This window comes from Methylobacterium sp. D54C, from assembly GCF_053345595.1.
Window position 1 is genome coordinate 1 of sequence record NZ_JBKFAK010000029.1, and the last position, 53,861, is coordinate 53,861.

Annotated in this window: 49 protein-coding genes, 1 tRNA gene and 2 rRNA genes; 30 read left to right on the forward strand and 22 right to left on the reverse strand. The window is 72.6% G+C overall.

What is annotated here, in order from left to right; all coding sequences use genetic code 11:
• The 3 genes from ACLBYB_RS28875 to ACLBYB_RS28885 all read left to right on the forward strand — a co-directional run.
• Nucleotides 1–109: ribosomal RNA gene (locus ACLBYB_RS28875) — 23S ribosomal RNA — on the forward strand; the annotation flags it as partial.
• A 171-nt stretch (nt 110–280) separates the two neighbouring features.
• Nucleotides 281–396 (forward strand): 5S ribosomal RNA (rrf, locus tag ACLBYB_RS28880).
• 113 nt (nt 397–509) lie between these two features.
• Nucleotides 510–586 (forward strand) — tRNA-Met (locus ACLBYB_RS28885).
• A gap of 67 nt (nt 587–653) precedes the next feature.
• On the opposite strand, the gene ACLBYB_RS28890 is transcribed toward ACLBYB_RS28885, so the two are convergent.
• Nucleotides 654–2,798 carry a helicase-related protein gene (locus ACLBYB_RS28890; RefSeq protein ID WP_447700846.1) on the reverse strand — a complete coding sequence of 715 codons (2,145 nt, stop codon included), beginning with the start codon at nt 2,796–2,798 and terminating at the stop codon, nt 654–656.
• Between the two features lie 210 nt (nt 2,799–3,008).
• Nucleotides 3,009–3,896, reverse strand: a complete 888-nt coding sequence (gcvA, locus tag ACLBYB_RS28895; protein ID WP_447700847.1) for a transcriptional regulator GcvA — start codon at nt 3,894–3,896, stop codon at nt 3,009–3,011.
• 93 nt (nt 3,897–3,989) lie between these two features.
• Between gcvA and ACLBYB_RS28900 the strand changes: the two genes are divergently transcribed.
• Nucleotides 3,990–5,219 (forward strand): MFS transporter, encoded by a 1,230-nt coding sequence (locus ACLBYB_RS28900; RefSeq protein WP_447700848.1) that lies wholly within the window; start codon nt 3,990–3,992, stop codon nt 5,217–5,219.
• A 122-nt stretch (nt 5,220–5,341) separates the two neighbouring features.
• Here the strand turns inward: ACLBYB_RS28900 and ACLBYB_RS28905 are convergent, their stop codons facing one another.
• Complete coding sequence (locus ACLBYB_RS28905) at nt 5,342–7,066, reverse strand: adenylate/guanylate cyclase domain-containing protein (protein ID WP_447700849.1); 1,725 nt, start codon at nt 7,064–7,066, stop codon at nt 5,342–5,344.
• A 153-nt stretch (nt 7,067–7,219) separates the two neighbouring features.
• Here ACLBYB_RS28905 and ACLBYB_RS28910 point away from each other — a divergent pair, with 153 nt between their 5' ends.
• The 14 genes from ACLBYB_RS28910 to ACLBYB_RS28975 all read left to right on the forward strand — a co-directional run bounded on the left by ACLBYB_RS28910 (nt 7,220) and on the right by ACLBYB_RS28975 (nt 20,811).
• The gene (locus tag ACLBYB_RS28910; RefSeq protein ID WP_042670544.1) at nt 7,220–7,798 is read left to right on the forward strand and encodes a DNA-3-methyladenine glycosylase; all 579 of its coding nucleotides are present in this window, start codon (nt 7,220–7,222) and stop codon (nt 7,796–7,798) included.
• 109 nt (nt 7,799–7,907) lie between these two features.
• Nucleotides 7,908–9,053, forward strand: a complete 1,146-nt coding sequence (locus ACLBYB_RS28915; protein ID WP_447700876.1) for a zinc-dependent alcohol dehydrogenase — start codon at nt 7,908–7,910, stop codon at nt 9,051–9,053.
• A gap of 10 nt (nt 9,054–9,063) precedes the next feature.
• Nucleotides 9,064–9,558: a hypothetical protein gene (locus ACLBYB_RS28920; protein WP_132368912.1), complete on the forward strand. Its 495-nt coding sequence runs from the start codon at nt 9,064–9,066 to the stop codon at nt 9,556–9,558.
• Nucleotides 9,559–9,704: 146 nt separating this feature from the next.
• Nucleotides 9,705–10,859, forward strand: a complete 1,155-nt coding sequence (locus tag ACLBYB_RS28925) for a transporter substrate-binding domain-containing protein (protein ID WP_447700850.1) — start codon at nt 9,705–9,707, stop codon at nt 10,857–10,859.
• A complete protein-coding gene (locus tag ACLBYB_RS28930) occupies nt 10,856–11,482 on the forward strand; it encodes an ANTAR domain-containing response regulator (RefSeq protein WP_020096063.1) in 627 nt (208 codons plus the stop codon). The genes ACLBYB_RS28925 and ACLBYB_RS28930 overlap by 4 nt, the downstream gene beginning before the upstream one ends.
• A gap of 175 nt (nt 11,483–11,657) precedes the next feature.
• Nucleotides 11,658–12,503, forward strand: coding sequence for a nitrilase family protein (locus ACLBYB_RS28935; protein WP_447700851.1), 846 nt, complete (start codon nt 11,658–11,660; stop codon nt 12,501–12,503).
• Nucleotides 12,504–12,540: 37 nt separating this feature from the next.
• Complete coding sequence (locus tag ACLBYB_RS28940; protein ID WP_447683685.1) at nt 12,541–13,707, forward strand: substrate-binding protein; 1,167 nt, start codon at nt 12,541–12,543, stop codon at nt 13,705–13,707.
• A gap of 355 nt (nt 13,708–14,062) precedes the next feature.
• Nucleotides 14,063–14,896: a branched-chain amino acid ABC transporter permease gene (locus ACLBYB_RS28945; RefSeq protein ID WP_020096060.1), complete on the forward strand. Its 834-nt coding sequence runs from the start codon at nt 14,063–14,065 to the stop codon at nt 14,894–14,896.
• Between the two features lie 73 nt (nt 14,897–14,969).
• Nucleotides 14,970–16,742, forward strand: coding sequence for a branched-chain amino acid ABC transporter ATP-binding protein/permease (locus tag ACLBYB_RS28950; RefSeq protein ID WP_447700877.1), 1,773 nt, complete (start codon nt 14,970–14,972; stop codon nt 16,740–16,742).
• The gene (locus ACLBYB_RS28955) at nt 16,735–17,478 is read left to right on the forward strand and encodes an ABC transporter ATP-binding protein (RefSeq protein ID WP_091683238.1); all 744 of its coding nucleotides are present in this window, start codon (nt 16,735–16,737) and stop codon (nt 17,476–17,478) included. Before ACLBYB_RS28950 ends, ACLBYB_RS28955 begins: the two co-directional genes overlap by 8 nt.
• A 149-nt stretch (nt 17,479–17,627) precedes the next feature.
• Nucleotides 17,628–18,560: a DUF1028 domain-containing protein gene (locus ACLBYB_RS28960; RefSeq protein ID WP_447700852.1), complete on the forward strand. Its 933-nt coding sequence runs from the start codon at nt 17,628–17,630 to the stop codon at nt 18,558–18,560.
• A complete protein-coding gene (locus ACLBYB_RS28965) occupies nt 18,541–19,953 on the forward strand; it encodes an amidase (RefSeq protein ID WP_447700853.1) in 1,413 nt (470 codons plus the stop codon). The genes ACLBYB_RS28960 and ACLBYB_RS28965 overlap by 20 nt, the downstream gene beginning before the upstream one ends.
• Nucleotides 19,954–20,119: 166 nt before the next feature.
• Nucleotides 20,120–20,350: a hypothetical protein gene (locus tag ACLBYB_RS28970; RefSeq protein WP_020096055.1), complete on the forward strand. Its 231-nt coding sequence runs from the start codon at nt 20,120–20,122 to the stop codon at nt 20,348–20,350.
• Nucleotides 20,351–20,394: 44 nt separating this feature from the next.
• A complete protein-coding gene (locus tag ACLBYB_RS28975; RefSeq protein WP_447700854.1) occupies nt 20,395–20,811 on the forward strand; it encodes a DUF1236 domain-containing protein in 417 nt (138 codons plus the stop codon).
• A gap of 201 nt (nt 20,812–21,012) precedes the next feature.
• Here the strand turns inward: ACLBYB_RS28975 and ACLBYB_RS28980 are convergent, their stop codons facing one another.
• From ACLBYB_RS28980 to ACLBYB_RS29000, 5 genes are all read right to left on the reverse strand, one after another.
• On the reverse strand, nt 21,013–24,489 hold the full coding sequence (locus ACLBYB_RS28980) for a CheR family methyltransferase (RefSeq protein ID WP_447700855.1): 3,477 nt from the start codon (nt 24,487–24,489) through the stop codon (nt 21,013–21,015).
• On the reverse strand, nt 24,470–25,030 hold the full coding sequence (locus ACLBYB_RS28985; RefSeq protein ID WP_024828800.1) for a PAS domain-containing protein: 561 nt from the start codon (nt 25,028–25,030) through the stop codon (nt 24,470–24,472). The genes ACLBYB_RS28980 and ACLBYB_RS28985 overlap by 20 nt, the downstream gene beginning before the upstream one ends.
• 223 nt (nt 25,031–25,253) lie before the next feature.
• Nucleotides 25,254–27,836 carry a PAS domain-containing protein gene (locus tag ACLBYB_RS28990; RefSeq protein WP_447700856.1) on the reverse strand — a complete coding sequence of 861 codons (2,583 nt, stop codon included), beginning with the start codon at nt 27,834–27,836 and terminating at the stop codon, nt 25,254–25,256.
• Nucleotides 27,837–28,098: 262 nt separating this feature from the next.
• Nucleotides 28,099–28,455: a hypothetical protein gene (locus tag ACLBYB_RS28995; RefSeq protein ID WP_091981479.1), complete on the reverse strand. Its 357-nt coding sequence runs from the start codon at nt 28,453–28,455 to the stop codon at nt 28,099–28,101.
• Between the two features lie 163 nt (nt 28,456–28,618).
• Nucleotides 28,619–29,719: an SMP-30/gluconolactonase/LRE family protein gene (locus ACLBYB_RS29000; RefSeq protein ID WP_091683246.1), complete on the reverse strand. Its 1,101-nt coding sequence runs from the start codon at nt 29,717–29,719 to the stop codon at nt 28,619–28,621.
• A gap of 226 nt (nt 29,720–29,945) precedes the next feature.
• On the opposite strand from ACLBYB_RS29000, the gene ACLBYB_RS29005 reads away from it, so the two are divergent.
• The 4 genes from ACLBYB_RS29005 (at nt 29,946) to ACLBYB_RS29020 (ending at nt 33,543) form a co-directional block, all read left to right on the forward strand.
• Nucleotides 29,946–30,200: a DUF6894 family protein gene (locus tag ACLBYB_RS29005; RefSeq protein WP_020096048.1), complete on the forward strand. Its 255-nt coding sequence runs from the start codon at nt 29,946–29,948 to the stop codon at nt 30,198–30,200.
• Nucleotides 30,201–31,223: a Holliday junction branch migration DNA helicase RuvB gene (ruvB, locus tag ACLBYB_RS29010; RefSeq protein ID WP_447700857.1), complete on the forward strand. Its 1,023-nt coding sequence runs from the start codon at nt 30,201–30,203 to the stop codon at nt 31,221–31,223.
• 67 nt (nt 31,224–31,290) lie between these two features.
• Nucleotides 31,291–31,911, forward strand: a complete 621-nt coding sequence (locus tag ACLBYB_RS29015) for a glutathione S-transferase N-terminal domain-containing protein (protein ID WP_447700858.1) — start codon at nt 31,291–31,293, stop codon at nt 31,909–31,911.
• A gap of 60 nt (nt 31,912–31,971) precedes the next feature.
• A complete protein-coding gene (locus tag ACLBYB_RS29020; protein WP_447700859.1) occupies nt 31,972–33,543 on the forward strand; it encodes an ABC transporter substrate-binding protein in 1,572 nt (523 codons plus the stop codon).
• Nucleotides 33,544–33,574: 31 nt separating this feature from the next.
• Here ACLBYB_RS29020 and ACLBYB_RS29025 read toward each other — a convergent pair whose 3' ends face one another.
• A complete protein-coding gene (locus ACLBYB_RS29025; RefSeq protein WP_447700860.1) occupies nt 33,575–35,494 on the reverse strand; it encodes a putative bifunctional diguanylate cyclase/phosphodiesterase in 1,920 nt (639 codons plus the stop codon).
• 446 nt (nt 35,495–35,940) lie between these two features.
• Between ACLBYB_RS29025 and ACLBYB_RS29030 the strand changes: the two genes are divergently transcribed.
• Nucleotides 35,941–36,285, forward strand: a complete 345-nt coding sequence (locus ACLBYB_RS29030) for an MliC family protein (protein WP_447700861.1) — start codon at nt 35,941–35,943, stop codon at nt 36,283–36,285.
• Nucleotides 36,286–36,429: 144 nt separating this feature from the next.
• Nucleotides 36,430–37,128, forward strand: coding sequence for a phosphoglycolate phosphatase (gph, locus tag ACLBYB_RS29035; RefSeq protein ID WP_447700862.1), 699 nt, complete (start codon nt 36,430–36,432; stop codon nt 37,126–37,128).
• On the opposite strand, the gene rclC is transcribed toward gph, so the two are convergent.
• The 4 genes from rclC to ACLBYB_RS29055 all read right to left on the reverse strand — a co-directional run bounded on the left by rclC (nt 37,125) and on the right by ACLBYB_RS29055 (nt 40,048).
• Nucleotides 37,125–37,781 carry a reactive chlorine resistance membrane protein RclC gene (gene rclC, locus ACLBYB_RS29040; RefSeq protein WP_447700863.1) on the reverse strand — a complete coding sequence of 219 codons (657 nt, stop codon included), beginning with the start codon at nt 37,779–37,781 and terminating at the stop codon, nt 37,125–37,127. The two genes, gph and rclC, sit on opposite strands and share 4 nt — an antisense overlap.
• A 36-nt stretch (nt 37,782–37,817) precedes the next feature.
• On the reverse strand, nt 37,818–38,165 hold the full coding sequence (locus ACLBYB_RS29045) for a carboxymuconolactone decarboxylase family protein (protein WP_020096313.1): 348 nt from the start codon (nt 38,163–38,165) through the stop codon (nt 37,818–37,820).
• Nucleotides 38,166–38,252: 87 nt separating this feature from the next.
• Nucleotides 38,253–39,236 (reverse strand): cupin domain-containing protein, encoded by a 984-nt coding sequence (locus tag ACLBYB_RS29050; protein WP_447700864.1) that lies wholly within the window; start codon nt 39,234–39,236, stop codon nt 38,253–38,255.
• Nucleotides 39,237–39,322: 86 nt separating this feature from the next.
• Complete coding sequence (locus ACLBYB_RS29055) at nt 39,323–40,048, reverse strand: TetR/AcrR family transcriptional regulator (RefSeq protein ID WP_447700865.1); 726 nt, start codon at nt 40,046–40,048, stop codon at nt 39,323–39,325.
• Nucleotides 40,049–40,224: 176 nt separating this feature from the next.
• Between ACLBYB_RS29055 and ACLBYB_RS29060 the strand changes: the two genes are divergently transcribed.
• The 4 genes from ACLBYB_RS29060 to ACLBYB_RS29075 all read left to right on the forward strand — a co-directional run bounded on the left by ACLBYB_RS29060 (nt 40,225) and on the right by ACLBYB_RS29075 (nt 44,077).
• A complete protein-coding gene (locus ACLBYB_RS29060) occupies nt 40,225–41,430 on the forward strand; it encodes an acyl-CoA dehydrogenase family protein (protein ID WP_100252883.1) in 1,206 nt (401 codons plus the stop codon).
• Between the two features lie 96 nt (nt 41,431–41,526).
• Nucleotides 41,527–42,705 carry a beta-ketothiolase BktB gene (gene bktB / locus ACLBYB_RS29065; RefSeq protein WP_447700866.1) on the forward strand — a complete coding sequence of 393 codons (1,179 nt, stop codon included), beginning with the start codon at nt 41,527–41,529 and terminating at the stop codon, nt 42,703–42,705.
• 17 nt (nt 42,706–42,722) lie between these two features.
• Complete coding sequence (locus ACLBYB_RS29070) at nt 42,723–43,751, forward strand: phosphotransferase family protein (protein WP_447700867.1); 1,029 nt, start codon at nt 42,723–42,725, stop codon at nt 43,749–43,751.
• Nucleotides 43,748–44,077 (forward strand): DUF6285 domain-containing protein, encoded by a 330-nt coding sequence (locus ACLBYB_RS29075; RefSeq protein ID WP_020096307.1) that lies wholly within the window; start codon nt 43,748–43,750, stop codon nt 44,075–44,077. Before ACLBYB_RS29070 ends, ACLBYB_RS29075 begins: the two co-directional genes overlap by 4 nt.
• Before the next feature lie 138 nt (nt 44,078–44,215).
• Here ACLBYB_RS29075 and ACLBYB_RS29080 read toward each other — a convergent pair whose 3' ends face one another.
• The 6 genes from ACLBYB_RS29080 to ACLBYB_RS29105 form a co-directional block, all read right to left on the reverse strand.
• Nucleotides 44,216–44,611, reverse strand: coding sequence for a CsbD family protein (locus ACLBYB_RS29080; RefSeq protein ID WP_447700868.1), 396 nt, complete (start codon nt 44,609–44,611; stop codon nt 44,216–44,218).
• An 80-nt stretch (nt 44,612–44,691) separates the two neighbouring features.
• A complete protein-coding gene (locus ACLBYB_RS29085) occupies nt 44,692–44,895 on the reverse strand; it encodes a CsbD family protein (protein ID WP_020096305.1) in 204 nt (67 codons plus the stop codon).
• 97 nt (nt 44,896–44,992) lie between these two features.
• Entirely contained in the window at nt 44,993–45,916 is a 924-nt protein-coding gene (locus ACLBYB_RS29090) for a PhnA-like protein (protein ID WP_447700869.1), read from the reverse strand.
• Nucleotides 45,917–46,035: 119 nt separating this feature from the next.
• Complete coding sequence (locus ACLBYB_RS29095; protein ID WP_091683262.1) at nt 46,036–46,539, reverse strand: CsbD family protein; 504 nt, start codon at nt 46,537–46,539, stop codon at nt 46,036–46,038.
• Between the two features lie 90 nt (nt 46,540–46,629).
• Nucleotides 46,630–46,800: a CsbD family protein gene (locus ACLBYB_RS29100; protein WP_020096302.1), complete on the reverse strand. Its 171-nt coding sequence runs from the start codon at nt 46,798–46,800 to the stop codon at nt 46,630–46,632.
• A gap of 95 nt (nt 46,801–46,895) precedes the next feature.
• Nucleotides 46,896–48,356, reverse strand: coding sequence for a helix-turn-helix transcriptional regulator (locus ACLBYB_RS29105; protein WP_447700870.1), 1,461 nt, complete (start codon nt 48,354–48,356; stop codon nt 46,896–46,898).
• A 260-nt stretch (nt 48,357–48,616) separates the two neighbouring features.
• Here ACLBYB_RS29105 and ACLBYB_RS29110 point away from each other — a divergent pair, with 260 nt between their 5' ends.
• Nucleotides 48,617–49,036 (forward strand): RNA polymerase subunit sigma-70, encoded by a 420-nt coding sequence (locus ACLBYB_RS29110; protein ID WP_447700871.1) that lies wholly within the window; start codon nt 48,617–48,619, stop codon nt 49,034–49,036.
• 378 nt (nt 49,037–49,414) lie between these two features.
• Nucleotides 49,415–49,798 (forward strand): hypothetical protein, encoded by a 384-nt coding sequence (locus ACLBYB_RS29115; RefSeq protein ID WP_447700872.1) that lies wholly within the window; start codon nt 49,415–49,417, stop codon nt 49,796–49,798.
• Between the two features lie 64 nt (nt 49,799–49,862).
• On the opposite strand, the gene ACLBYB_RS29120 is transcribed toward ACLBYB_RS29115, so the two are convergent.
• From ACLBYB_RS29120 to ACLBYB_RS29130, 3 genes are all read right to left on the reverse strand, one after another.
• Nucleotides 49,863–51,191 carry an alpha-amylase family glycosyl hydrolase gene (locus ACLBYB_RS29120; protein WP_447700873.1) on the reverse strand — a complete coding sequence of 443 codons (1,329 nt, stop codon included), beginning with the start codon at nt 51,189–51,191 and terminating at the stop codon, nt 49,863–49,865.
• 463 nt (nt 51,192–51,654) lie between these two features.
• Complete coding sequence (locus ACLBYB_RS29125; RefSeq protein WP_447700874.1) at nt 51,655–52,599, reverse strand: HNH endonuclease signature motif containing protein; 945 nt, start codon at nt 52,597–52,599, stop codon at nt 51,655–51,657.
• A 2-nt stretch (nt 52,600–52,601) separates the two neighbouring features.
• A partial coding sequence (locus ACLBYB_RS29130; RefSeq protein ID WP_447700875.1) for a hypothetical protein occupies nt 52,602–53,861 on the reverse strand: 1,260 nt, incomplete at its 5' end.

A 53,861-nucleotide genomic window follows, 5' to 3' on the forward strand; every position in this document is an offset into this window, starting at 1 on the left:
CGAGACCTCCCTTGAGGGCCGTGGAAGACGACCACGTCGATAGGCCGGGGGTGCAAGCGCGGTGACGCGTTGAGCCGACCGGTACTAATCGCCCGATTGGCTTGATCGCTCTCGTGATCCGTGTCCGTGTGTGACCGGCAGCCGCTGCAAAGCGGGTGACGGGCACACAGCCACGGTTATAAGAAGACCCGCAGCGATGACGCTGCCTGCTTGCCGAACACAGCACTCGCCGTCGCAGCACCCTGCGACGCCCAGTGCCAAACAAGTTGCGATGCGCCGGTCTGGTGGCCTGAGCGGCGTGCCCAGAACCCGATCCCATCTCGAACTCGGCCGTTAAACACGCCAGCGCCTATGGTACTGTGTCTCAAGACACGGGAGAGTCGGTCGCCGCCAGACCCGCCCATCGCAATACACACACCTTCCCTCGACACGAACACCGATCCGGCCTCCGGACACGGCGCACGCTCACACAGAGCCCGCGTCGACCCGGACCAGCCGCACAGACTTGGCGCGGGGTGGAGCAGCCCGGTAGCTCGTCAGGCTCATAACCTGAAGGTCACAGGTTCAAATCCTGTCCCCGCAACCAACGTCATCTGACAAAGCCCGCTGCGCTGAACGCGCAGCGGGCTTTTTTCATGTTCCGATGCCGCGTCTCACCGTGCCCCGACCGGCCGGCGGCTGCGCCGCTCGGCCTTGCGGGTCGCTGTCTCCCGCAGGTGCTGCTCGATGGCGTCGTTGGCCCGGCCGCGCATGTGGCGGATGGCGTCCACGTCATCGAAGGTCTCGGGGAAGCGCCGCGACAGCCACAGATAGGCGCTGGCGAGCTTCACGGTCCGCTCCTGGTAGTCGAGCGCGCCCGAGAGGTTGCCGCGCAGAGCCGGGACCGTGAGGCCGGCGGCGCGCGCCTGGCACCAGCGCTCCAGCAGCCCCATGGCGATCTCGTCGCGCCGGTCGATCGGGCAGACCGAGAAGGCGAACTTCTCCTCGATCGGCAGCCGCGCCCGGTCGACGATCCGGGCGACCTCCAGCACCTCCTCCAGGGCCGAGGGCTGGAACGGCGAGCCCGCGTAGAAGGTCGCCCGGGCGAAGTGGGTCAGCACCTCGTGCAGGCTGTGCGTGCGCATCTCCTCGGCCACCGAGCGGATCGCCCCGAGATCCGGGCGGACGAAGAAGCGCGTGTCGGCCGCCGGCGCCGTCGGGGCGCCCGAGAGGGCGGTGCGGATCGGCTCGGCGGCGTACGGGTCGGTCGCCGCCACGTAGCCGACATCCTGGTGGCCGTAGCGGCCGGCCCGGCCGGCGATCTGCCGGATCTCGGAATGGGTCAGCGCCCGCTCGGCGGTCCCGTCCCACTTGCGCACCGCCGAGAACACGATCCGCTTCAGCGGGCCGAGGTTGAGCCCCATGCCGATCGCGTCGGTGGTCACCAGCACGTTGGCCTCGCCGGAGCGGAAGCGCGCGGCCTCGGCCCGGCGGACCTCCGGCGACAGGGCGCCGTAGATCGTCGCGACCCGGTGGCCGCGGGCGACGAGGACCTCGCGATTCTCGTGCACGGCCCGGCGGGAGAAGGCCACGACCGCGTCCCCGGCCTCGACCTTCTCCAACGGCACTGGCTCCTCCAGCAGCAGGAGCGGCGACTTGCGGGTGAAGGGGATCACCTCCAGGGACTCGTTGGCCGCTTCGGCGGCGCGGCGGACATACGACAGGGCGTCGTCGGAGCCGCAGACGATCACGGTCCGCGCCGCGACGCCGAACAGCGCGTTGGTCCAGGCCCAGCCGCGGTCGGGGTCCGACAGCATCTGGATCTCGTCGATCACCGCCACGTCGATCGGCCGCGTCAGGTCGGCGGTCTCGATCGTCCGGGCGGTGTGGGTCGGGTTCGCCTCGCCCAGCACCTCCTCGCCGGTGATCATGCCGGCGCGCAGGCCGCGCTCGCGCAGGGTCTCGTAGTTCTCCAGCGCCAGCAGCCGGAGCGGCGCGAGGTAGGCTCCGGTCTCGGCCGCCGTCAGGTGCTGGAGCGCCGCGTAGGTCTTGCCGGAATTGGTCGGCCCCATGTGGAACACGATCTTCCGGTCGAGGCGCCGGGCGGCGGTGAACCGCTCGATATAGGCGCCGAAGCCGACCTGATCGCGCAGCCGCCGCAGGCGCGAGCCCTCGCGCGCCACCGCCTTGGCGTGGCGGCGGACGGGGGTGAGCGTGTCGTTGAGGCCGCGGGCGAGCTTCGGGCCGTACGTGAAGACCCGCGACCGGAGCGAGCGGTCCATGTGGGCGATGTAGGCGGCGGCGTCCGCCCCGACCTCGCGCAGGTCGACGAGGAGCTGCGCCCGCAGCCGGTCGACCGGCTTGTGCAGGGCGCGGGTCGCCTGGAGGGCTGTGCGCGCCACGGCGTCGCGCAGGGCCTCCAGGCGGTGCGTCGGGTCGTTCCGGGCGGCCATGCGGGCGAGGATCTCGGCCGCCTCCGGCTCGGGGGCCACGTCGAGGCGCAGGTCCAGGCGGCCGTTGTCGAGGAGCGGGATCTCGGTGCGGATCAGCCAGGTGATGCGGTGGTCCTTGGTGACCACGGCCCGGAGATTGGCGATCGCCTTCCGGATCGCCGGGACGCCGGTCTCCGCGAAGGCCCGGGCGGCCCGCATGTCCCGGAGCGCCCGGGCGACACGGTCGTCGTCGACCTCGGCGCCGTAATCGGGCAGGTCGAGCTGGGCGAGCAGCCGGTCGAGGTCGACCGCCTCCGGGGCGACGCCGAGCCGCCCCAGGGACTCGATCAGGCTCTCGATCGTCGGGCGGAGACGCTTGCGCGCCATGCGGTCACCTTCGGCAGAAGCGTCTGACGCCAACCCCGACGCGGTCGGGGGCGTTCCGGATCCGATCCATGCGCCGGACGGAGGCGGCACGCCATCCCTGATGCGCGTCTCCGCCGTCTTTGCGAGCGCAGCGAAGCAATCCAGTCGGTGCCCTCCGGACGGAAGGCGCGCCGCCCTGGGTCGCTTCGCTGCGCTCGCGATGACGGAGCGTTACGGATGCCGCGCCGCCTCGGCGAGCCAGCCGCAGAAGGCCCGGACCGCCGGATCCTCCGCTCGCGGCTCGGGGATGTAGGTGTAGTAGCTCCGCGCGGGCAGGGCCGGGCCCGGGAATGGCAGGGTCAGGCGGCCGGCCGCGACGTCGTCGGCGATCAGCCGCTCGGGCCCCATGGCGACGCCGAGCCCGTCGAGGGCGGCCTGGAGGGTCAGGTAGAAATGCTCCAGCGTCACCGTGGCCCGCGGCGCCAGATCCGGGACGCCCGCCGCGCGCAGCCAGTCGGGCCAGACCCGCGGCAGCGTCGCGGCGTGCAGCAGCGTGTGCTGCCGGAGATCCTCCGGCACCCGGAGCGGCAGCCGCCGCAGCAGGTCCGGGCTGCAGACCGGGATGCGCCGCTCGGACAGGAACGGCTCGGCGCGGTGGCCCGGCCGGCTGTCCGGCCCGCCCCGGATCGCCACGTCGAACGGCTCCGCGAGGCTCGCCAGGGGCACGTTCGAGGTGGTCAGCCGCACCTCGATCGACGGGTTGGCCCGCTGGAAGCCCGACAGGCGCGGGATCAGCCAGCGGAGTGTGAAGGTCGCCAGCGCGTTCACGTGCAGCAGGCGCGGCCGTCCGCGCTCGGCCTGCCGGGCGGTGGCCAGGGCGATCCGGTCGAGGGCGGCGCCGATCTCGGTGGCGTAGGCCGTGCCGGCCTCGGTCAGGACCACGCGCCGGTTGTGGCGCTCGAACAGCGGCAGCCCGAGCCAGCCCTCCAGCATCTGGACGTGCCGGCTGACCGCCCCGTGGGTGACCCGCAGCTCGTGCGCGGCGCGGGTGAAGCTCTCGTGCCGCGCGGCCGCCTCGAAGGCTTTCACGGCGTTGAGCGGCGGCAGGCGGCGGTGCACGGGTCAGGTTTCCTCACGCGAGCGTCAGCTTAAGTCGTTTGTCAGCTCCGGGCCAGGGCGCCATCCTGGCGTCGCACCACGAAGGATGGCTGGATGTCCGCCGCGTCCGATCTGACCGCGTCTCCCGAACCCATGTCCCTGTCGGACGCCCGGCGCACGCTGGTGGCCACCGGCGCGAACCACGCCCTGCACGACGGCTACACGGACCTGATCTACGTGCTGCTGCCGGTCTGGCAGGCGGAGTTCGGCCTCGACTACGTCGCCCTGGCGTTCCTGCGCTCGCTCTACAACGGGGCTCTGGCGGCGCTGCAGATGCCGGCGAGCCGCCTCGCCCAGGCCTGGGGCGTCCGGACCGTGCTGGTGCTCGGCACCGTGCTCAGCGCGGCCGGCTACGCGATCGCCGGGGCTTCGGGCGGCCTCCTCGGGCTCGGGATCGGGCTCCTGCTCGGCGGCGCGGGCAGCAGCACCCAGCATCCCCTGGCCTCGGCGGTGATCGCCCGGGCCTACGGGCCCGGCGCCCGCGGGCCGCTCGGCACCTACAATTTCACCGGCGATCTCGGGAAGGCGGCGGTCCCGCCCCTGGTCGGCCTGCTGCTGACCCTGACGGGCTGGCGGCACGCGCTCTGGGTGATCGCCGGCGCCGGGATCGTGGTCGCGCTCGCGGTCGCGCGCCTGCTGCCGCGTGAGCCGGCGTCACGCAGCGGCGGCGCCGCTGCGCGTCCGGCGCCCCATCCGTCCGCGACCGGGTCGGGGAGCGGCACGGGCTTCCGGCTGCTCGTCGCCATCGGCATGCTCGACAACGCCGCGCGGCCGGCCTTCCTGCTCTACCTGCCGTTCCTGCTGCAGGAAAAGGGCGCGGCGCTGACCACGGTGGGCTTCGCCCTGTCGCTGGTCTTCGTCGGCGGCGCGCTCGGCAAGGCGGTCTGCGGGCGCCTCGGGGAACGCCTCGGCGTGACCCGGACCGTGATCCTCACCGAGACCGGGACGGCACTGGCGATCCTGGCGGTGATCGTGCTGCCGCTGGCTCCCGGGCTGATCCTGCTGCCGCTGCTCGGCGTGATGCTGAACGGCACCTCGTCGGTCCTCTACGGGACCGTCCCGGAGCTGGCGCCCGGCGGCCGGGTCGAGCGGGCCTTCGCGGTGTTCTACACCTGGACGCTCGGCGGCAGCGCGCTGGCGGCACCGCTGCTCTACGGCCGGCTCGGCGACGCGGCCGGCCCGCACTGGGCGGCCGTGGCGGCGGCCGGGACGGCGCTCGCCGTGGTGCCGCTGATGCTGGCCCTGGCGCCGCGCCTCGGGGCGGCGCACCGGCAGCGGGCCTGAGGCACGCCGTCCGCTCGGATCACCCGTCATTGCGCGCGCAGCGAAGCGACCCGGGGATGCGCGACGCCGAGAACCGCGGTGCCACTCTGGATTGCTTCGCTCCGCTCGCAAAGACGTTCGCGTCAGGCGTTTCCGAGGGTGCTGACCCGGACGGCCTCGGACCGGCCGTCCACCGTCACGTCCCGGATCTCCGCCGGCGCCATGCGGGCCGCCGCGTAGACCGCCTCCGACACCACCGCCACGCAGCCGAGGACCTTGGTCAGGCCCTGGAGCCGGGCCGCGACGTTGACGGTGTCGCCGAGCGCCGTGAACCGGGCGTCGGTGGCGTCGCCCATCTCGCCGACGATCGCCGGGCCGGCATGTACGCCGATCCCGTACCGGAGGGTGTGCTCCAGGTCGGCCGCCAGGAGCCCGTTCAGCGTGTCGACCGACTCGGCGATGAGGTCGATCGCCTTCAGGGCCTCCCGGGCGGCCGCCTCGGCCTCCGTCTCCAGGCCGAACAGGGCCAGCAGGCCGTCGCCGAGGAACTGGTTGGTCGAGCCGCCGGCCTCGCGCACGGCGTCGCCGACCGCGCCGAGGAAGCGGTTGATGATGAACACCGTGTCGTAGGGCAGGCGCTCCTCGGCGAGCCGCGTCGAGCCGCGCAGGTCGACGAACATCGCCACGATGAAGCGCTCCTCGCCCGACTGCGCCCGGTCGAGCAGGTCGGCCTGGCGCATCCGCGGCTGCGGCGGCAGCAGCGGCACCACGGCCATGTCGGTCTCGGGCCGGAACTGGCAGGCGAGGCGCACCCCCGGGCCGGCCGCGATGCGCTCCAGCACCGCCCGCTCGGTGCGGCCGGGCGCCGGCGCCCCGTCGCTGCCGTCCGTCACCCGGATCCGGCAGGTCGAGCACCGGCCGCGGCCGCCGCAGACGCTGGCGTGGGGGATCCGGTTGCGCCGGCTCGCCTCCAGCACGCTCGTGCCGCGGGGTACCCGCACCACCCGTCCGTCCGGGTAGCTGAGCCGGATCGTGCCGCGCTTGATCTCGGCGAGCGTCCGCGCGCCGCGGGCCGCGATCACCGCCGCCACGAGGCCCGCGTAGGTCCCGAGCAGCCCGTCCCGGACGGCGGCGAGCCGCGCCACCTGGTCGGGCAGCCCGACATGGACCGGCTGGAGCGCCGCCGCGCGCCACGCCGGATCCTGCGCCAGGGTCATGACCATCCGGCCGCCCTGCGCGAAGCCCAGCAGCGACAGGACCGGCACCAGCACCGCGAGCGCCAGCAGCCAGGGCGCCATGCGGTCGAAGCCGGGCTTCAGCCGCAGCCAGAAATACAGGCCCATGCAGCCGTGGATCCAGGCGACGACCAGGACCGTGACCTGCATCAGGCCGAGGATCGGCGAGGCGATCCAGAAGGCGTAGAGTTCCTGCGCGTAGCCCTTGTCGAGCCCCTCGGTGACGAAGGAGACCCGGGTCCCGACGATGTGGCTGATGAGCAGCGGCGGGATCAGCAGGCCCGAGACCAGCTGCAGGGTCTCGGACGGCCGCCAGTGGAAGAAGCGGGCCGCGTAGAGGGCCTGGAGCCCGAGCAGCAGGTGGGCCACCAGGGCGCCGTAGAGCAGCGTCAGGCCGACGGGGTTGAGCCAGACGGCCGTGACGAGGTCGAGGCCGTCCTCCATGGCGTCGAGGGAGACGTTGCCCAGGGCTTGGTTCAGCAGGTGGGTCAGCACGTAGCCGAACAGGATCAGGCCGCTGGCCAGCCGGAGGCGCCGCAGGTTCAGGCGGAGCCGCGCGGCGCGCGGGGCCGACCGGGGTTGCGCGCCCGACTCTGCGGACCGGAGCGTCGCGATCGAGGCTGTGCGCACCATGCTGGAGGTCCGAAGGGATCGGTTCTGGGCCCGCCATTCACGGGCCCCTCGTACCAGCAAGACTTCCGTTGCGTCCGATTTATTTCTAATCGCCCGCGTTTCGCCGGATCCCGGCGACGCGGATCGCGCGGGGCCGCCCGCGCCGGAGCCCCGATGCTGGACACCTTCTTCGCCCGCAGCGCCGCCGCGGTGGCCTCCGACCTGATCGGCGCCCGCCTGTTCGTCGGCGCGGCCGGCGGGATCATCGTCGAGACCGAGGCCTACGACAGCACCGATCCGGCCTCCCACAGCTTCCGCGGCCCGACCCGGCGCAACGCCAGCATGTTCGGCCCGCCGGCCCACGCCTACGTGTACCGCTCCTACGGGATGCACTGGTGCCTGAACCTCGTCTGCGAGCCCGGCAGCGCCGTGCTGCTCCGGGCCCTCGCGCCGACCGAGGGGCTTCCCGCCATGCGGGCGCGCCGCGGCCTGGAGGATCCGCGCCTCCTCTGCGCCGGCCCCGGCCGCCTCTGCCAGGCCCTCGGCGTCACCGACGCGCTCGACGGGGCGCCCCTCGCGCGGGCGCCGTTCCGGTTCGAGCCCCGCGCCGCGGGCGATTCCGGGGGCGGCGACGTGGTCAGCGACCGGCGCATCGGCATCACCCGCGGCGCCGAGACGCCCTGGCGCTTCCTGCTCGCCGGCTCCCGGTTCGTGAGCCGCCCGGCGCGGAAGGCAGGGCCGGCCGCCGGATGAGGGCGCCCGCCCGCCGCGCGTCACCTCGCGCCCCGCCGCGGCCGCCGGGAACTTGGGCATCCACCTGCGGTTCCCCGGTCGTGGACGAGGGAGCCCCAGCATGCTGGCGATGAACTACCGCGGGCCGTACCGCGTGCGCGTCGATCGCAAGCCGATCCCCGTGTGCGAGCATGTTGAGGATGCGGTCATCCGAGTTACGCGAACCTGCGTCTGCGGATCTGATCTTCACCTGTACCATGGAATGGTGCCGGATACGCGCGTCGGCACGACGTTCGGCCACGAATTCACGGGCGTTGTTGAGGAGGTCGGCTCCGGCGTGCGCAATCTCGCGGTCGGCGACCACGTGCTGGTCCCGTTCAACATCGCCTGCGGCCGCTGCCACTTCTGCAAGCAGGGGCTGTTCGGGAACTGCCACGAGGCGAACGCGCAGGCGACCGCGGTCGGCGGCATCTACGGATACTCGCACACCGCCGGCGGCTACGACGGCGGCCAGGCCGAGTACGTCCGGGTGCCCTACGCCGATGTCGGCCCGTGCAAGATCCCCGAGACGATGGACCTCGACGACGCGGTGCTGCTCACCGACGTCGTGCCGACCGGCTATCAGGCGGCCGAGATGGGCGGGATCCAGCGCGGCGACACCGTCGTGGTCTTCGGCGCCGGACCGGTCGGCATCATGGCGGCGCGCTGCGCGTGGCTGTTCGGGGCCGGGCGGGTGATCGTCATCGACCACGTCGAGTACCGGCTCGACTTCGCGCGGCGGTACTGTCCCGCCGAGGTCTACAATTTCCGCTCGATCGGGGATCCCGTGGTCTTCCTGAAGAAGACCACCGATTCCCTCGGGGCCGACGTCTGCATCGACGCGGTCGGCGGCGACGCGGCGGGGAGCGCCCTGCATACCCTGATGGGGACCAAGCTGAAGCTCGAGGGCGGCTCGGCGGTGGCGCTCCACTGGGCGATCAACGCGGTCAAGAAGGGCGGGGTCGTCTCGATCGTCGGGGTCTACGGGCCGACCGGCAACCTGATCCCGATCGGCAACGTCCTGAACAAGGGCATCACCATCCGGGCCAACCAGGCCTCGGTGAAGCGCCTGCTGCCGAAGCTGATCGCCCATATCGCGGCGGGCCGCCTGAACCCCAAGGAACTGATCACCCACAAGGTGCCCCTCGAGGAGGCCGCGGATGCCTACCACCTCTTCTCGGCCAAGCTCGACGGCTGCATCAAGCCGGTCCTGGTCCCCCCGACGGCACGCGCGTGAGGAGGGGGCGATGAGAAACCGTCCGATCGATCCGTCGACGGTCCCGGGCTGGGGCGTCGACGCGGATCCGCAGAACGATCCGACCTACCCGATGCGCGACATCGCGCGCGACGACAGCCGGGGCATGAACTGGACGCGGCCGCCGCAGCAGCGGGCGCGCGTCGAGGTCCTCACCTCGATCGAGTACAACGCCCGGCCGGCGGTCGTCGGCACGTCGACCCCGCCGCGCGGCGTGAGCGGCGTCATCCGCCGGCAGGCGTTCCGCTACAGCGAGTCCCAGTGGGCGCACTGGCTGATGCTGATGGCCGCCGACCGGGTGAACGTGGTCGAGGGCGTGGTCGACGACCTCGCGCGGGGCCGCGTCCCCAACGTCCCGGCCGAGATGGGCGCCCGGGCCGAGCTGGCCCACAACCGGTCCGGGCTGGCGGCGAAGCTCGCGCTGACCGGCGCGGCGATCGGGCTCGGGATCTTGGTCTCGCGCCTCGCCCGCGCGGAGCGGCGCTAGGGCCGCCCCGGAGCCGCACCGTCCCGGGTCCGCCCCCGGCGCCCGGGGACGACGGCGCGGGGAACGGCTTTCGCGGCGGGTCCTCCCTCGGCTAGGACAGCGGGGCGCGCAGCCCTCCGGGTGCCTGCGCCGAGCCCGGGGGGACCATGGCGGCCAAGGATGAAGCGACGTGGCGGGTCGGCGTCCTGTTCTCCCGCAGCGGGGTGAGCGGCATCACCGAGACCGAGCACTTCCTCGGCACCGCCCTGGCGATCGAGGAGATCAACCGGGCCGGCGGCGTGCTCGGGCGCCCGATCGAGCCCGTCTGCTACGACCCCGCCGGCGACAACGACGCCTACCGCACCCTGGCCCGGCGGATGCTCGCCGAGGACGGGGTCGAGGTGGTGTTCGGCTGCTCGCTCTCGGCGAGCCGGAAGTCGGTCATGTCCACCGTCGAGCGGCACAACGGCCTGCTCTGGTACCCGTCGATCTACGAGGGCTTCGAGTACTCGGAGAACATCATCTACACCGGCGCGACCCTCAACCAGAACGTCTTCGCACTGGCCGACTACCTGATGCAGGAGCACGGGCCGCGGATCTTCCTGATCGGCTCCGACTACATCTACCCGCGGGAATCGAACCGGGTCATGCGCGATCTGATCGAGGCGAAGGGCGGGACCATCGTGGGCGAGCTGTACGCGGCCCTCGACGCGGACGACGCGGCCCACGCCGCCATGATCGCGGCGATCCGCGACGCTGCCCCGGACGCGGTCTTCTCCACGGTGGTCGGGCGCGGCGCCGAGCGGCTCTACCGCGCCTACGCCGAATCCGGCATCGACCGCGCCCGCTGCCCGATCGCCAGCCTCACCCTGGCGGAGGGCCAGATCCGCGCGATCGGCCCCGAGCACTGCACCGGCCACGTCCTCGCGGCGCCGTATTTCGGGGCTCTCGCCGGCGAGGAGAACCGGCGCTTCGTCGCCGCCTTCCAGGCCCGGTTCGGGCCTGAGCGCCCCACCAGCATGTGGTCGGAGACCGCCTACGCGCAGGTCCACCTCTTCGCCCGGGCGCTCGCGGAGGCCGGCACCCTCGACGCCGAGCGCCTCGGCGCGGCGGCCCTGCGGCAGCGCCTCGCGGCGCCGGAGGGCGAACTCGCCTTCGACGGCGAGACGCGCCACATCTGGCTCACCCCCGGCATCGGCGTCGCCCGCGCGGACGGGCAGTTCGACGTGGTCTGGCGGGCGCGGCGGCCGGTGCGGCCCGACCCGTACCTCGCGTGGTCCCGGTTCGAGACGAACTGGCTGGAGGAGGGGCTCGCCGCGTGACCGCCCCCGCCCGCAAGATCCTGGACGACCTGCGGCGCGCCCGCGCCCTCGTCATCCATCCCCGGGACGAGGAGGCCGCCGCTTTGCTGGAGCAGCTCCGCCGCCTCGGCTGCGCGGTCTCCCTGGCGTGGCCGCCGCCCGCCGCCCTGCCGGCCGACATCGACACGCTGTTCATCCAGCTCGACGACGCCCAGGTGATGCACCTGCTGCCGTCGATCGAGGCGATCGAGCCGGCGGTCATCGCCATCGTGGCCTACGAGAGTCCGACCTCGCTCAAGGCGATCGCGGACGTCAACGCCCACGGCGTGCTCAACAAGCCGCTCCACCCGCGGGGCGTGCTCACCCAGTTCGCCCTGGCCCGCTACCGGCGCGGCTACGAGGGCCGGCTCACCAGCAAGATCAACCGGCTGGAGGAGACCATGAAGGGCCGCCGCACCGTCGAGAAGGCGGTCCGGCTGCTCGTGGACCTGAACCGGATCGACGAGGACGCCGCCTACAAGATGCTCCGGGACCGGGCCACCGCCGCCCGCGTGCCGATGGCGAGCGTGGCCGAGAGCGTGGTCTCCGCCCACGAGGCGATGAGCGGACTCGGCCTGCGCATCGCGTTGGCGGAAAAGACTTGATCGCAGCAGCCTGCCGCATTTATGGTCTTGCGGTCTGTTTCGGGGTGCGTATCGTAGTCTAACCGGGCAAGGTTGCCCCGCAGCAGCAGTGCTGCACGACATCACGGCTTTGAAGCCTCTGGTTCGCGGATGATCTGTCTCCGCGCCCAGGGGCTTTTTGCGTTTCGGAGCTCTCATGGTCCAGGCGAACGATCCCGCGCGCCCGCCGATACGGGTGTCGTGCATCCAGTTCGAGCCGGAATTCGGCGCGGTCGACGCGAATATGGCGCGCGCGTCGGACCTCGTCCGCGCGGCCGCCGCCGAGGGCGGCCGGCTGATCGTGCTGCCGGAACTCGCGAGCACCGGCTACGTGTTCGAATCCGCCGCGGAGGCCGCCGCGCTGGCCGAGCCGGTGCCGGACGGCCCGACCACCCGCGCCTGGGCGGCGCTCGCCGCGGAACTCGGCGTGCACATCGTGGCGGGCATCGCCGAATCCGCCGGCGAGACCCTCTACAACGCCGCCGTGATCGTCGGGCCGGAGGGCTACATCGGCACGTACCGCAAGGCGCATCTCTGGGATCAGGAGAACGTGTTCTTCGCCAGGGGCGATCTCGGCTTCCCGGTCTTCGACACCGCGCTCGGGAAGGTCGGCGTCGCGATCTGCTACGACGGCTGGTTCCCCGAGACCTTCCGGCAGCTGGCGCTCGCCGGCGCGGAGATCGTCTGCGTCCCGACCAACTGGGTGCCGATGCCCGACCAGCCCGCGGGCGAGGCTGCCATGGCCAACACCCTGCACCGGGCCGCCGCGCACTCGAACGGGATCTTCATCGCCTGCGCCGACCGGGTCGGAATCGAGCGCGGCCAGCCCTTCGAGGGGCAGAGCCTGATCATCGGCCCCAAGGGCTGGCCGCTTGCCGGACCGGCGAGCCGCGACCGCACCGAGACCGTCTCGGCGCTGGTCGACCTCGACGCGGCCGGGCGCAAGGACCTCAACGCGTTCAACTCGCTCCTGCGCGACCGCCGCGCCGACATCTACGGCTGAGCCCGCTTCGCACCGTCGTCATCCAAGGAGTTCGTTCATGGTGAAATGGTCCCTCGTCGCCGCCGCGGCGCTCGCCCTCGCCGCCGCGCAGGCCGCCACGGCCGCGCAGGCCGCCGACGGCAAGCCGATCGTCATCGGCATCCCGATCGGCCTGTCGGGCGCCAACAGCGTCGTCGCCCCCTCGGTGGTGCAGTCGGCCGAGCTCGCCGTGGAGGAGATCAACGCCAAGGGCGGCGTGCTCGGCCGCAAGCTCGTCCTGGAGGTGGCCGACGACGCCTCGGGGGCGGCCGGCGCCCAGAAGGCCTTCGACAGCCTGATCTACCAGAAGAAGGTCGACGTCCTGATCTCGATGGAGACGAGCGCGGCCCGCAACGCCGGCCTGCCCGCCGTCACCAAGGGGAAGGTGCCGTACATCTACACCTCGTTCTACGAGGGCCATTCCTGCAACAAGAACATGTTCGTGGACGCCTGGGTGCCGGAGCAGCAGGTGCCGCCGGTGGTGGACGCCTTCAAGGCGAAGGGCGCCAAGACCTACTTCCTGATCGGCAGCGACTACGCCTTCGGCCGCGGCATGCTGGGCTTCGCCAAGAGCTACGTCGAGAAGACCGGCGGCAAGGTGGTCGGCGAGGAATACCTGCCGATGGACGGCAGCGACTGGACGGCGATCATCTCCAAGCTGAAGGAGGCCAAGCCCGACGCGCTGATCACCTCGACGGCGGGCGGCGCGCCGAACGTGACGCTGACCAAGCAGCTGCGCGGCGCGGGCGTGTCGATGCCCTTCGCCAACCTCGCGCTGGACGAGGGCACCGCCAAGAGCATGGGCGCGGACGCCGAGGGCGTCTACCTCTCGGCCTCCTACGTCACCGGGATCGACAGCCCGGAGAACAAGGCGTTCCTGGCGGCGATGCAGAAGAAGTTCGGCGCGGAGCTGCGCACGCCGAACGACCTCTCGGTGCCGGAATACGAGGCGATCTACCTCTACAAGGCCGCCGTCGAGAAGGCGGGCGGGACCGAGACCGCCAAGGTCCTGGAGGCGCTCCCGACCGTGAGCTTCACCGGGCCGCGGGGCACGATCACCATGAGCAAGCAGCACCACGCGCCGCTGACCATGTATCTCGGCCAGATCCAGAAGGACGGCACCGTGAAGGTCGCCGGCACCTTCAAGGACGTCGATCCCGGCGAGCAGTGCCCGAAGCTGCAGTGAGGGGCGGGGCACGAGGCCTCGCCCGGGCGGGCGACGATATCCACCCGTCTCGCGCCGACGTCGATGACGGAGCGCCACGTGCCCCCTCTCCCGTGCGGGAGAGGGTTGGGGTGAGGGATTAGACGCTCCAGGATCGAGCGCCGTCGTCGCGCTGTCTTGGACGAGACTTCTCCGGAGAGGTCGCACCCCTCACCCTGTCCCTCTCCCGCACGGGAGAGGGGACCCGCGCCCGGTCCGGAAGCCGCGGTGCCGTGGTCGATACGTGACTCGGCAAGCCCGCAGAGGGGGAGGGGACCGTCGTCACCCGCCAAATCCCTCCCTCAGCCCGCGACGACACGCGCACCCGGAATCCCCGATGCTGCTCACCCTCGACATCCTGACCACGGCGGCGATCCTGTTCATCGTCGCGATCGGCCTCCTGGCGATCTTCGGCGTGCTCAAGATCATCAACTTCGCCCACGGGGCGTGGCTGACGGTCGGCGCCTACTGCGCGGTGGTGACCGCCCGGCTCGGGCTCAATCCGTGGCTCGCCCTGCCGCTCGCCTTCGTCGTCGGCGCGGCGCTCGGCGGGCTCGCCGAGCACTTCATCATCCGCCCGCTCTACCGGCGGCCGCTGGACGCGATCCTCGCCACCTGGGGGCTCGGCATCGTGGTCGGGCAGCTCATCACCCTGGCCTTCGGCCGGGACGTCCAGCTCACCCCGAACCTCTACGCCGGCACCGTCGCGTTCCTCGGCGTCGACTACTCGGCCTACCGCCTCGTGGCGCTCGGCATCGCGCTGGCGATCGGCACGCTGTTCGCGCTCACCATCGAGCGGACCCGGCTCGGCCTCTCGGCCCGGGCGGTGATCATGAACGAGACCCTGGCGCGCAGCCTCGGCATCGACACGGGGCGCGTGCGCCTCGTCGTGTTCATGCTCGGCGCCGGCTTCGCGGGCCTCGCCGGCGTCCTGCTGACGCCGCTCACCAGCGTCGACCCCAACATGGGCGTCTCCTGGCTGATCGGCGCCTTCATGCTGGTGATGGTCGCCGACGCCTCGTACCTGGCGCTCGCGGCGGCCTGCCTGGTCTTCGGGGCCGCGCAGGTCCTGATCAGCACCTTCGTGAGCCCGATCCTGGGCAGCATCGCCGTCGCGGTGCTCGCCGCCCTCGTGCTGCGGATCAGCCCGAAAGGTTTCTCCCGTGCTTGAGACCCTGCCCGCCACCGAGCCCGCCACCGAGCCCGCCACCGAGCGCGCCGCCGCGGCGCCCCGCGGACGCCGCCTGTCCCGCGCCGCGCCCTTCGTGGTCGCGGGCCTGGCGGCGCTGGCCCTCTGGATCGCGCCGCTCGTCCTCGACACCTTCGCGGTCAACGTCCTGACCCGCTCGATGATCTACGCGGTGCTGGCCGTCACGGTGGACCTGCTCTGGGGCTTCGCGGGGATCCTGACCTTCGGCCAGGCGGCGTTCTTCGGCATCGGCGCCTACGCCACCGCGATGATCCTCGCCGCCTACGGGGCGACGCCGCTCGGGATCGCCGCGGCCATCGCGGCGGCGCTCGTCGCGCCGGCCCTGCTCGGCCTCGCGGTCGGCTGGCTGTCCTTCTACCACCGCTCGACCCCGCTCTACGCCTCGGTGATCTCGCTCGTCGTCCCGATCGTCGTCGTGCAGCTCATCTACGCGGGCGGGGAATGGACCGGCTCCAGCAGCGGCCTCGTCGGCTTCGACGTGCTGCCCTTCGAGACCGAGGGCTATTTCCGCCTCGCGGCCCTGTTCCTGATCGCCGTCACGCTGGCGGCCTGGATCCTGGTCCGGGCCGATGCCGGCCGCGCCCTCGTGGCGCTCCGGGACAACGAGGCGCGCTGCGCCTATCTCGGCCTCAACCCGCGGCGCCTGCAGATCCGGCTCACCGCGGCGCTCGCCGCGGTGGCGGGGCTCGCGGGCTTCCTGTTCGCCAACGCCTCGGGCGTGGTCGCGCCCGAGAATGCCGGCTTCCTGTTCGGCACCGAGCTGGTCATCTGGGTGGCGCTCGGCGGCCGCGGCACGCTGCTCGGCCCGGTGCTCGGCACCGTCGCGATCGACTACCTCGCGGCCAACCTCTCGGGAGACCTGCCGTTCCTCTGGCAGCTCCTCCTGGGGTCGGCCTTCGTGGTCATCATCATCCTGCTGCCGGGCGGCCTCGCCGACCTCGTCGGCCGCCTCTGGCGGGCGCTGCCGGTGGGCCGGCGGGAGCCGGCGCCGCCGCGCCTCGTCGCGCGGGCGGCCGGGACCGAGGCGGCCGGGCCGGAGGTGACCGGCACCGAGGCGACCGGGACCCCGATCCTCAAGGTCGAGAACCTCGCCAAGGCCTACGGCGCCCTGACGGTGCTGGAGGGCATCGACCTCGAGATCCGGGCGGGCGAGCTCGTCAGCCTCGTCGGGCCCAACGGCGCCGGCAAGACCACGCTGATGCGCTGCCTCAGCGACGGCACCGAGCCGTTCAAGGGCGCGATCGCCGTCGGCGGTACGCCGATCACCGGGCTGACGCCGAACCGGATCGTCGGCCTCGGCGTCGGGCGCAAGTTCCAGGTGGCGAGCGTGTTCGAGAGCCTGTCGGTGGCCGACTGCCTCCGCCTCGCCCGGGCGTCCCACGACGGCCTGAGCCCGGTCGGGCGGGCCGGGACGCTGGGCCTGCCGCAGCCGGCCCTCGACGTCCTGCGCATGACCGGCCTCGACCGCCAGCTGACGCAGCCGACGCGCCTCCTGTCCCACGGCCAGAAGCAGGCGCTGGAGCTCGCCATGGTGGTGGCGCTGGAGCCGCGACTGATCCTGCTCGACGAGCCCACCGCGGGCCTGACCAAGGCCGAGCGCACCACCATCGGGACCGTCCTCAAGGCGCTCACCGCCGAGGGCCGGATCGCCGCCGTGCTGGTCGAGCACGACCTCGACTTCGTGCGCGAGATCTCGTCCCGGATCGTGGTGCTGCACCAGGGCCGGCTGGTCCTGGACGGCACGGTCGAGGAAGTCGTGGGCTCCGAACTGGTCCGGACCATCTACTCGGGAGGCGCCCATGGGTGAGGCAGCACGGCGGGCAGCACGGCAGATCGCGCCGGCGGGGGCCGCCCTCGCCCTCGACCGGGTGTCGAGCGGCTACGGCGCCGTCGCCATCGTCAAGGACGTGTCCCTGTCGGTCGGGCCGGGGGAGATCGTGGCGCTGCTCGGCAAGAACGGCATGGGCAAGACCACGCTGCTCAAGACCGTCCTGGGCATGGTGGCCCTGCGCGGCGGCGCCATCACGGTCGGGGGCCAGGCGCTCGCCGGCCTCACGCCGGCCAAGCTCAACGCGCTCGGCGTCGGCTACGCGCCGCAGGAGCAGCCCCTGTTCCAGGACCTGTCGATCCGCGACAACCTGCGCCTCGCGGTACCCTCCGACCGGATGCTGCCGGAGGCGCTGGAGCGGCTGTTCGGCCATTTCCCATTTCTGAAGGACCGGCTGGCCCAGCGGGCCGGCACGCTCTCCGGGGGCGAGCAGAAGATGCTGATCCTCGGGCGCGCCCTGATGCTGCGCCCGCGCCTCCTGCTGATCGACGAGATCTCCGAGGGCGTGCAGCCGTCCATGGTCGAGCGCCTGCGCGGCGTGCTCCAGGCCGAGCGGGCCGCGGGCGTGTCCATGCTGGTGGTGGAGCAGCACGTCGCCTTCGCGCTGGCGCTCGCCGACCGCTACGCGGTGCTCAAGCTCGGCGAGATCGTCGACAGCGGGGCCGCCCAGGCGCCGGACGCGCGGGCACGCGTCATCGATCATCTGGCGGTGTGAGGTCTGCCCGGATCCACCACCGTCATCGCGAGCGCAGCGAAGCGACCCAGGGTCGCGCCACGCTCCCGGACGGGGCGCTGCTGGATTGCTTCGCTGCGCTCGCAAAGACGGCGGTGGATCGGGAGCAGGGAGGAGGAAGCCGTAAGCGCATGAGAGAACTCAACACCTTCTCGATCGCCGCCCGCTGCCCGCGGACCGGCCAGCTCGGCGTCGCGGTGGCGAGCGCCGTCCCGGCGGTGGGCGGCCTGTGCCCGTTCCTCAGGGCCGGGATCGGGGCCGTCACCACCCAGTCCTGGGTGAATCCCTACCTCGCCGCCCGCATCCTCGACGGGCTGGCCGGCGGCCAGGATCCCGACGCCGCGCTGGCGGCTGCCCTCGCCACCGACGACCGGCCGGACCTGCGCCAGCTCGGCCTCGTCGACCGGCAGGGGCGGGCCGCCGCCTGGACCGGCGCCGGCTGCACGCCGGCGGCCGGTCACCGCACCGGGGCCGGCTACGCCGCGCAGGGCAACATGCTCGCCGGGCCGGGCGTGGTCGACGCCATGGCGGAGGCCTTCGAGGGGAGCGCCGCCCAGGATCTCGACGAGCGGCTGATGCGCGCCCTGGAGGCCGGCGACGCGGCCGGCGGCGACCGGCGCGGCAAGCAGTCGGCGGCGCTCAAGATCGTCGCCGGCGAGGATTACCTGCACCTCGACCTGCGGGTCGACGAGCACGCCGAGCCCGTGGCCGAGCTGCGCCGCGTTCTCCTGGTCGCCCGCCGTCAGCTCGTGCCGTTCGTGGCCGGCATGCCGCGGAAGGACGGCCCGGCCGGCGCCCTGCCGGACGACGTCGTGGCGATGCTGCTCAGGCCCCCCGCCGAGCGGCCGGGCGCCGCCGGGGATGCAGCCCCCGACCTCCTGCGCGACGTCGTCGGCCTACGCCAGGAGCCCCGGCGGGTCGCGCACCTGCTGGCCCAGTTCGCGCCGGTGCTCGCCGAGATCGCGCGGCTCCGCGACCTCGACCTCGCGGACATCCACCCGCCGGTCGTGTTCGATCCGACGCTCCCCTACCGCCGGGTGCCCCATGACGACCGCCGCGACTGACCCCCTCTGGCAAGCCCCGATCACCGAGCTCGCGCGGCGGATCGCGGCGCGGGAGCTGTCGAGCGCCGAGCTCGTCGGCGCCAGCCTCGACCGGATCGCGCGCCTCGACGGCGCCCTGAACAGCGTCGTCCACCTCGCGCCCGCGGCCCTCGACGCCGCGCGCGCGGCCGATGCCGAGATCGCCCGGACGGGGCCGCGCGGCCCGCTCCACGGCATCCCGATCGCCGTCAAGGACAACTACACCACCGCCGACATGCCGACCCGGGCCGGCACGGCGGTGGAGGCCCTGACCTTCCCGGCGGCCGACAGCCACGCCGTGGCGCGGCTGCGGGCGGCCGGCGCGGTGATCCTCGGCAAGACGCGGATGCACGAATTCGCCTGGGGCATGGTCACGCCGCCGACGCGCAACCCCTGGGACCCCGACCGGGTGCCCGGCGGCTCCAGCGGCGGCTCGGGCGCGGCGGTCGCGGCCCGCCTCTGCCCGGCCGCGCTCGGCTCGGACACGGGCGGCTCGATCCGGATCCCGGCCGCCCTGTGCGGGATCGTCGGCCTCAAGCCGACCTACGGCCGGGTCGGCCGGTCGGGGATCGTGCCGCATTCCTGGTCCCTCGACCATGCCGGGCCGCTGACCCTGACGGTGGCCGATTCCGCCCTGATGCTGCAGGCGCTCGCCGGCCCGGATCCCGGCGATCCCGCGGCCAGCGCGGCCCCGGTCCCCGACTACACGGCCGGGCTCGACCGGCCGATCCGGGGCCTGCGGGTCGCGGTGATCCGCAACCACTTCTTCGACGCAATCGACGACGACGTCGCCGCCGGCGTCGAGGCGGCGCTCCGCTTCCTCGAAGACCGGGGCTGCGCGGTGCGCGACGTCGCGGTGCCGTCCCTGCGCCACGGCCTCGGCGCCATCTACGCCATCGAGCTCGCCTCCTCGACCGCCTACCACGACCGCAGCCTCGCCCGGGGCCACGTGGCGGGCTTCGCCGCCGACGTCCGCGACCTCGTGGAGATGGGCCGCTTCGTGACCGGGCCGGACTACCTGCGGGCCGAGCAGGTGCGGGCCCTGATCATGGACGAGATGGCCGCCGTCCTGGCCGAGGCCGACGTGATCGTCGGCCCGGCCTCGCCGCTGACCGCGTGGCGGACGGACGAGTCCGCGGTGACGCTCGGCGGGCGCGCGGAGAGCGTGCTGGCGGCCTCCTGGCGCCTGACCTACCCGTTCAACCTCGCGGGCCTGCCCGCCATCGCGCTGCCCTGCGGCTTCGACCGGCGCGGCCTGCCGATCAGCCTCCAGATCGCCGCCCGGCCCTTCGCCGAGGCCGAGATCCTGCGCGTCGCCCACCAGTACGAGCAGGCGCACGCGTGGTGGTCCCGGGTGCCGCCCCTGGCCGGCTGAGGCGCCGCCCCGGTCCCGCGAAGCTGTGCGGGACCGGGGCGGTCGATTGTACGCAACCAATACCGTGCGGTATCGCGAATATCCGTGTGATCTACCGATCAATGCGCGCGGAACCCTTTCTCCGCCGCTGCCGTTGCTGGCTTCGATTGAAGTCAGGAGGCCAACCATGCGGACCATCATTCTCTCGGGCGCCCTGTTCGCGGCCCTGTGCGGCGCGGCGAGCGCCGAGGAGACCACCGTCATCCGCCGCGACGGGCCCGCCGTCGTCGACCACCGCGACACCGTCGTCGAGAAGCGCGAGGTCACCACCGGCAGCGTCGATTGCGGTTCGAAGACCGTCCACAAGGAGGACGGCATGGGCAACTCCAAGACCGTCCACAAGGAAGGCTGCAACTGATCCTGGGCGGACAGCCGCGCCCTGACGACCCTGGAGATCTCAGCATGACCAACAAGCTTCTTCTGTCGCTGGCGACGGCCGGCCTCCTCGCCCTCCCGGTGGCCGCCCAGGCGCAGGGCACCCTGCGGGGCGCGGCCGAGGGTGCGGCGGTCGGCGCCGACGCGGCCGGCCCGGTCGGCGGCATCGTCGGCGGCGCGGTCGGCGCGGCGACCGGCACGGTGGGCGGCATCCTGGGCGTCGACGACCGCCCGCGGTTCCGCAGCTACGTCCGCGACCGCGGCGTGCGCTCGTACAGCTGGGGCGGCCCGGTCCGGGTCGGCACCGTGCTGCCGGAGGACAGCGTCACCTACTACGACGTGCCCACCGAGTACCGGGTGCGGCCGGGCTACCGCTACACCATCGTGAACGACCAGCCCGTCCTGGTCGATCGCGGGCACCGCATCGTCGAAGTCATCGACTGAGGGGGCGGGGCGCCGGTTCGTCCGGCGCCCTCCGGCATCGTGACGCCTCCCGAACCGCAGTGAAGGATCGGGAGACCTCGCCGTCTTTGCGAGCGCAGCGAAGCAATCCAGGGTCGCGCAGCATCGGCAAGCGTGGCGCCGACTGGATTGCTTCGCTGCGCTCGCAAGGACGGCCGACGCACGGATATCCCTGAGCGCGCGTCAGCCCCGCAGGAGTGCCGCCTCGGGCAGATGCAGCGTGATCCGGTACTCGGCGGCGTCGTGGCTGCGCGTCACGGTCGCTTCGAGCTGGCGCAGGGACATCTCCACCAGCATCGTCCCGAAACCTCGTCCGGGCCTCGGCTCCGGGACACGGGCCATCCGCTCGCACCAGTCCAGGACGAGTCCCGCCTCCTGCCGGTCCCAGGTGACCGACAGCGCGCCGTCGTCGGCCCCGAGCGCGCCGTACTTCACCGAGTTCGTCGCCCACTCGTGCAGGATCATCGCCAGCGACGACACGTGCCGCCAGTTGATCGCCACGAGGGGGCCCTCGATCACCGTGGGGACGTGGTCGCGGTACGGGCGCAGGGTCGCGCCGATCAGGCCCGCGAGGTCGCTCATGCCCTGGCCGTCGGACGGGTCGGCCAGGGAATGCGCCCGCCCGAGCGCCGAGATGCGGTCGCGCATGTCGGTGGCGAAGACGCCGATCTCCCGGTGCGTGCGGGCGCCCGCCGAGATCATGCCGCCGATGATCGCGAACAGGTTCTTCACCCGGTGGTTCATCTCCCGCAGCATCAGGTCGCGGGTCTCGGCGAGCGCGTATTCGGGCGACACGTCGATGCAGACGCCGACGATCCGCTTCCGGTCGCCGCTCCGGGTCAGGCGCCCGTAGCTGCGGATGTGCCGCGGCGCGTGGTCGGCGGCGCGCACGCGGATGCGCGCCTCGAACTCGTCCAGGCCGTGCGCCGCCTCGGACAGCGCCGCCTCGAAGCCGGGACGGTCCTCGGGCAGCACGCTGGCCGCCAGGGAGGCGGTGGGGTGCGGGGTGTCGGGAGCGAGGCCGAACATCGTGCCGGCGGTGCTGTCGACCACGACGGTCCCGGCATCCGGGCTGTATTCCCAGACGCCGATGCCCCCGGCCTTCACGGCCAGTTCCAGCCGCTCGCGCTCCGCGGCGAGCTGGCGCTCCAGCGACAGCGCCTCGGTGATGTCGGTGAGCACCAGGGTGGCGCCGTCGACGCTGCCGTTCTGCAGGCGGTAGGGCAGCACCCGCAGCGAGAGCGTGCGCTCTCCGTCCCGGGTGGCGACGCGCCGCTGGATCACCGAGCCGCCGGCGCAGACCTCCCGGGCGTCGTGCAGGTACTCGTGCCCGGCGAGCCGGCTCGACACGTCGGCGAGGGGGCGGCCGCGATCGCCCGGCTGCAGCGGGAAGATCGTGGTGGCCGCCGTGGTGAAGCTGCGCACCTTCAGCTCGCGGTCGAGCACCACGACGGCGAGGTCGGTGGATTCGAAGAAGTTGCGCAGGTCGGCATTGGCGATGGTCAGCTGCTCGACCTTGATCTTCAGCTCGTCGTTGACCGTGGACAGCTCCTCGTTCGTCGACTGGAGCTCCTCGTTCATCGACATCATTTCTTCGTTGGAGCTCTTCAGCTCCTCGTTCGTCGTCTCCAGCTCCTCGACCGCCGAGCGCAGCTTGTAGCGGGTGCGCAGCAGCTCCTCTTCCAGCGCCTCGACGTGGTCGCCGCCGGCATCCATCTCGATCAGGTCGAGGTCGTCCGCCGCCCGGAAGGCGCCGGTGTCGCGCACGACCAGGAGCATCGAGCCGTCGGGCAGGGGATCGCAGATCAGCTCGACCGGCTGGACGCCGTATTCCGAGCGGATCTCCACGTCGCGGACGACCACGCGCTTGCGCGCGTCCCGGGTCTGGCGGAGCAGCGGCCCGATCACGTCGCGCAGGCCCGGGCGGGCCAGGGTGATGGCGCTGGTGCCGCCGGTCCGGGTGACCGGGAAGTCGAAGTAGCGGCTCAGGCGCCCGTAGGCGGCGATGATGCCGCCATCCTCGTTGAGCACCATGCTGGGCGGGGCGTAGCGCTCCATGACGCGGCGCACCGCCACGGTCTCGTCGGCGATCGAGGGCTCGCCGCGGCGCTCCTCGCGGCCGCCGCGCCGGACCTCGCCCCGGCGCGCGCTCCCGGGCAGGTCGATCGGGTATTGCGGCGCGCCCGGCGGCCGCTCGAACAGGCGGGCATGCTGGTCGATGACGGGGAAGAGGTGCTCGAACCGGCTGACGCTCTCCGAGGGGCCGAGGAACAGGTAGCCCCCCGGCCGGACCGCGTAGTGGAACAGCGGCACCACCGATTGCTGGAGGCGCTCGTCGAAGTAGATCAGCAGGTTGCGGCAGGACAGGAGGTCGACCCGCGAGAAGGGCGGGTCCTTGACCAGGCTGTGGCTGGAGAAGCGGATCAGGTCGCGGATCTCGGCCGCGACGGTGAAGCGCTCGGCGTGGAGGACGACGTAGCGCTCCCGCAGATGGGCCGGGATGTCGGCGAGCGCGGCGGCCGGGTAAGTCGCCTCCCGGGCGATCTGGAGCATGCGCTCGTCGATGTCGGTGGCGAAGATCTGGACCGCCAGCGGCACGCCGAGGCGGCGCGCGGCGTCGGCGAACAGCATGGCGATGCTGTAGGCCTCCTCGCCGCTGGAGCAGCCCGGGATCCAGACCCGGATGTCCTCCTCGGGATCGCGGGTGCGCAGCAGGGGTTCCACCACCCGCTCCCGGAGGAGCTCGAACAGCTCGGCGTCGCGGAAGAACCGGGTGACGTTGATGAGGAGGTCGCGGAACAGCGCCTCGCACTCGGTCTTGTCGGCCCGGACGCGGCCCAGATAGGCCCGGCCGGACTCGAGCCCGAGCACGTGCATGCGCCGCTCGACCCGCCGGACCAGGGTGGTCCGCTTGTAGCCGGAGAAGTCGTGGCCCACCGCCGCGCGGATGACCCGGCAGAGGTCATCGATGTGGTCGGCGACGAGGCGGGCCTCGTCGTCGACGCCGTCGGTGCCGCGGCGGCGGAAGAAGCTCGCGAGGCAGTCCACGATCTCGCCCGGCGGCCGCACGAAGTCGACGAGGCTGGTCCCGACCGCCGAGAGCGGCATGCCGTCGTAGCGGGCGGTGTCGGGCTGCTGCACCACGCAGACGCCGCCGTGCTCCTTGATCGCCCGCAGGCCGGTCGTGCCGTCGGCCCCCGTGCCCGACAGGATCACGCAGGCGGCGTTGGCCTGCTGGTCGACCGCGAGCGACAGGAAGAAGTCGTCGATGGGCCGGCGCAGGCCCCGCGGCTGGACGAAGTGGGTCAGTTCGAGGACGCCGTTCTGGATGACGAGGCCCCGCCCGGGCGGGATGATGTAGACCTTGTCGCCCGCGATCCGCTCCCCGCCCTCGCACTGCAGCACCTCCAGCTCGGTCTGCCGGTCGAGGAGCTGCGCCAGCATGCTCTCGTGGTTGGGGTCGAGGTGCTGGACGATGACGAAGGCCATGCCGGTCGGCGGCCGGGCGCGCGCCAGCATCTCTCGCAGGGCCTCGAGCCCCCCCGCCGAGGCACCGATTCCCACGACGGGCCCGGCGAAGGGCGGGGCGGTCACCGTCCCGGCGCCGTCCAGGACCTCCGAGGCCTCGCCTCCGGGGGCGTTAAGGAAATCCTGGTGCATCGAGATCCGCGAGCGTGAGCTTGGCCTGCGCGACCGTGGCGACCGTGTTGGCGATCGTCATCAGCGAGCCCTCGATGACGAGCCCGCTCTCCGCAAGCGTCGGGGTCAGCCGGGTCAAGGTCCGGCCGAGTTCCGTATCGTAGGCGGAAAGCAACTCGGGTTGCGAGCGGCTGACATCGAATTGGGATGCGAAAAGAAAGCGCACCTCGCCCGAGAGCGCCCTCAGTTTGGACATGTACAGCAGGTTGACGAAGGGCTTCCCGTCCTTGCGGAAATTCAGGATCGGCGTGCGCACCGTGTCCTGCCGGTCGTTCTCCAGGAAGGCGTGGATCTTGGCCCGCGCCTCCCGGTTGTCGGCGTCGCGCTGGAGGAGGCGGCAATTGCGCCCGACGACCTCCGCGCCCGTGTAGCCGGTGAGCTCGTGGAACCGCTCGTTCACCAGGAGCAGGACGTTGTCGTCGCCCGCCGCCGCCAGGGCCAGGGCGATGTGGGATTTCGCGAAGAAGGTCGTGAGTTCGGCCGGGATGGTCTGCGTGTCCACGGTAGGTTCCCTGTCGCCTCCGTTGGCGCGGTCCTGCTGGTTCGCTCCCGGGTCCGCCCGACCGACGGGCACCGTGCCGAGGACGCCCGCGAGGACGCCCGCGAGGATGCCCTCATGGGCGCGCCGGCGCGGTATGGCAATGACGCGCGGGCCGGCGAACCCGTTCCGCGCGGGCCTGCGACGCCGTGTGCCCGGGGGCACCGCCGGCCCGGGCCGCCGGACCTCAGCCCTCGCCGCCGATGATGCCGCGGATGCGGGTGGCGAGCGCCTCCAGGGCGAAGGGCTTCGTCATCACCTGCATCCCGGGCCCGAGATGGCCGTGGTTGAGGGCGGCGTTCTCGGCGTAGCCGGTGATGAACAGGACCTTCAGGTCCGGGCGGTGCTGGCGGCCGGCATCGGCCATCTGGCGGCCGTTCATGCCGCCGGGCAGGCCGACATCGGTGATGAGCATGTCGATGCGCACGTCCGACTGGAGCACCTTCAGCCCCGAGGCGCCGTCCGCCGCCTCGATCGCCGCGTAGCCGAGATCCTCCAGCACCTCGGTCACCAGCATCCGCACGGTCGGCTCGTCGTCCACCACCAGGACCGTCTCGCCCTGCTCGGCGCGGGGCGCGTGGGCGAGGTCCGGCAGGCTCACCTCGGCCTCCGCCTCGCCGAGATGGCGGGGCAGGTAGAGGCAGACCATCGTGCCCTGGCCGACCTCCGAGTAGATCCGGACCTGCCCGCCCGACTGCTTGGCGAAGCCGTAGATCATCGACAGGCCGAGGCCGGTGCCCTCGCCGATCGGCTTGGTGGTGAAGAACGGGTCGAAGGCCTTGGCGACCACGTCGGGGGTCATGCCGGTTCCGTTGTCCGAGACGCAGAGCGTCACGTACTGCCCCGGCTCCAGCTCGCGTTCCTGGGCGGCCCGGTGGTCGAGCCAGCGGTTGGCGGTCTCGATGACGATGCGCCCGCCCGCCGGCATCGCGTCCCGGGCGTTGATGCACAGGTTGAGCAGCGCGTTCTCGAGCTGGCTCGGGTCGACCAGCGTCGGCCACAGGCCGCCGGCCCCGACCGACTCGATCGCCACCGACGGGCCGACCGTGCGGCGGACGAGCTCCATCATGCCCTCGACCAGGCGGTTCGCGTCCGTCGGCTTCGGGTCGAGGGTCTGGCGGCGCGAGAAGGCCAGCAGGCGGTGGGTCAGGGCGGCGGCGCGCTTGGCCGCGCCCTGCGCCGCGCCGATGTAGCGGTCGAGGTCGCCGACCCGACCCTGCAGCATCCGCGTCTGCATCAGCTCCAGCGAGCCGACGATCCCGGCCAGCATGTTGTTGAAGTCGTGGGCGAGCCCGCCGGTGAGCTGGCCGACCGCCTCCATCTTCTGCGACTGGCGCAGGGCCTCCTCGGCGCGCATCAGCTCGGCCGTCCGCTCGGCGACCCGCTGCTCCAGGGTCTCGTTGAGGCTGCGCAGCGCCGCGGCGACGCGGTCCCGCTCCGCCTCGACGGCGCGGCGCTCGTCCACGTCGATCAGGACCCCGGGGAAGCTCAGGGGCGTGCCGTCGGGCGCGTGGTCGACGCGGCCGTTGGCCTCCAGCCAGTAGTAGCGCCCGTCCGCCCGGCGGACCCGGTACTGGTGCGCGTAGGCGCCGCCCCGGGCCACGGCCGCGTTGATGGCCGCGGCCAGCCCGGGCTGGTCGTCCGGATGCACGGTCGCGACGATCTGGGCGAGCGGGATGCCGTCCCGGCCCAGCGCCGGGTCGAGGCCGAAGCTGCGGGCGAAGCCCTCGTCGACCGTGAACCGGTCGCTCGGCAGGTCCCAGTGCCACGTGCCGATGATGGCGCCGGCCGCGAGGGCGAGCTGCACGCGCTCGATGTTGGTCCGGGCGAGCGCCTCGCTGGCGCGCAGGGCGTCCTCCGCCTGCCGGCGCGCGGTGATGTCCCGGAACAGCACCGAGACCTGGCGCCGGCTCGCCGGCCCGATCCGGGCGGCCGAGACGTCGATGAAGCGGTCGGCCTGGGCGAAGAAGCGCTCGAACCGGATCGGGATCCCGGTGCGGAGCACGCCGCCGTAGAGCTCGAGCCAGGCCTCCGCGTCCTCGGCCGACACGAGGTCGCGCAGCGTCCGCCCGACGATGCCGGCGATGCCGGTGTGGCGCTCGTAGCCGGGATTGGCCTCGACGTGGACGTAGTCGCTGAGCGGGCCGTGCGGGCCGTCGAAGAACTCGATGATGCAGAAGCCGTCGTCGATGGCCTCGAACAGCGTCCGGTAGCGCTCCTCGCCGGCGCGCAGGGCGTCGCGGGCCTCGCGCTGCTCGGTGATGTCGCGCGCGACCCCGGAGAACCGCACCGGCCGCCCCGCGGCGTCGCGCTCGATCTCCCCCTGCCGGGCGATCCAGCGGATCTCGCCGGTATCCGGCCGCCGGATCCGGTAGGCGACGTCCCGCGGGGCGTCGCCGCGGCTCCGGCTCGCCGCCGTCGAGACGAGGGCTTGGTCCTCCGGCAGGATCAGCGCCTCGACCAGCTCGGCCGGGTAGGTGTCGCGCTCCGGCAGGCCGTAGAGCCGGCAGAATTGCGGGGTCGGGTGCAGGAGCCCGTCCGCGACCCCCACGGTGAACAGGCCGATCCCGCCGGCCTCCTGCGCCCGCAGCAGGCGCGCCTCGGCCTCCCGGAGGGCGAGGCCGGCCCCGGACAGGTCGGCGGGGGGCTGCGGGAGCGTCGGGGCGTCCGCCTCAGCGCCGGTGGCGGCCGCCCGCGCCCGGAGCCCGGCGGCCTCCGCCTCCAGCGCGCGGGCGCGCCGCAGGAGCGCCTCGGTCCCCGTCTCGTCCACGCTCAGCGCCCGTGCGTCGCGATGGACTCCCCCGCCGGCCGCGCGGGGCGGTCGGGGCGGATCGCCGAAATCGGGAGGGCGGGGGATACGGGCACGGGGCTGGCGCTGCGACAGAGGGGCGGGGCGTGGGCGCCTTCTGCCGGAAACGGACCTGGGACGCCACGGGACCGGACCATAACGCGCGGAAACCGCTAAGGCTGCGTCGGCCGGCTCGCCGGCGAGACCGGCGGGCGCGCCCGCCCGGGGCGACGGGGGCCGCCGGCTACGGCTCGGCGAGGCGGCAGGTGGCGCTGCTCGCGCGGGGCCAGCCGTAGTAGATCGTCTCGGCCTGCACGTCGGCGAGGCTCACGACCTCCGGCACCGAGGCCTGCTGCGTGTCGAGCACCGTCCCGCCGGCCCCCGTGAAGGTGCAGAGCACGGTCACGTTCGTCGCGAGGTCCGGGCCGGTGTTGCGCAGGTTGACCATCGCCCGCTGCGGCTCGTGCGAGTCCGGCGGCGTGTGCAGCCGGGTCTCCCGCAGGACCAGGGCGGCGTCGGCCCGCGCCGGCGGGGCGAACGCGACGATCAGGCCGGCAGCCAGGAAGGCGCCGGCCCACCGCGACGACTGCATCCTGCGCATGGTCGGTCCATCCTCTCCTCGTGCCGGGCCTCGGTGCCGGATCCCGATACAGGGTCCCGGGCCCGGCACCCGCCTCGATCCAACTTGTAACCCGGGATCCGGGTTCTCCGTCAGCCGCGGCGCGCCCGACGCTAGGCCCCCCTGGGACCGGGCCGATCCATCCTCAGTTGCGCAGCGGCTCGGCGTCGATCTGCATCCGGTAGATCGTCGTCGGGAACTTGACCGTCGAGGCCGCGCCGCCGCTCATCGCCGGCGTGCGGTTCATCTGCGCCGCCGGGATCCACAGGCCGCCCTGCTCGTCGATCCACATCGCGTCGACCCAGACGAGCCGCGGGTCCTGCACCAGCGTGCTCACGGTCCCGTCCGGCGCGATCTTGAGGATCCGCAGGCCGTCCGTGTCGCTCGCGTAGATGGTGCCGCCAGCGTCGATGGCGGTGCCCCCCGTCGCCACCGTGGCGGCGTGGAGCTTCACGTGCCGGGCGCGCTCGTCGTCGCTCACGGCCGCGTCGTCGAGGTACCGGGTCTCGATGCTGTAGAGCGGCCCGGTGCACGCTTGGTAGTAGAAGGTCTTGCCGTCCGGCGAGACTTCCAGCTGGTCGGCGTGGATGAAGAGCAGCTTGTCCTTGTCGTCCCGGAGCACCCGGCCCTGGCCGGTCAGCGGGCGCTGCGCGATCGTCGACCAGTGTCCGTCGAGCACCCGCCGGAGGCCGCCGGTCTCGCGGTCGAGGACGATCAGCCCGGGCTGGCCGGCATCCGTCAGGTAGATGTGGCCGCCGTTGAACCGGAAATCGTCGATGAAGCTCTTCTCGGTGGTCGCCGCCTGCAGCGGGTAGACCCTGCGCACGGCGTTCGTGGCGAGGTCGATCTGCACGAGCTTCGGGCCGCCCGGCAGCGGCGCCGCGCCCATGCCGGGCGCGCCCTTGTCGACCACCCAGAGGTCCCCGTCCGGGCCGATCCGGATGGCGTTGACCGCCACGAAGGCCTTGGCCGGGTCGTCGCCCGTCTTCCAGGCGTTCCAGGCCGCGTCGGGGTACGGGACCGCCTTGCCGTCCCGCCACTCGCCGAGCTCGATCCCCTTGTCCTGGCTCTGCCGCTGGAACGGCGAGAACAGCCGGCCGTCCGCGGACCGGGTGATGCCGTTGAAGACGAGGTCGTTCGACTCCACCATCGGCTTCAGGGCGTCGGACCCGGCCGGCGCCTCGGCGGCGCGGCCGGGTGCGCCGAGGCCGGCGGCCAGCAGGAGGGCGAGGAGCGTGGCGCGCATGGTGGGTTCCCGGTCCGGCGGTGAGGCGTCTCGCCCGGTAAGCCCGCGGGGCGCGCGGTGTTCCGGTCCGGTCCCATCGGCCGCAGTCGTGAGGCCGGCGCGGGTCCGGCGCGGGTCCGTTCCGGGGACGCCTGCGACGCTTCGCCGGGGCTGGATCCGGCCGAGAACAGAACATATAGTGAACACAGGGTGAGCGCCGCGCGGGGTGGCCGAGGAGGAGCGAGGGATGGCCAAGTACCGGTTCCACTGCACCAACGGCCTCGAATGCGTGTTCGACGCCCGCGGCACCGAGGTCCGCGCGACGGCGCGCCTCGTCGACCGCGCCCGCAAGGTCGCCTCCGACGTGCGGCGCTCGCTGGCCAACCGCACCGACTGGGCCGAGTGGCGGGTGAGCGTGCACGACCTCTCGGGCCGGCGGGTCCTGGTGCAGCCCTTCGTGCAGCCCTTCGAGAAGGCGTCGGGTCGCGCCAGGGCGGCCTGAATGGCGACGCCGATCAGGACGGTCGCGCAGGGGTCCGGTGCCGCGGCCGCGGAGCCGGATCAGACGATCCGCCCCCTGAGCCTTGCCGAGTTCATCGGTCAGCGCGCGGCGCGGGCGAACATGCAGGTGTTCATCGAGGCGGCGAGGAAGACCGGGCAGGCGCTCGACCACGTGCTGTTCGTCGGGCCGCCCGGGCTCGGCAAGACCACGCTCGCCCAGATCGTGGCGCGCGAGCTCGGCGTGAACTTCCGCTCGACCTCCGGGCCGGTGATCGCCAAGGCCGGGGATCTGGCCGCCCAGCTCACCAACCTGGAGGAGCGCGACGTCCTGTTCATCGACGAGATCCACCGGCTCAACCCGGCGGTCGAGGAGATCCTCTACCCGGCCATGGAGGATTACCAGCTCGACCTGATCATCGGCGAGGGCCCGGCGGCGCGCTCGGTCAAGATCGAGCTGCCGAAGTTCACGCTCGTTGGGGCCACGACGCGGGCGGGGCTGCTGACGACGCCGCTGCGCGACCGGTTCGGCATCCCGATCCGGCTGGAGTTCTACGAGATCGACGAGCTGGAGCAGATCGTGGCGCGCGGCGCGCGGGTGCTGGGTCTGGGCATGTCGGCGGAGGGCGCCAACGAGATCGCCCGTCGGGCGCGGGGCACGCCGCGGATCGCGGGGCGGCTCTTGCGGCGGGTGCGGGACTTCGCGGTGGTGGCGGAGGCCGAGACGGTGACGCGGGCGATCGCCGACCGGGCGCTGCAGCTCTTGGACGTGGACGGGGCGGGTCTCGACGTGATGGACCGCAAGTACCTGAGCCTGATCGCGCGCTCGTTCGGGGGCGGGCCGGTGGGGATCGAGACGATCGGGGCGGCGCTGTCGGAGCCGCGGGACGCGATCGAGGACATCATCGAGCCCTACCTGATCCAGCGCGGCTTCGTGCAGCGCACTCCCCGCGGACGCGTCCTCACCCGACACGCCTACCGGCATCTCGGCCTGCCGGAGCCGGAGCCGGCCCCGGTCGCCGCCTGAGCGCCGGCCGAATTGCCGGATCCCGTCACGGGCCCTAGCTTCCCTCGGCACAGCGGAGGCGCCCGCGATGATCGATCTCTACGCCTGGAACACCCCCAACGGCCGGAAGATCAGCGTGGCGCTGGAGGAGATGGCGCTGCCCTACCGGGTCATCCCGGTCGACATCACGCAAGGGGCGCAGCACGCACAGGACTTCCTGGCGATCAGCCCGAACAACCGCATCCCCGCCATCGTCGATCCGGACGGGCCGGACGGGTCCCCGATCCCGGTGTTCGAGTCCGGGGCGATCCTGCTCTACCTCGCCGAGAAGACCGGCCGCTTCCTGCCCGAGGACCGGCGGCAGCGCGTCGCCGCCCTGGAATGGCTGATGTGGCAGATGGGCGGCTTCGGGCCGATGCCCGGCCAGGTCCACCACTTCCTGTCCGTCGCGGAGGCCGACCGCGCCTACGGGCTCGCCCGCTACAGCAAGGAGACGCACCGGCTCTACGGCGTGCTGGACCGGCGCCTCGCGCAGGTCGCGTACGTCGCGGGGCCGCTCTCGGTGGCGGATTTCGCGATCCTCGGCTGGGCGTGGCGCCACGAGCGCCACCAAGTCGACCTCGCCGATTACCCGCAGGTCCGGCGCTGGTACGACCGGATGATGGAGCGCCCCGCCGTGCAGCGGGGCTTCGCCGTCCCGCTGAGCTGAGGCGGGGCGCCCCCTGGTCCGGCGCTTGCGACGCCGGGATCCACCGTTCGGGGAGTGACGATGAGGCGACGCACCTTCCTGGCCGCGGGGGCCGCGGCCCTGGCGGCCCCCTCCGTCGGGCGGGCGCAGGGCGCCCGGGTCCTGCGCATGGTCCCCCAGGCGAACGTCACCTCCATCGATCCGATCTGGACGACGGCGATCGTGACCCGCAACCACGCCTACGTGGTCTACGACACGCTGTTCGGCCTCGACGCCGACCTGCGGCCGCAGCCGCAGATGGCGGCCGGCCTCAAGGTCGAGCAGGACGGGCGCCGGGTGACGATCCCCCTGCGCGCGGGCCTGCGCTTCCACGACGGCACGCCGGTCCTGGCGCGGGACTGCGTCGCCAGCATCCGGCGCTGGGCGGCGCGCAACGGCTTCGGCCAGACCCTGATGGCCGCCACCGACGAGCTCGCCCACGACGGCGACACCGACATCGTGTTCCGGCTGAAGGCGCCGTTCCCGCTCCTGCCGCAGGCGCTGGCGAGCGTCAGCCAGCCGGCCTTCGTCATGCCCGAGCGGGTCGCCCGGACCGACCCGTACAAGCAGATCACCGACGCCACCGGCTCCGGGCCGTTCCGCTGGAAGGCCGACGAGTTCAACTCGGGCAGCCTGATGGTCTACGAGCGCCACCCCGGCTACGTGCCGGCGCCCGGCACACCGAGCCTGACGGCCGGCGGCAAGGTCGCCCATTTCGACCGGATCGAGTGGCGGATCATCGCCGACGGCGCCACCGCGGCGGCGGCCCTGCAGAACGGCGAGATCGACTGGTACGAGCAGCCGCCCCCCGAGCTCCAGCAGCTGCTCGCCCGCAACCGCGACATCGTGGTGGAGGGCCTCGACCGGCTCACCAACCCGGCGATCCTGCGGATGAACCACCTGCAGCCGCCCTTCGACGACGTCGCGGTGCGCCGGGCGGTGCTGCCGGCGATCGTCCAGAGCGACTTCATGGCGGCGATCGTCGGCGACGATCCCGGGGCCTACGACGACCGCTGCGGGATCTTCACGCCCGGCACACCGATGGCGAGCCAGGTCGGCCTGGAGGCGCTCACCGGGCCGCGCAGCCTGGAGGCGGCCCGCGCGGCGCTTAGGGCCTCGGGCTACGACGGCGCGAAGATCCGGCTGATCGGCCCCACGGACCTGCTGGCGCCCGCGGCGCTGACCCAGGTCGCGGCCGACCTGCTCCCCCGGATCGGCTTCAACGTCGACCTGGCCCTGAGCGACTGGGGCACGGTGATCCAGCGGCGCGTCTCCCGCGAGCCCGTCGAGAAGGGCGGCTGGTCGGTGCTGCTCACCACCTTCTCGTCCTTCGACAACGCCGACCCCGCCGCCCTGCAGCCGCTCCGGGCCAGCGGGCCGAACGCGTGGTTCGGCTGGCCGTCGGTGCCGCGGCTGGAGGCGCTCCGGACCGCGTGGTTCGCGGCCTCCGACGCGGAGGCGCGCCGGGCGATCTGCGCGGACATGCAGCGGATCGCCCTCGAGGAGGTCGTGTTCGTGCCGGTCGGCTCCTACCGCTCGATGACGTCCTACCGGCGCGACCTCACGGGCCGCCTCCCGGGCTTCCCGATCCTCTGGAACCTCCGGCGCGCCTGAGGGCGCGGCTCCGCCTCGCGCCGGGGCCGCCTCAGGCCCTCCGGCGCACCGTGCCGGCCTCTGCCTCTGCCTCTGCTGCTGCCTTCGCTTCCGCCGCGCCCTCGCGCTCCAGCCGCTCCAGCAGGTCGCCGAGGGGCATCGGGCGGCCGATGTGGTAGCCCTGGGCGTAGCGGCTGCCGTGCCGCCGCGCCACGTCGAGCTGCGCCTCCGTCTCGATCCCCTCGACGATCCCGTCGAGGCCGAGGTTGCGGCACAGGTCCAGGATCGTGGAGACGAGGCTGCAGCCCCGGTCGGTGTCGATGTCGGCCATGAAGCCGCGGTCGATCTTGATCTTGTCCAGCGGCAGGCGGTGGACGTAGCCCAGGCTGGAATAGCCGGTCCCGAAATCGTCGAGCGCGATCTTGATGCCCAGGCTGCGCAGGGTGGTGATGGCCGCCTTGGCGTGGTCGAAGTCGCGCATCAGGGCGGTCTCGGTCAGCTCGAGCGTCAGGCGGCGCGGGTCGATGCCGCTGCCCCGCACCGCCGCCAGGATCGACAGGACGGTCTCGGGCGAGGCGAGGTCGTGGGCGGACAGGTTGAAGGACAGGCCGGTCCCGGGCGGGAGCTGCGCGCAGTCGGCGAGCGCCTTGCGCAGGAGCAGCAGCGTCACCGTGTGGATCATGCCGCCGCGCTCGGCGGCCGCGATGAACCGGTCCGGCGCGACGCGGCCCAGCGTCGGGCTCGTCCAGCGCGCCAGACCCTCCACGAAGGCGGTCCGCCCCGTGGCGAGGTCGAGGACCGGCTGGTAGTGCAGCACCATCTCGGCGGCGAGGTCCGCCGTCCGCAAGGCCGTCTCCACCGCCTGCTCGGCGCGGATCGCGTCCTTGTGCTCCTGCGAGAACAGGGTCGTCGCGCCGCGCCGCTGCTCCTTGGAGTGGTAGAGCGCGTAATCGGCGCGGTCGAACAGGGCGTCGGCGTCGTGTGAGACCCGGCAGGGCAGGGCGAGCCCGCCCGAGCAGCCGGTGACGACCTGGATGTCGCCGATCCGGATCGGCCGCTGCAGCGCCGTGCAGACGCCGTCGCAGAAGGCGAGCGCCGCCGCGGCCGAAGCCGGCGCGCGCAGGATCACGCCGAACTCGTCGCCCCCCAGCCGCGTCACCACCACGTCCGCCCCCGCGAAGGCCGCGAGGCGCCGGCCGGCCTCCGCCAGGACGCGGTCGCCGACATTGTGCCCGTAGGTGTCGTTGATCGGCTTGAACCGGTCGAGGTCGAAGATCGCCAGGGCGAAGGGCGTGTCCACCCCGGAGGACGACCGGAGCGCCTCGTCGAGCTTCTGGAAGAAGTAGCGCCGGTTGGGGAGGCCGGTCAGGCTGTCGGTCTGGGCGAGGCGCGCGTTCTCTTCCGAGAGCCGGCTCGCCACGGCCTGGGACGCGACGAGGGCGACGAAGGCCCGGTAGTTGGTGTTGAGGATGCGGACCATCACGGCCGTGACGAAGGCCGTATTGGCCGCGATGGCGAGGAACACGTGGTTCCCGCTCGTCACGCAGCAGAACAGGAACACGCCCATGACGATGCCGGTGACCAGGAAGGCCGCCAGCGGCAGGTAGGTCAGGCAGAAGATGCAGGCGATCACCGTGACGGCCACGAAGATCGCGACGTGGCCCTGCTCGTAGGGGCCGCCGAACGTGTTCAGGACCATCGCCCAGATCACGAAGGCGACGGAGAAGAAGACCGTCAGCGCCGTCGTCCGCCGCAGGTGGCGGGCGGCCTGCGCCTCGTCCAGGGCCTCGGGCCTCAAGCGCCACCAGTGGATCGCGCGCAGGAGGCACAGCGCGATCACGGTCCCCGGGATGCCGAGGGTCAGGTAGGCGGGCGCCAGACCGTAATGCGTCACCGCGAGGGCGCCGGCATTGACCGAGAGCAGTCCGTAGAGGGACGGGATATGCTTCTGCAGTTCCGCGAGCTGACGCATGGCCGTCAGACCCGGGGCGGATGCGGTCGACCTCCCGATCAATATCGAGAAAGGATATTTCGGACGGTTCATCGAAGCTGCGTCTGAGAGGTTGCCATATTATTATACTCCTAACATTAAAGAGATATTTAAGCCGCGAGCTGTCACGGCGGTCGCCCACGGCTCTATTCCCCGCGCCGGAGCGCCGCATCGCGGCGCTCGGGAGACAATCCGCCGGGCGGGCGAGCCGACGATTTACCGATTCCGTCCCAAGTTGAGCGGGAAGTGACCCGGTTCGACTTGTATCGAGGATCGTACAATTGCCTCGCTGCTCCATCTGCTCTTCCAGAGACTGGTGGATGGGGGTCGGCCGGCCGCCTCGCGTGCCGTCGGCGCCGATTGCCCGGACAGGACATCCCGGCGATGATCGTCGTCGCGGCCGCGGCCGCGGGGCTCAGGAGAGGCCGATGAGAATCCGTGTCCGCGTCGCCCGGCTGGCGATCCTCGTCGGCGGGCTGTGGGTGGCCGCCGCGCCCGCGCAGGCCGAGACGATCGACGTGACCTTCGCCTGTCCGAACGGTCGGACGCTGGCCGTCACCTTCCTGAACGCCGCGGGGCCGGAGCGGGCGGTTGTCCGGCCGGACAACGGCGCCGCCGTCACCCTGCCGGTGCAGCTGAGCGGGTCGGGGTTCCGCTACGCCGACGCCACGCACGAGCTGCGGGGCAAGGGGCGGTCGGTCACGTGGACCGACGGCACCGGCACGCCGGTCACCTGCACCGACCGGACGCCGGCCGACGCCAAGCCGCGCTAGGCTGCCCGGGGGATGCTCGGGGGGGTTGCTCGGGGCGCGTGCCGGACCCTGGCCCGGCAGCGCCGGACCCGCTAGGAACCGCCCGTCCCGGAGATTGAGGCGTCGGCGTCCCGTCGCGCGTCGCCCGCGACGCGGAGACGTTCCTTGCCCGCGCCCGCGCCCCCGTCGCGCTTCGACGCCGTCCTCCTCGACCTCGACGGCACCCTCGTCGACAGCCTGGCCGATCTCCGGACGGCCCTGAACGCCACCCTGGCGCGGGAGGGTCTGCCGCCGGTCGGGACCGCCGCGATGCGGGCCATGGTGGGCGACGGCGCGGTGGCGCTGCTGCGGCGCGCCCTGCGGGCCTCGGGCGGCGATCCGGAGCGGGCGCCGGACCTCCTGCCGGCCTTCTTGGCCGTGTACGAGCCGCTCGCGGCCGCCGGCACCGCCCTGTTCCCCAACGCCGCCGCGGCGGTCCGCGACCTCCGGGCGGCGGGCTACGCGCTGGCGATCGTCACCAACAAGCCGGCCCGCGCCACCGGCCTGATCCTCGACGCGGTGGGGCTGGCGCCGCTGATCGACACGGTCGTGGGCGGCGACACGCTGCCCGAGCGCAAGCCCGATCCCGCGCCGCTGCGGGAGGCCCTGCGTCGCCTGCGGGCCGAGCCCGGGCGGGCCGTCATGGTCGGCGACATGCACCACGACATCGCGGCCGCCCGCGCCGCCGGCACCGCCGCCATCCTGGCCCGCTACGGCTACGGGCGCCCGGACGACGCGCGGACCGCCGACGCCGTCCTGGACGACATCGGCGGCCTGCGGGCGGTGATCGAGGCGCTGCCCGGGGGCGGCGCCCCGGCCTCCTAGCGGGCTCCTAGCGGCCTCCTAGCGGCCTCCTGGCGGCTTGCCGCGAGGTCGAGGCGGGCGGGGGCGCCCGGGGCCCGGGCCTGCCGCACGAGGACGGCGCGGGCGCTGTCGGCGAGGACGAGCCACGCGCCGGCCATGAGGGTGACGTCCTTGAGGACGAGACGGCCGGCGCCCGAGAGGTAGGGGAAGCCGTGCTCCGCGTCGCCGAGCGCGGCGACCCAGGCCTCGGGGGTGGTCACGAGGAACGACAGGGTCACCACCGGGGTGAGGAAGGCCAGCACCGCGCCGGCCAGACCCAGCCGCCGCGACGCCAGCCCGACGAGGACGAGCAGGCCGATCAGCAGCTCGACCGTGCCGAGTCCGCGGGAGAACGCGTAGGTGTGGTTGGCCGTCTGCCACGCGCGGGCGGCGAGGTTGAGCTCGCCCTCGTGGGTGAGGTGCTGCGCGTACTGGTCGGGATGGGCGTAGAAGAACGCCATCACCGGGCTGTTGGCGACGAAGGGCGTGATGCTGTCGGCCTCGTAGGGCACGAACTTGAGCGCGCCGATCCAGAGGAAGATGACCGCGATGGCGACCCGCATGGCCTGGAGGCCGAGGCGGTTCGAGCCCGGCCCGGAGACGAGGCCGAGGACGCGGCGAACCTGCGTGTTCATGGCACGATTCCTTGCTCAATCGGATGGGGGGAGGGGCTACGCCTCGGCGGAGGCCGCGAAGGCGTCGAGCGCGCGGGTCGCGTAGACGACCGCGGCACCGGCATTGAGGCTGGTGGCGACCCCGAGGGCCTCGGCCAGCTCGGCCTCGGTGGCGCCGAGCTTGCGGGCGGCGTCGGTGTGGACCGTGATACAGCCGTCGCAGCGCAGGGAGATCGCCACCGCCACCGCGATCAACTCACGGGTCTTGGCGTCGAGCTGGCCGGTCTTCTGGCCCGCCGTGCTGAGGGTGCCGTAGCCCCGCACCGTGTCGGGGCTGAGCTTGGCGAAGTGTCCGACGCCGGCGGTGACCTGCTGGCGGTAGCTGTTCCAATCGATCATGTGCATGACGACCTCCTTCGTGATGACGAGGAAGGTAGTCGGGGCCGGCCGCGCCCTCGATGACCGCGCGGCGCAGGCCGATGACCGGGCGGATCAAACCGCCTGCGGGGGCGCCTCGGCCTGCCGCGCCTGTCCGGGGCGGATCCCGTACTTGCGCAGGAACGCCCGGCTGAGCGCGGGCGCGGACTGGTAGCCGACCTCCGCGGCCAGACGGTCCAGCGGGACCGTCTCGGTGCGCAGGCGGTGATGGGCGAGCCCGAGCCGCAGGTCGGTGAGGAATTCCAGCGGGGCGACGCCCGCCGCCCCGCGGAAGGCGCGCACGAGGCTCGCCCGCGACGCGGCGGCCGTCGCGGCCAGTTCGTCCAGCGTCCAGGGATGCACCGGGTCGCGCACCATCGCGAGCACCGCCCGGGCGGTGAGCGGCTGCCCCAGGAGGCGCAGCAGGCCCTCGGCCGGGGCCGACGCCTCGAGATGCGCGCGGAGCATCATCATGAACAGCGCGCTCGCGAGGTTCTCGGCGACCGCGACCGACCCGGCGCGGAGGTCGTTCAGCTCCTCGCGGATGCCCGCCAGGAGCGGCGCGAACCGGGTGGCCAGGGGCTCGGTGCCGACGCTCAGGACGAGGAGGTCGGGCAGGGCGGTCACGATCAGGGTCTGAGGCGCCGCCTCGAAGGCCAGGCGGCCGCAGATCAGCTCGACGTCCGGCTCGGCCCCGACGGTGGTCTTGAACCGCAGATCGTGCGCGTGGCGGACCGCGACGGGCAGGGGCGTCGACGGCGACGGCCCCGCGCCGTGGAACAGGTGCGCGTCGCCGCGCGGCAGGAGCAGGATGTCCCCGGCCGCGACCTGCAGCGGCGCGCCCCCGGGCCGCCGCAGCGTGGCGCGGCCGCGCGTCACGAGGTGGAAATAGGCCTGCCGCGTCGGCTCCGGCGCGTGCGGGGCGGCCCAGGCGCCGCCGAACCGGCAGACGTCGTCCAGGTGCGGCCGCACGCGCAGCAGCGGCGCGAGGCCGCTCAGCGGATCGTCGATTCCGGCGGTTCCGTGTGCGTCCGCGCGGCGCCCGATCGGTCCGGCCATGCTCCCCGCGCTCCGGAATGCCCTCCGGGCCCGGCATAAGGGCGCGCGGCGGCCCCGACCAGGGGGTGTTCGTCCGCCGCGCCGGTTCAGGCCGCCGCGATGGCCTTCTCGACGAAGGCGGTCACGCCGGCGATGTAGCGCTGGATCGGGATCCCGCGCTTCCGGTGCTTGGCCCGCTTCACGTACCAGTCCTGCAGGAGCGGCTTGATCAGCGCGGCGGTGAGGTCGACGTCGGCGACCGCGAAGACGCCCGCCGCCGCGCCGCGGGCGAGGACCTCGGCGAAGATGCGCTCGGTGGCGGCCTCGCTCTCCGTCGCCATCGTCCGGGCGGGGGCCGGGAAGCCCTTCGCCTCCATGAACGCGAAGACGAACCAGGGCTGCATCGCCTCGGTCAGGCGGATATGGGTCTCGATCAGCCAGCGCAGATGCGCGGCCGGATCCGCCGCGAGCCCCGCCGGGGCCTGCCGCAGGACCGCCTCGGCCGTCTCGGCCACCTCGGTGAGGATCATCACCAGCAGCGTGTTCTTGTTGTCGAAGTACGAGTAGAGCCCGCCCATGCTGAGCCCGGAGGCCCGGGCGAGGTCGCGCAGGCTCGTCTCGTGGAAGCCCTGCCGGCTCGACAGCTTCAGCACCGCCTCGATGATCCGCGCGAGGTTGGCGACGGCGACGTGGTCCTTCCGGACGCTGATCCGGTCCCGGTGCCGCGCCAGGATCCGCGCGCAGATCGCCTCGGTGGCGTAGGCGTCCTTCACCGGAAGGTGCGCCGGAAAGTGCGCCGGAAAGTTCGCCGGAAGAGCGTCTGCGGGGCTCATCGATCCATCGTCGCTCCGTCGTCGCACCGTCGTCGTTTCGTCGTCGCGCCAGCCCGCGGTGGCCACGACCGGGAGCGGCTCCCGAGGTCTAGTCCGTTGCCAGGCGCGAATCCAGGCGATAAAAAGCGAGCGCTCGCTCGATTTTCGTCGTCGGCACCGACCCAGGAGGTGGGCCCGTGGATTTCACCATCTCCCCGCGCGTCGAGGATTACCGCGCCCGGATCGCGGCCTTCGTGGACGCGCACATCCTGCCGCTGGAGGCGGATCCGGCGGCCTATGACGGCCACGGCAACATCAGCCTCACCGAGCTGACGCGGCTGCGCGGCCTCGCCCGCGCAGAGGGCCTGTGGTGCCTGCAATTGCGGCCCGAGACCGGCGGCGCCGGGCTCGACAAGGTCGGCATGGCGGTCTGCTACGAGGCCATGAACCGCTCGATCTTCGGCCCGGTCGTGTTCAACTCGGCCGCGCCCGACGACGGCAACATGATGGTGCTGGAGAAGGTCGCGACCCCGGACCAGAAGGCGCGCTGGCTCGCGCCGATCGTGGAGGGGCGCGTCCGCTCGGCCTTCGCCATGACCGAGCCGCATCCCGGCGGCGGCTCCGATCCCGGCATGATCCAGACCCGGGCCGAGCGGCGGGGGGACGGCTACGTGGTCACCGGCCGCAAGTGGTACATCACCGGCGCCGAGGAGGCCGAGCACTTCATCCTGATGGCGCGCACCTCCGACGACGCGCGGAAAGGGCTGACCGCCTTCCTGTTCCACCGGGACCAGCCCGGCTGGCGGATCCTGCGCCGCATCCCGATCATGGGGCCGGAGGAGCACGGCGGCCATTGCGAGCTGCTGTTCGAGGGCCTGGAGATCCCGGCCGAGAACGTCCTGATGAACGAGGGCGACGGCCTGAAGCTCACCCAGATCCGCCTCGGGCCGGCGCGGCTGACCCACTGCATGCGCTGGCTCGGCCTGTCGAAGCGCTGCGTCGAGATCGCCCGGGCCTACGCGGCCGAGCGGCACGGCTTCGGGATCCGGCTGGCCGACCGGGAGAGCATCCAGCTGATGCTGGGCGACCTCGCCATGCGGATCGAGATCGGGCGCCTCCTGGTGATGAAGGCCGCCTGGGCCCTCGACCGGGGCAGCTTCGCCCGCAAGGAGGTGTCGATGGCCAAGGTCCACGTGGCCAACCTCCTGCACGCGGCCGCCGACACGGCGATCCAGATCAACGGTGCGCGGGGCTACTCCACCGACACGCCCCTCGAGTGGATCTACCGCTACGCCCGGCAGGCGCGCCTCGTGGACGGGGCCGACGAGGTCCACAAGATGGTCCTGAACCGCAATCTCGAGGCCGAGGGCGACGCCTTCTGGTCGTGGGACGTCGGGGCCTGAGCGTCGGGGCCTGAGCGGGGCCGACACCGTCCGTCCGCCGCGCGGGGCGCGTCGGCAGGCCGAGCCAGACAGGGAAGCCGAGAGGAAGCCGAGAGTATGACCGAGGTCGTGATCACAGGCGCGGTGCGCACCGCGATCGGCACGTTCGGCGGCGCGCTGGCCGGCACGCCGCCCTCCGTCCTCGCCGCACGCTGCGTCGCGGAGGCGCTGCGCCGCGCCGGGACCGCGCCCGAGGCGGTCGGGCACGTGGTCCTCGGCAACGTCATCCCGACCGAGCCCCGGGACGCCTACATCGCCCGCGTCGCGGCGATGGAGGGCGGGATTCCCGCGGAGGTGCCGGCCATGACGGTCAACCGCCTCTGCGGCAGCGGCCTGCAGGCGATCGTCTCGGCCGCGCAGTCCATCCTGCTCGGCGACGCCGAGACGGCCGTGGCCGGCGGCACCGAGAGCATGAGCCGCGCCCCCCACCTGCTGACCACCGGGCGGACCGGGTCGCGCATGGGCGACGCGGTGCTGGTCGACTACATGCTCGGCGCGCTGACCGACCCGTTCGGCAACGGCCACATGGGCGTCACCGCCGAGAACGTGGCCGCGCGCTACGCCGTCCCCCGCGACGCGCAGGACGCCTTCGCGGCCGAGAGCCAGGCCCGCGCCGCGCGGGCGATCCGCGAGGGCCGGTTCCGGGAGCAGATCCTGCCGATCGAGATCCAGCGCAAGCGCGAGACGGTGGCCTTCGACACCGACGAGCATCCGAAGGCCACGACCGCCGAGGACCTCGCCAAGCTGCGCCCGGCCTTCTCCAAGACCGGCAGCGTCACGGCCGGCAACGCCTCGGGGCTGAACGACGGCGCGGCGGCCCTCGTCCTGTCGAGCGCCGCGCGGGCCGCGCGCGACGGCGCGACGCCGCTCGCCCGCATCGTCGGCTACGCCCACGCCGGCGTGGACCCGTCCGAGATGGGCATGGGCCCGGTGCCGGCGGTGCGGCGGCTGCTGGAGCGGACCGGCCTGCGGGCGGCGGATTTCGACGTCGTCGAGTCGAACGAGGCCTTCGCGGCGCAGGCCTGCGCGGTCTCCCGCGCCCTCGACCTCGATCCCGACAGGGTCAACCCGAACGGCGGCGCCATCGCCCTCGGTCACCCGATCGGCGCCACGGGGGCGATCATCACCGTCAAGGCCCTCTACGAGCTGGCCCGGACCGGCGGCCGCTACGGGCTCGTGACCATGTGCATCGGCGGCGGCCAGGGGATCGCCATGGCCTTCGAGCGCGTCCCGTGACGCGATCCTGAGGCACCATGCTGGACGCGGATCAGAGGACGGCGCTCTGCGCCTGGATCGGCCGGACCCTGGAGGCCGGGTCGGTCGCGCTCGACGACGCCCGGCCGCTGACCGGCGGCTCGATCCAGGAGAACTGGATGCTGTCGTGCCGGGTCGACGGCGCGCCCCGGAGCTTCGTCCTGCGCAAGGACGCGGCCGCCACCATCGCGTCGAGCCGCTCGCGGGCGGAGGAGTTCCGGATCCTGCGCGCCGCCTTCGCGGCCGGCGTGCGGGTGCCGGAGCCGGTCGGCTTCTGCGCGGATCCGGGGGTGGTCGGGGCGCCCTTCGCGCTGATGGGCCTCGTCTCCGGGATCGGGTTGGGGCCGCGGGTGGTCAAGGACACGAGCCTCGGCGGCGACCGCGCGGCCTTGGCCGAGCAACTCGGCCGCGAGCTCGCCCGGACGCACGGCATCCTGCCGGGAACCGCCCCGGCGGACGACCTCGCCTTCCTCGGCGCGCCCGAGCCGGAGCCGGCCCTGGCGGAGATCCGCGCGCTCCGGGCGAGTCTCGACGGGATCGGCGCCGCGCGCCCGGCCCTCGAATGGGGCCTGCGCTGGGCCGAGCTCCACGCGCCGCCCTGTCCCGGGCCGGTCCTGGTCCACCGCGACTTCCGCACCGGCAACTACATGGTCGATGCCGAGGGTCTGACGGCGATCCTCGACTGGGAATTCGCCGGCTGGGGCGACCCGGCCCAGGATATCGGCTGGTTCTGCGCCGCCTGCTGGCGCTTCGGCCGGCCCGACCTGGAGGCCGGCGGCATCGCCCCGCGGGCCGCCTTCTACCGCGGCTACGAGGCCGAGAGCGGGCGCGCGATCGAGCCGGAGGCGGTGCGCTACTGGGAGGTCATGGCGCATCTGCGCTGGGCGGTGATCGCCCTGGAGCAGGGCCACCGCCACGTCTCCGGTCAGGAGACGTCGCTGGAGCTGGCGCTGACCGGCCGGATGGTCCCCGAACTCGAGGCCGCGATCCTGCGCGAGACCGCGCCCGAGCGGTGGGGAGCCCGATGAGCGAATCCTTCCTGGACGCGCCCGCGGGCGCCGCCCTCCTGTCGGTCGCCCGGCAGAGCCTCCTCGACGAGGTCGCGCCGGCCCTGTCGGGGCGCCAGCGCTACGTCCTGCTGATGGCCGCCAACGCGATGGGCGTAGTCATGCGGGAGATCGCGCAGGCGGGCGCGGCGGCCGGGGCCTGGGAGCGGGCGCTGGGCGGCGCCGGATCGCCGGCCGAGCTGGTCGCGGCGCTCCGCGCCGGCCGGCGCGACGGGGACGCGGCGCTCCACGCCGCGCTCGTCGAGACGACACGGATCGCCGCCGGCATCTGGAAGGCCCCGGGCTAGCGATCCCGGGCTCCAGATCCGGGCGTCAGTAGGTGCGGCCGGTGCCCCGGCGCCGGTCGTAGCGGCGCCCGAGATAGGCGATGAGCTTCGGCACGATGAAGGCCGTCAGGAGCTTGCGCAGCATCGGTAAACCCTCCGTCAGCGGGTGCGGCGGACGAGCCATCCCGCCGCGAAAGCGACGGCGGCCAGGCCCAGCAGGGTGTTGGTGCGGTTGGCGTCGACCGTGCGGATCGCCTGCCGGCCGTAATCGGCGCCGCGGCGGTGCGCGTCCCGGGCGCGGTCCCGGCCCTCGTCGATCAGGTGGTCGGCCCGTCTCCGGGCGGTCTCGGCCAGATGGCGGCCGTTCTCTGCCAGGTCCTCCGTGAGGTCCTCGGCGCGGTCGCGGGCGCGGCCGTAGGCGTACTGCGCGCCGCCGGCCACTTGGTTGACGGCGCCGCGCACCTGGCGTCCCGGGTCACCGGTCAGGCCGCCCAGGGCGGTCTGGGCGCGGCCCTTGAGGTGGCGGGACGCGCCGCGGATCTGGTCGCGGTTCATGCAGCTCTCCTGGTGTCGGGGGGATGAAGCCCCGCCTCGGCGGGGGCGGCGGCGCCGGGGAGCCGGCGCCGCGGGACGGATCAGTGCTTGCCGGTGATCTTGTCGGCGACGGACTTGGCGCCGTCCTTGACGTCGCCGACGGTCTTCTGCGCCTCGCCCTTCAGCTCCTGCGCCTTGCCCTCGGCCACCAGCTTGTCGTTGCCCGTCGCCTTGCCGGCCGCCTGCTTGACGTTGCCCACCGCCTCGTTGGCCAGGCCCTTGATCTTGTCGGTCGTGCTGCTCATCGCGTGTGCTCCTGCTTCGCTGGTGAGGCCGGTCTCCCCGGCCGGTGGTGGCCCCCGCGATCGGCGCGGGGGCCGGTGAAGGTGTCAGAGGGAGGTGTCAGACGCGCCGGGTCTCGTAGGCGCCGAGCAGGGTCGCGGGCTTGGGCGCACCCATCCGGCCGCCGACATACGCCGCCAGCGCACCCAGGATCAGCGCCAGCGCGGCGTAGAACGCGCCCTGCGTGGCCGCCGACTTCGCCGTCACGGCAGCGGCCTCGGCCTTCTGCTTGGCGCTGGCCACCGCCTGCTCGTACTGCTTCTGGTAGTCGTCGATCTGCGCCTTGGCCTGATCCGGCGTGATGCCCTGCGCCTTGGCCAGGGCGTCGGCGGCGCGGGTCTTGGCCTGCTCCTTCTGGGCCGGGTCACCGGTCAGGACGGCCTTCACCGCTGCCACGGCCGCGTCCTTGGCGGCCTGCGGGTCCTGGCCGGCGGCCTGCTGACGGACCTTGTCCTCGATGCCGTCGAGCGGGTTCGAGATCTTCGACAGCGACGGCGCCGCCGCCTGGGCGGCGGTCTGCACCGTGCCGCCGACGAGGTTGCCGGCGCCGCCGAGCGCGCTCGAGACCGTGCCGAGCGTGCCGCCGACCAGGCCGCTGGCGGCCGAGGTCAGCATGTACAGCACCACCAGGGTGGTGACCGCCCAGGAGACCAGCCCGTGCAGGGCGGCCGCACCCGGAAGGGCCTTGCCCGAGAGCCGCCCGGCGATGAGGCCGCCGGCCAGCGAGGCGACGAGGCCCGAGGCGACGAACCACGCGCCCGCGCCCATGGAGATGGTGGAGGCGGAGGGATTGTCGGCGGCGGTCGTGCCGACCGAGGCCAGCCCGACGCCGACGCCGACGAGGTTGATGATCACCTGGGTGACCAGCGCGGTCACGGCGCCGGCGAAGATGGCGCCCCAGGAGACTTGGTTGAGCAGGACGGCGCGCGTGTCGGCGTGCGCGTCCGGCGCGAGGGGCGTTGCAACGGTCTGGATGGTGGTCACGCTGTCACTCCGGTGGTGGATCGCTGAAATTCGTGGGGCCGCCGGCCCCCGGAAGGCCCGGAAGGCCCGGAAGGCCCGGGGGTTGCCGGGACGCGGCTCAGTCGCGGCTCAGTCGCGGCTCAATCGCGGCGGGCGCTGACGAGCAGGCCGAGGCCGAAGCCCGCGATGCCGGCGATGAGCAGGGCGGCGAGCGGGTACTCGGCGACCTGCTGGCCGACCTCGCGGGTGCCGCGGCGCAGGGCGTGGCTGCCGCGCGCGTAGGCGTCCTCGGCGTAGTCGTACGCCTCCTCGGCGGCGTGGCGGACGCCGCGCTCGGCGCGGGCGTACTGGTCCTGCGCGGCGCCCTGGGCGCGGCGGGCGCGGGCCTCGACGTCGTCGGCCCCGAGATCGTCGACGGCGTCGCGGACCCGACCACCGAGGTCGCGGGCCGCGTCGGCCACGTGGTCGGCCGCGTCGCGCACGGTGTCCTTGGCCTGGCCGTAGAGGGTCTCGGCCTGTCCGGCGGCCTCGCGGGCGCGGCCCTCGACCGAGTCCCGCCGCGAGCCGGTCAGGTCGCCGAACGCGCCCTGTACCTTGCCGCCGAGTTCCCGGGCCGCGCCCGTGATCCGATTGGTATCGACCATGTCGTTCTCCTTCGTCGTCGCGTCGGCGACCGCCTCCGCGATCGCGCTCGTGGTGGGGGCGCCTCTTCGTGAGGCGCCGGGTGACGTCCGTCAGCGCGGGCCGGAGCCCGCGGGCCCGGAGCCGGCCTTCGATCCGGGCGCGTCGCGCTTCTGGCGCCGGCCCTCGGTCTCCGTCCGGGCATCGCCGGTCAGCTTGCCGATGGCCTCCTTCACCGAGCCCTTGAGGTGCTCGGCGGACGGTGTCTTCCTGTCTTCGGTCATGGGCGCCTCGTCATGCGTGAGAAAACCCTTGCCGACCGGAAGATGTACGCCGGGCGTGCCGGATCAATGGTTTGGTTTTACCAGTATGGCGGTATTCATCCGTCAGAGATGTTCAGGGGAAAGCCGTTCTCGCGCCCCCAGACGACTGCCTCGCTGCGCTTGTGGATGCCGATCTTGCGGTACAGGGCGGCGCCGTGATTGCGCACCGTGTTGCGCGACAGCCCGAGCTTGCGCGCGATCGCGTCGTCGCCGAGCCCCGCGCAGATCAAGTTGAGGATCTGGCGCTCGCGCACGGTCAGGTTCGGCGCCGCCGCGTCGCCGCCCTCCCGGGCCGGCCGACGCAGGTTCGCCAGCTTCTCGATCAGCCCGCGGCTGAACCACGACGTGTCGGCCATCACCGTCTCGATCGCGTCGAACAGCTCCCGCTCGGAGTGCTTGCGCGCGGTGATGTCCTGCAGCACCAGCAGAACGAAGGCCGTCTCGTTGATCTCGACCCGCTCGGCCGAGACCAGGCAGTCGAGGTTCGCGCCGCTCTCGTGGCGCAGGCACACCTCGAGACCCAGCACGTAGCCCTGCCGCTCCAGGGCGGCCTCGACCTGCAGGCGCTGCTTCTCGGCGACCCACAGGCCGGCCTCCTCCAGCGAGCGGCCGACGACGCGGTCCCCGCCCAGGCCGAAGACCCGGCTGAACGCCTCGTTCACGCCCGTGACCTGGCCGTCCTCGGCCCGCACCAGCACGGTCGGGATCGGCGTCATCCGGAACGCCTTGGCGAAGCGCTCCTCGCTCTGGCGCAGGGCGGCCTCGGCCTTCCGGCGCAGTTCCAGGTCCGCGAAGGTGAACAGCATGCAGGGCTCGTCGCCCATCTCGATCGGCTGCCCGGCGACGATCACGAAGCGGCTCCCGCCGTCGGGCAGGTCGAGGCAGGCCTCCATCTGCGGGATCGTGCCGCCCGCGTTGAGCCGCGCGACGGCGAGGTCGCGGTTGCGCGCGCCGGCCAGGACGTCGACCTCGTAGACGCTGCGGCCGATGACGGCGTCGCGGGTGTGGCCGGTCATCTCCAGGAAGCCGTGATTGACCTTGACGTGGCGCAGGTCGGACAGCCGCGTGATCACGGCCGGGGCCGGGTTGGCGTTGAAGGTGCGCTCGAACCGCTCCTCGGCCTCGAACTGGTCGGAGACGTCCTTCAGGATCAGCGCGAGGCAGCTCGGGTTGCCGTCCCGGTCCGTGGCCACGAGGCTGCGCAGCGAGTGCACGAAGTCCATGTCGGGCTTGTCGGCCCGCCGCACCTCGACCACCACGTCGTGGAAGCGCTCGCCGGCGATCACGCGCTCGATCGGGTACTGGTTGGGCGTGATGTGGTTGCGGTAGCGGAGGCAGAAGCGGTCGCGATAGGCGTCGACGGTGGGGCCGAGCTCGTCGAGGCTCTCGGCACCGTGCATCGCCAGGGCGGCCGCGTTGGCGTAGGCGATGGTCTGGTCGGGCTCGACCAGGATCACGCCCTCGCTCAGGCCGGCGATGATCTGCCGGAGCTCATGCCTGTCGACGCCCGCCGTCACAGCTTCTGCACCCCTTCACACGGTCACTGCCCTGTCGGCAGCGGGGCACAAACGGGTTGCGCACAAGCCGGTTCCCTCATCTAAGTTATTTTCCTGGTATACGCGCACCATTGACGCGGGCGTTTTGAGCCAAAGATAAATGCTCGCAACGCCGCGACGCCGTTCCCGCGCGCTCTCGGCCCCCCTTCCCAGAAGACGTGGCCATGCCGACCGTGCAGGATATTGACCGACTAGTGCGGGGGCCCGCGGAACACGGGGACGTGATCTCCGCACCGGGTGCGACATCATGTGCGGGTCGGCGCGAGAATTTTCCAGAAGTTGCAGAACTTGAGAAAACTTCGCGTCTAAGACGCCTGCTCGACCGCCTGTCGGAGGCCGCGGACGCCGCGGAGGCCGAGGGGCAGGTCCCGGTCGGCTTCGGGGCGGCGCTGGTCGACGCCGTGCCGGACCTGCGCTGCCGCGCGCTGACGCTGACCCGCGACGCCATCGCGGGCGATGTCCAGGGGGACGACCTCGTCCGGCTCACCCTCCTGAAGGCCTGGGAGCGCCGGGCGGCGTTCCGGCCTGGAACCGGGATGCCTGCATGGCTCGACACGTTCCTGCGCAGCCGCCCCGCCGGCGGCCGCGCCGGGCCGACCGGCCTGTCGCGGAACGGCGTGTCTGCCGGGATGGCCCGCTGAGACATGTCGGCGCGTGGCGTCCCGCGGAGCCGGTGAGAAACACGGCGTACTGGTAAAAATATCTCATTCTCATGAACGTGTTAGGCCCCATATCGCGGTCGTGGAACGCGCCGTGCGCCGTCGGGCGCCGCCGGGTTCCGCGCCCCTTTCCCGAGGTTGTGCCGGGCGGATGGCCCTCTTGTCCGGCACGGCCGCGAGGCCGGGCGCCCGCGCCGCTCCGGGCGCGCGTCCGGCCCGTTGCCCTTTCACCCCGTGCTCCGGCTCCCGGCGCTCCGTCGAGCGATTGCACCGGCTGACGGTCCGCCCGCGCGCCGCGCGATGGATCCGTCCGGCACGGAGGAATCCCATCCGAGATCCGAGACCATCACTGAGGAGACGATGACCCGACTTCGCGCCGCACCGCTCGCGCCCGCCCTGATCCTGACTGCCTGCACGACCGTCTGTGCCGCGACGGGAGCCTCCGCGGCCAACCGGTTCGACGGGTCCTGGTCGGTCATCGCCACCGCGGAGAGCGGGAGCTGCACAGGGCCCTACAGCTATCCCATCGTCATCCGGGACGGGACCGTGGACGACGTCGGCGGCAACGGCGTCGACGCCTCCGGCCGGGCCGGGCCGGACGGCCGGATCACCGGCACGATCCGCAAGGGGCTGGCCAGCGTCTCGGTCACGGGCCGCCTGCGCGGGTCCGCCGGGACCGGCCGCTGGACTTTGTCCGGGCTCGGTGCCTGCGCGGGGCGCTGGACGGCCCGCCGCACCGGCTAGGGAGAGCGGGCAGTCGGCCCCTTTCCGGCCCCGTTCCGGCCCCTTTCCGGCCGAGGCGCGGCGGTCACACGGTCAGGACGGCCCAGCCGTGGGCCGGAAGGGTCACGCGGGCGCCGGTGCTGCCGGCCTCGGCGAGATCGCCGGTGCCGGCCTCGATCGCCCGGGCCTCCGGCACCGGCAGCGTCGCGTCCGCGTCGGCGAGGTTCAGGGCCGTCAGCACCCGCGCGCTCCCGTCGCCCAGCGCGAGCACGATCTGCGCGTTGGCGAGATGCAGCGCCCGCGCCCGCGCGCGGTGGAGCCCGGCGTGGCGCCGCCGGAGGGCGATCAGGTCCCGGTGCAGCCGGTAGATCGGCCAGCCGTAGGGAGCGAGATCCGCGGGCGTCGGCGGGAAGGCCGGCCGGATGGCGTCGTCGCCGCCGACCCGCTCCTCCTTCACGCCGCGGAAGGCCTGCTCGTCGCCGGCGTAGATCGAGGGCGTCCCGCCGCAGGTCAGCAGGATCGCCAGCGCGTGCGGCAGGTGCCGCTCGTCGGTGAGCCGGCTCGCGATGCGCGTCACGTCGTGGTTGCCCACGAAGGTCAGGGGCGCGAACCTGTCGAGAAGGCCGTTGTGCCGGTCCAGGGCGTGGGCCAGCTCGAACAGGTTGCGATCGTTGAGGGCGCTCCAGATCGCCTTCCAGAGCTCGTACTGGGTCACCGAATCCATGCCGGTGTCCTGCACGATGCGGGCGTAGTCGCCGTGGATCACCTCGCCGACGATGTAGGCCTCCGGATGCGCGAGGCGGACCTGCCGCAGCACGCGCGCCCAGAAGCGCGGCGGCACCGCGTAGGCCGCGTCCAGCCGCCAGCCGTCGGCGCCCCGGGCGAGCCAGTGGCCCATGACGGCGGCGACGTGGTCGGCGATTCGCGGGTCGTCGTGGTTGAGCGTGACGAGCTGCCGGTGTCCCTCGAAGCAGGCGTAGTCCGGCTCGATGCCCGGGCCGGAGCCCCGCGGCCAGGACAGCCGGAACCAGCCGGCCCGCTCGGATTCGGGCCCGTGCCGCAGGACGTCCTGGAAGGCCGGGTGCGCCCGCCCGACATGGTTGAACACGCCGTCGAGCAGGACGCGGAGGCCGCGGGCCCGGGCCGCCGCGACCAGGGCGTCGAAATCGGCCTCGTCGCCGAGGCGCGGATCGATGCGGAAATGGTCGACCGTGTCGTAGCCGTGCGTGGAGGCCGCGAAGATCGGCCCGAGCGCCAGTCCGGACGCGCCGAGCTCGACCGCGTAGTCGAGCCAGCCGTGCAGGTGGGCGAGGCGGTGCGTGACCGGTGCGGCCGGGTCGGCTTCGTTGGGGGCTCCGACGAAGCCGAGGGGAAAGACCTGCCACCAGACTGCCTGTTCGATCCAGGACGCCACGCGACCTCCTCCGTCTCCGATCGGGACCGAACCCTGCCGCGCCGCGATGGTTGCGGGCTCGCCGCCGGCCCGGACGCGGCCTCGGCTCGCGGCGGGGGATCTCCGGGCAGCCCGGACCGAGACCCGGAGCCAGGCGCGGTCACGGGTCGGGATGTGGAATCGGGCAGGTGGCGCGGGGCGGGAAGCGATCTCCGCGGACCGGCGCTAAGTCCCGGCCGCGCCAGCGCTATCGCTGCGGAACCGGGACGCTGTCTTGTCACCAGGAAAGCCTGGTGGAGCTGAGGGGAGCCTAGCCCCGAGGGTAGTTAACGTACTGTGAATAAACGATATCATTGATTTGCCTTGGCTTTCCAGGGCAACGTATGGGTCTAAGCGGGGTCTATCCAGGCCGCGCTACCTTATTGGCAGGGATGGCGGGAGCATGGGTGTGGCGAGCGTCCCGCCTCCATCGCGGTCGGTGCCGTCAAGGCTCATCCGCGATCGGCCCCCAAAGCTGTGCCACCGTTCGGCGTCCCTGAAAGCGGGCCGACCCCATCGGGTCGTCTCGATACGAGACCACCATCAAATTGGCCGGGTTCATGCCGCCCCGCGGATTTCGAAGCGCGACGCTGAGTTCGCCTTTCGCCGGCGACAGTCCACCGCGTGCCGCCTCCATGGCCATCAGGCGCACCACCCAGAACGGCTGCGGGAGTTTTCGGGGCACCGATCTCTCGGGGGTGGGCCTCGCATGGCCTCGTACCTGATAGATGGAAGTACGGTTGGATCGATGCGTGTTGCACCATCCGCAACCGAGGCGAAGGTTCCTGACCTCGTCGGTGCCGCCGTCGGCGTACGGAACGAGGTGGTCGGCCTCGATGCGGAGGTGCCGGGCCTTGAGGCCGATCGGCTTGAAGACGTCGACGAGCGGCGGCAACGTCAGGTGGGCCGGCTCGTCCAGGAAGCTCGAGATGGCGGCCGCATCGAAGCGCCAACCGCAGACCCAGCAGTGCGGGGTGCGACCGGCGAGGTCAATGAGTTGCTGGCGCTTCGACAAGGACGGCGGGATCCGCCTGGCCACGTCCGCCCGGCGCCGCGCCTCCGCGAAGGCCAGGCGCGCCACCGCGCTGGCCAGCGCCCTCTGGTCCGGCGCGTCCATCTGCGTCCAGGTCACCATGACATGGGCCCTGACCTCGGCGTAGATGCGCGGGTACTCGGTCGCGCTCGCCGCGTACTCGTCGACGTCACAAAAGGTGCCGAGAAACCAGTCGGCCCACTGCCGGTGGACGTCGCCCCTGAGGACGTCGCCGGCCCACCGGAAGGCCCGGTCGGGAGGGGAGAGCTTGGCCATGCCGCGCAGCGCCTTCGGCATCCAGGGTGCCTCGGGTCGCGCGAGCGTGGCCGCCAGGAACTCCCGCAGATCCTCGCTCACGTCTAGACAACCGACGGTTTGTAGTTCTCCGGGCGCGGGAGGCGCTCGGGTTTCAGGCGGTATTCGTCCCACGTCTTGGCCCAAGCCGTACGGATGCCAGGCGAGTCCTTCTTGACGCCGGCGCGCTCGAGTTTCCAATCCCGGGCGAAGTAGCGTCGGTCGATCTCGGCGAGCCACTTCTCACATTCCGCCTCCACCTGCTCGGCACTTTCCAGCGCGACGGCGTTGACGCGGAGGAACCTGAAGAAGTCCGCGGCGAGGATATTCAGCGAGATCTTGTTGAATAGGTTCGACGTCCGCGGATTTCCCCAGTAGTTCCACGCGCTCGGCTCCTCGTCGTCGCCGAAGAAATCCGCTACGTAGGACCAGAACGCGATGAACACCTCACGCCAAGGTCCGTCGAAGGCTTCCCAGTAGGCGGGAGGGCTCTCGTGGCCTGCCGCGCGGTAGCCGGACACGATCGGCGAGGACGCCAGGGACCGATCCGCCCAAGACTTGGCGAAGTCGTTGCTTTTCTGGTGGTACAGGTAGGCCCCGGACAGCTCGCGGAAGATCCTGACCAGCGCCACCATGACAGGCCATGCCAGCAACTCGTTCTTGTTGGTGCCCTTGCCTCCGCTGAGGCCCAACTCGACTTTGCCCGCGAACGGGCTGCCTTCGTTGCGCGCCATGAACGATGCGGCCCGGGACTCCTCCAGCGGGATGCCCGCAGTGCGCAGCCGCTCAGCCACGAACTCGAGCTTCTCCGTCGAGAGGCTCGTCGACACGATTGTCCCGAGGAGCGCACGGCCGATGGGCGTGGCCTTCTGATTGACCACGATGAATTGGAAGACGTGCTCCGCCGGATGCGGATCCATGAGCATCGACACGGCCAACTTCCGCGACGACTCGCGCAGCAGATCCCGCGTGACCTGGTCTTCCGGCTCGCCGGCGTCGATGCGGCGTTCGGCGGCATCCATCATCGCCGGGGTGCCCAGGGCCTGGCGTGCCGCCTCCAGCGCCCCGAACAGTCGGTAATGGCCGTCCATGATGACGACCGGCCGGATATAGCCTTCGAGCGCCTCCCTGGTGAAGCCGAGGAACTCGTCGCCTCGGAACGTTTGGGCGATCTTGGCCAATACGACTTTGCGGGCGGCTGACCTGACCGGCTGGTTTTGGACCGGGCTGATTGAGAGGATCAGCCATGACCGAAGGAGGCGGACATGCGGCGAGGTCAGAAGACGAACGCGGAGCAGGTTGTGCTGAAGCTGCGCCAGATCGAG

Coding starts and splice junctions, on each gene's coding strand:
- ACLBYB_RS28890 (WP_447700846.1), bottom strand. CDS start 2,798: ATGGCGCGCAAGCGTCTCCGCCCGACGATCGAGAGCCTGATCGAGTCC.
- ACLBYB_RS28900 (WP_447700848.1), top strand. CDS start 3,990: ATGTCCGCCGCGTCCGATCTGACCGCGTCTCCCGAACCCATGTCCCTG.
- ACLBYB_RS28905 (WP_447700849.1), bottom strand. CDS start 7,066: ATGGTGCGCACAGCCTCGATCGCGACGCTCCGGTCCGCAGAGTCGGGC.
- ACLBYB_RS28910 (WP_042670544.1), top strand. CDS start 7,220: ATGCTGGACACCTTCTTCGCCCGCAGCGCCGCCGCGGTGGCCTCCGAC.
- ACLBYB_RS28915 (WP_447700876.1), top strand. CDS start 7,908: ATGAACTACCGCGGGCCGTACCGCGTGCGCGTCGATCGCAAGCCGATC.
- ACLBYB_RS28920 (WP_132368912.1), top strand. CDS start 9,064: ATGAGAAACCGTCCGATCGATCCGTCGACGGTCCCGGGCTGGGGCGTC.
- ACLBYB_RS28925 (WP_447700850.1), top strand. CDS start 9,705: ATGGCGGCCAAGGATGAAGCGACGTGGCGGGTCGGCGTCCTGTTCTCC.
- ACLBYB_RS28935 (WP_447700851.1), top strand. CDS start 11,658: ATGGTCCAGGCGAACGATCCCGCGCGCCCGCCGATACGGGTGTCGTGC.
- ACLBYB_RS28940 (WP_447683685.1), top strand. CDS start 12,541: ATGGTGAAATGGTCCCTCGTCGCCGCCGCGGCGCTCGCCCTCGCCGCC.
- ACLBYB_RS28945 (WP_020096060.1), top strand. CDS start 14,063: ATGCTGCTCACCCTCGACATCCTGACCACGGCGGCGATCCTGTTCATC.
- ACLBYB_RS28955 (WP_091683238.1), top strand. CDS start 16,735: ATGGGTGAGGCAGCACGGCGGGCAGCACGGCAGATCGCGCCGGCGGGG.
- ACLBYB_RS28960 (WP_447700852.1), top strand. CDS start 17,628: ATGAGAGAACTCAACACCTTCTCGATCGCCGCCCGCTGCCCGCGGACC.
- ACLBYB_RS28965 (WP_447700853.1), top strand. CDS start 18,541: ATGACGACCGCCGCGACTGACCCCCTCTGGCAAGCCCCGATCACCGAG.
- ACLBYB_RS28970 (WP_020096055.1), top strand. CDS start 20,120: ATGCGGACCATCATTCTCTCGGGCGCCCTGTTCGCGGCCCTGTGCGGC.
- ACLBYB_RS28975 (WP_447700854.1), top strand. CDS start 20,395: ATGACCAACAAGCTTCTTCTGTCGCTGGCGACGGCCGGCCTCCTCGCC.
- ACLBYB_RS28980 (WP_447700855.1), bottom strand. CDS start 24,489: ATGCACCAGGATTTCCTTAACGCCCCCGGAGGCGAGGCCTCGGAGGTC.
- ACLBYB_RS28995 (WP_091981479.1), bottom strand. CDS start 28,455: ATGCGCAGGATGCAGTCGTCGCGGTGGGCCGGCGCCTTCCTGGCTGCC.
- ACLBYB_RS29000 (WP_091683246.1), bottom strand. CDS start 29,719: ATGCGCGCCACGCTCCTCGCCCTCCTGCTGGCCGCCGGCCTCGGCGCA.
- ACLBYB_RS29005 (WP_020096048.1), top strand. CDS start 29,946: ATGGCCAAGTACCGGTTCCACTGCACCAACGGCCTCGAATGCGTGTTC.
- ruvB (WP_447700857.1), top strand. CDS start 30,201: ATGGCGACGCCGATCAGGACGGTCGCGCAGGGGTCCGGTGCCGCGGCC.
- ACLBYB_RS29015 (WP_447700858.1), top strand. CDS start 31,291: ATGATCGATCTCTACGCCTGGAACACCCCCAACGGCCGGAAGATCAGC.
- ACLBYB_RS29020 (WP_447700859.1), top strand. CDS start 31,972: ATGAGGCGACGCACCTTCCTGGCCGCGGGGGCCGCGGCCCTGGCGGCC.
- ACLBYB_RS29025 (WP_447700860.1), bottom strand. CDS start 35,494: ATGCGTCAGCTCGCGGAACTGCAGAAGCATATCCCGTCCCTCTACGGA.
- ACLBYB_RS29030 (WP_447700861.1), top strand. CDS start 35,941: ATGAGAATCCGTGTCCGCGTCGCCCGGCTGGCGATCCTCGTCGGCGGG.
- rclC (WP_447700863.1), bottom strand. CDS start 37,781: ATGAACACGCAGGTTCGCCGCGTCCTCGGCCTCGTCTCCGGGCCGGGC.
- ACLBYB_RS29045 (WP_020096313.1), bottom strand. CDS start 38,165: ATGCACATGATCGATTGGAACAGCTACCGCCAGCAGGTCACCGCCGGC.
- ACLBYB_RS29050 (WP_447700864.1), bottom strand. CDS start 39,236: ATGGCCGGACCGATCGGGCGCCGCGCGGACGCACACGGAACCGCCGGA.
- ACLBYB_RS29055 (WP_447700865.1), bottom strand. CDS start 40,048: ATGAGCCCCGCAGACGCTCTTCCGGCGAACTTTCCGGCGCACTTTCCG.
- bktB (WP_447700866.1), top strand. CDS start 41,527: ATGACCGAGGTCGTGATCACAGGCGCGGTGCGCACCGCGATCGGCACG.
- ACLBYB_RS29070 (WP_447700867.1), top strand. CDS start 42,723: ATGCTGGACGCGGATCAGAGGACGGCGCTCTGCGCCTGGATCGGCCGG.
- ACLBYB_RS29075 (WP_020096307.1), top strand. CDS start 43,748: ATGAGCGAATCCTTCCTGGACGCGCCCGCGGGCGCCGCCCTCCTGTCG.
- ACLBYB_RS29080 (WP_447700868.1), bottom strand. CDS start 44,611: ATGAACCGCGACCAGATCCGCGGCGCGTCCCGCCACCTCAAGGGCCGC.
- ACLBYB_RS29085 (WP_020096305.1), bottom strand. CDS start 44,895: ATGAGCAGCACGACCGACAAGATCAAGGGCCTGGCCAACGAGGCGGTG.
- ACLBYB_RS29095 (WP_091683262.1), bottom strand. CDS start 46,539: ATGGTCGATACCAATCGGATCACGGGCGCGGCCCGGGAACTCGGCGGC.
- ACLBYB_RS29100 (WP_020096302.1), bottom strand. CDS start 46,800: ATGACCGAAGACAGGAAGACACCGTCCGCCGAGCACCTCAAGGGCTCG.
- ACLBYB_RS29115 (WP_447700872.1), top strand. CDS start 49,415: ATGACCCGACTTCGCGCCGCACCGCTCGCGCCCGCCCTGATCCTGACT.